The 55690-nt window shown below is 68.6% G+C and carries 56 protein-coding genes and 1 pseudogene (2 of these 57 cut by a window edge); 25 read left to right on the top strand and 32 right to left on the bottom strand.

All coding sequences use genetic code 11. From position 1 onward, the window contains the following. A protein-coding gene (locus tag H6900_15120; protein MCC0074613.1) for a MarC family protein crosses the window boundary here: on the bottom strand, positions 1-211 show its start. 401 nt of this gene lie to the left of the window's left edge; 211 of the gene's 612 nt are visible here — the first part of the coding sequence; its start codon is at positions 209-211; its stop codon lies beyond the left edge, outside the window. Between the two features lie 101 nt (positions 212-312). Between H6900_15120 and H6900_15125 the strand changes: the two genes are divergently transcribed. Continuing rightward, a complete protein-coding gene (locus H6900_15125; GenBank protein ID MCC0074614.1) occupies positions 313-1176 on the top strand; it encodes a peptidoglycan-binding protein in 864 nt (287 codons plus the stop codon). Between the two features lie 37 nt (positions 1177-1213). Here the strand turns inward: H6900_15125 and H6900_15130 are convergent, their stop codons facing one another. Then, positions 1214-3061 carry an ABC-F family ATP-binding cassette domain-containing protein gene (locus tag H6900_15130; protein MCC0074615.1) on the bottom strand — a complete coding sequence of 616 codons (1848 nt, stop codon included), beginning with the start codon at positions 3059-3061 and terminating at the stop codon, positions 1214-1216. A 109-nt stretch (positions 3062-3170) separates the two neighbouring features. Here H6900_15130 and H6900_15135 point away from each other — a divergent pair, with 109 nt between their 5' ends. Further along, positions 3171-4343, top strand: coding sequence for an MFS transporter (locus H6900_15135; GenBank protein MCC0074616.1), 1173 nt, complete (start codon positions 3171-3173; stop codon positions 4341-4343). A 123-nt stretch (positions 4344-4466) separates the two neighbouring features. Next, positions 4467-4889, top strand: coding sequence for a nucleoside-diphosphate kinase (gene ndk / locus H6900_15140; protein MCC0074617.1), 423 nt, complete (start codon positions 4467-4469; stop codon positions 4887-4889). A 35-nt stretch (positions 4890-4924) separates the two neighbouring features. On the opposite strand, the gene H6900_15145 is transcribed toward ndk, so the two are convergent. Continuing rightward, positions 4925-5593: a GntR family transcriptional regulator gene (locus tag H6900_15145; GenBank protein MCC0074618.1), complete on the bottom strand. Its 669-nt coding sequence runs from the start codon at positions 5591-5593 to the stop codon at positions 4925-4927. Positions 5594-5806: 213 nt separating this feature from the next. Between H6900_15145 and H6900_15150 the strand changes: the two genes are divergently transcribed. The 9 genes and pseudogenes from H6900_15150 (at position 5807) to H6900_15190 (ending at position 13464) form a co-directional block, all read left to right on the top strand. Continuing rightward, entirely contained in the window at positions 5807-6250 is a 444-nt protein-coding gene (locus H6900_15150; protein MCC0074619.1) for a hypothetical protein, read from the top strand. Then, the gene (locus H6900_15155) at positions 6247-7044 is read left to right on the top strand and encodes a DUF1445 domain-containing protein (GenBank protein ID MCC0074620.1); all 798 of its coding nucleotides are present in this window, start codon (positions 6247-6249) and stop codon (positions 7042-7044) included. Before H6900_15150 ends, H6900_15155 begins: the two co-directional genes overlap by 4 nt. A 50-nt stretch (positions 7045-7094) precedes the next feature. After that, positions 7095-7901: an amino acid ABC transporter substrate-binding protein gene (locus H6900_15160; GenBank protein ID MCC0074621.1), complete on the top strand. Its 807-nt coding sequence runs from the start codon at positions 7095-7097 to the stop codon at positions 7899-7901. A gap of 62 nt (positions 7902-7963) precedes the next feature. Beyond that, positions 7964-8638 carry an amino acid ABC transporter permease gene (locus H6900_15165; GenBank protein ID MCC0074622.1) on the top strand — a complete coding sequence of 225 codons (675 nt, stop codon included), beginning with the start codon at positions 7964-7966 and terminating at the stop codon, positions 8636-8638. Between the two features lie 45 nt (positions 8639-8683). Beyond that, positions 8684-9685: a TRAP transporter substrate-binding protein gene (locus H6900_15170; GenBank protein ID MCC0074623.1), complete on the top strand. Its 1002-nt coding sequence runs from the start codon at positions 8684-8686 to the stop codon at positions 9683-9685. Positions 9686-9700: 15 nt separating this feature from the next. Then, positions 9701-10183, top strand: a complete 483-nt coding sequence (locus H6900_15175; protein ID MCC0074624.1) for a TRAP transporter small permease — start codon at positions 9701-9703, stop codon at positions 10181-10183. Beyond that, positions 10180-11472 (top strand): TRAP transporter large permease, encoded by a 1293-nt coding sequence (locus tag H6900_15180; protein ID MCC0074625.1) that lies wholly within the window; start codon positions 10180-10182, stop codon positions 11470-11472. Before H6900_15175 ends, H6900_15180 begins: the two co-directional genes overlap by 4 nt. 12 nt (positions 11473-11484) lie before the next feature. Beyond that, positions 11485-12573: pseudogene (locus tag H6900_15185) on the top strand (aminotransferase class V-fold PLP-dependent enzyme). A gap of 27 nt (positions 12574-12600) precedes the next feature. After that, on the top strand, positions 12601-13464 hold the full coding sequence (locus H6900_15190) for a cyclase family protein (GenBank protein MCC0074626.1): 864 nt from the start codon (positions 12601-12603) through the stop codon (positions 13462-13464). Positions 13465-13509: 45 nt separating this feature from the next. On the opposite strand, the gene H6900_15195 is transcribed toward H6900_15190, so the two are convergent. Genes H6900_15195 through H6900_15205 form a run of 3 tightly spaced genes read right to left on the bottom strand, consistent with a single transcriptional unit; the run spans position 13510 to position 16039 of the window. Further along, positions 13510-13965, bottom strand: coding sequence for a flavin reductase (locus tag H6900_15195; GenBank protein MCC0074627.1), 456 nt, complete (start codon positions 13963-13965; stop codon positions 13510-13512). Positions 13966-14005: 40 nt separating this feature from the next. Next, positions 14006-15238: an FAD-binding oxidoreductase gene (locus H6900_15200; protein MCC0074628.1), complete on the bottom strand. Its 1233-nt coding sequence runs from the start codon at positions 15236-15238 to the stop codon at positions 14006-14008. A gap of 24 nt (positions 15239-15262) precedes the next feature. Next, positions 15263-16039 carry an SDR family oxidoreductase gene (locus H6900_15205; GenBank protein MCC0074629.1) on the bottom strand — a complete coding sequence of 259 codons (777 nt, stop codon included), beginning with the start codon at positions 16037-16039 and terminating at the stop codon, positions 15263-15265. 174 nt (positions 16040-16213) lie between these two features. On the opposite strand from H6900_15205, the gene H6900_15210 reads away from it, so the two are divergent. Continuing rightward, positions 16214-17212: an AraC family transcriptional regulator gene (locus tag H6900_15210; protein MCC0074630.1), complete on the top strand. Its 999-nt coding sequence runs from the start codon at positions 16214-16216 to the stop codon at positions 17210-17212. A 17-nt stretch (positions 17213-17229) separates the two neighbouring features. Beyond that, the gene (locus H6900_15215; protein ID MCC0074631.1) at positions 17230-17796 is read left to right on the top strand and encodes a DUF1993 domain-containing protein; all 567 of its coding nucleotides are present in this window, start codon (positions 17230-17232) and stop codon (positions 17794-17796) included. Here the strand turns inward: H6900_15215 and H6900_15220 are convergent. The 6 genes from H6900_15220 to H6900_15245 all read right to left on the bottom strand — a co-directional run bounded on the left by H6900_15220 (position 17793) and on the right by H6900_15245 (position 24518). Then, positions 17793-18602 (bottom strand): ABC transporter ATP-binding protein, encoded by an 810-nt coding sequence (locus tag H6900_15220; GenBank protein MCC0074632.1) that lies wholly within the window; start codon positions 18600-18602, stop codon positions 17793-17795. The two genes, H6900_15215 and H6900_15220, sit on opposite strands and share 4 nt — an antisense overlap. Beyond that, on the bottom strand, positions 18595-19467 hold the full coding sequence (locus H6900_15225) for an ABC transporter ATP-binding protein (GenBank protein ID MCC0074633.1): 873 nt from the start codon (positions 19465-19467) through the stop codon (positions 18595-18597). Before H6900_15225 ends, H6900_15220 begins: the two co-directional genes overlap by 8 nt. After that, positions 19464-20315: an ABC transporter permease gene (locus tag H6900_15230; protein MCC0074634.1), complete on the bottom strand. Its 852-nt coding sequence runs from the start codon at positions 20313-20315 to the stop codon at positions 19464-19466. Before H6900_15230 ends, H6900_15225 begins: the two co-directional genes overlap by 4 nt. Then, positions 20308-21315 carry an ABC transporter permease gene (locus H6900_15235; GenBank protein MCC0074635.1) on the bottom strand — a complete coding sequence of 336 codons (1008 nt, stop codon included), beginning with the start codon at positions 21313-21315 and terminating at the stop codon, positions 20308-20310. Before H6900_15235 ends, H6900_15230 begins: the two co-directional genes overlap by 8 nt. Positions 21316-21376: 61 nt before the next feature. After that, positions 21377-22900 (bottom strand): peptide ABC transporter substrate-binding protein, encoded by a 1524-nt coding sequence (locus tag H6900_15240; protein MCC0074636.1) that lies wholly within the window; start codon positions 22898-22900, stop codon positions 21377-21379. Between the two features lie 52 nt (positions 22901-22952). Continuing rightward, positions 22953-24518, bottom strand: coding sequence for an NAD(P)/FAD-dependent oxidoreductase (locus tag H6900_15245; GenBank protein MCC0074637.1), 1566 nt, complete (start codon positions 24516-24518; stop codon positions 22953-22955). A 103-nt stretch (positions 24519-24621) separates the two neighbouring features. Between H6900_15245 and H6900_15250 the strand changes: the two genes are divergently transcribed. From H6900_15250 to H6900_15275, 6 genes are read left to right on the top strand one after another with little or no spacing between them, the layout of a single operon-like run. Then, entirely contained in the window at positions 24622-25413 is a 792-nt protein-coding gene (locus H6900_15250; GenBank protein MCC0074638.1) for a cyclase family protein, read from the top strand. 5 nt (positions 25414-25418) lie between these two features. After that, the gene (locus H6900_15255) at positions 25419-26981 is read left to right on the top strand and encodes an NAD(P)/FAD-dependent oxidoreductase (GenBank protein MCC0074639.1); all 1563 of its coding nucleotides are present in this window, start codon (positions 25419-25421) and stop codon (positions 26979-26981) included. Further along, positions 26978-27448 carry a winged helix-turn-helix transcriptional regulator gene (locus tag H6900_15260; GenBank protein MCC0074640.1) on the top strand — a complete coding sequence of 157 codons (471 nt, stop codon included), beginning with the start codon at positions 26978-26980 and terminating at the stop codon, positions 27446-27448. The genes H6900_15255 and H6900_15260 overlap by 4 nt, the downstream gene beginning before the upstream one ends. Positions 27449-27491: 43 nt before the next feature. Continuing rightward, entirely contained in the window at positions 27492-28079 is a 588-nt protein-coding gene (locus H6900_15265; GenBank protein MCC0074641.1) for a VOC family protein, read from the top strand. Between the two features lie 21 nt (positions 28080-28100). Beyond that, positions 28101-30248 (top strand): indolepyruvate ferredoxin oxidoreductase subunit alpha, encoded by a 2148-nt coding sequence (locus tag H6900_15270; protein ID MCC0074642.1) that lies wholly within the window; start codon positions 28101-28103, stop codon positions 30246-30248. A 37-nt stretch (positions 30249-30285) separates the two neighbouring features. Next, complete coding sequence (locus H6900_15275; GenBank protein ID MCC0074643.1) at positions 30286-31833, top strand: indolepyruvate oxidoreductase subunit beta family protein; 1548 nt, start codon at positions 30286-30288, stop codon at positions 31831-31833. Here the strand turns inward: H6900_15275 and H6900_15280 are convergent. Both H6900_15280 and H6900_15285 read right to left on the bottom strand, forming a co-directional pair. Continuing rightward, complete coding sequence (locus H6900_15280) at positions 31814-32299, bottom strand: lytic transglycosylase domain-containing protein (protein ID MCC0074644.1); 486 nt, start codon at positions 32297-32299, stop codon at positions 31814-31816. The two genes, H6900_15275 and H6900_15280, sit on opposite strands and share 20 nt — an antisense overlap. Further along, positions 32299-32658, bottom strand: a complete 360-nt coding sequence (locus tag H6900_15285) for a TfoX/Sxy family protein (GenBank protein ID MCC0074645.1) — start codon at positions 32656-32658, stop codon at positions 32299-32301. The genes H6900_15280 and H6900_15285 overlap by 1 nt, the downstream gene beginning before the upstream one ends. Positions 32659-32968: 310 nt before the next feature. Between H6900_15285 and ppk2 the strand changes: the two genes are divergently transcribed. After that, positions 32969-33841: a polyphosphate kinase 2 gene (gene ppk2, locus H6900_15290; GenBank protein MCC0074646.1), complete on the top strand. Its 873-nt coding sequence runs from the start codon at positions 32969-32971 to the stop codon at positions 33839-33841. On the opposite strand, the gene H6900_15295 is transcribed toward ppk2, so the two are convergent. Genes H6900_15295 through radA form a run of 3 tightly spaced genes read right to left on the bottom strand, consistent with a single transcriptional unit; the run spans position 33807 to position 36385 of the window. Further along, positions 33807-34439 (bottom strand): hypothetical protein, encoded by a 633-nt coding sequence (locus tag H6900_15295; GenBank protein MCC0074647.1) that lies wholly within the window; start codon positions 34437-34439, stop codon positions 33807-33809. The genes ppk2 and H6900_15295 overlap by 35 nt on opposite strands. Before the next feature lie 4 nt (positions 34440-34443). Next, entirely contained in the window at positions 34444-35007 is a 564-nt protein-coding gene (locus tag H6900_15300; GenBank protein MCC0074648.1) for a CvpA family protein, read from the bottom strand. Positions 35008-35026: 19 nt separating this feature from the next. Then, the gene (gene radA, locus H6900_15305; protein MCC0074649.1) at positions 35027-36385 is read right to left on the bottom strand and encodes a DNA repair protein RadA; all 1359 of its coding nucleotides are present in this window, start codon (positions 36383-36385) and stop codon (positions 35027-35029) included. A gap of 187 nt (positions 36386-36572) precedes the next feature. Between radA and H6900_15310 the strand changes: the two genes are divergently transcribed. Next, positions 36573-37703, top strand: coding sequence for an acyl-CoA dehydrogenase family protein (locus H6900_15310; GenBank protein MCC0074650.1), 1131 nt, complete (start codon positions 36573-36575; stop codon positions 37701-37703). Between the two features lie 334 nt (positions 37704-38037). On the opposite strand, the gene H6900_15315 is transcribed toward H6900_15310, so the two are convergent. From H6900_15315 to H6900_15335, 5 genes are all read right to left on the bottom strand, one after another. Next, the gene (locus H6900_15315; protein MCC0074651.1) at positions 38038-39528 is read right to left on the bottom strand and encodes a replicative DNA helicase; all 1491 of its coding nucleotides are present in this window, start codon (positions 39526-39528) and stop codon (positions 38038-38040) included. Positions 39529-39673: 145 nt separating this feature from the next. Next, a complete protein-coding gene (locus H6900_15320) occupies positions 39674-40345 on the bottom strand; it encodes an HAD-IA family hydrolase (protein MCC0074652.1) in 672 nt (223 codons plus the stop codon). Continuing rightward, complete coding sequence (locus tag H6900_15325) at positions 40342-41031, bottom strand: ATP phosphoribosyltransferase (protein ID MCC0074653.1); 690 nt, start codon at positions 41029-41031, stop codon at positions 40342-40344. The genes H6900_15320 and H6900_15325 overlap by 4 nt, the downstream gene beginning before the upstream one ends. Continuing rightward, on the bottom strand, positions 41028-42125 hold the full coding sequence (locus H6900_15330) for an ATP phosphoribosyltransferase regulatory subunit (GenBank protein ID MCC0074654.1): 1098 nt from the start codon (positions 42123-42125) through the stop codon (positions 41028-41030). The genes H6900_15325 and H6900_15330 overlap by 4 nt, the downstream gene beginning before the upstream one ends. Beyond that, positions 42122-43624, bottom strand: coding sequence for a histidine--tRNA ligase (locus H6900_15335; protein ID MCC0074655.1), 1503 nt, complete (start codon positions 43622-43624; stop codon positions 42122-42124). Before H6900_15335 ends, H6900_15330 begins: the two co-directional genes overlap by 4 nt. Before the next feature lie 97 nt (positions 43625-43721). On the opposite strand from H6900_15335, the gene H6900_15340 reads away from it, so the two are divergent. After that, positions 43722-43928 (top strand): SlyX family protein, encoded by a 207-nt coding sequence (locus H6900_15340; GenBank protein MCC0074656.1) that lies wholly within the window; start codon positions 43722-43724, stop codon positions 43926-43928. A gap of 5 nt (positions 43929-43933) precedes the next feature. After that, positions 43934-44395, top strand: coding sequence for an SRPBCC domain-containing protein (locus tag H6900_15345; GenBank protein ID MCC0074657.1), 462 nt, complete (start codon positions 43934-43936; stop codon positions 44393-44395). Between the two features lie 201 nt (positions 44396-44596). On the opposite strand, the gene groL is transcribed toward H6900_15345, so the two are convergent. The 5 genes from groL to H6900_15370 all read right to left on the bottom strand — a co-directional run bounded on the left by groL (position 44597) and on the right by H6900_15370 (position 47814). Further along, positions 44597-46234 carry a chaperonin GroEL gene (gene groL / locus H6900_15350; protein MCC0074658.1) on the bottom strand — a complete coding sequence of 546 codons (1638 nt, stop codon included), beginning with the start codon at positions 46232-46234 and terminating at the stop codon, positions 44597-44599. A 47-nt stretch (positions 46235-46281) separates the two neighbouring features. Next, positions 46282-46569, bottom strand: coding sequence for a co-chaperone GroES (locus tag H6900_15355; protein ID MCC0074659.1), 288 nt, complete (start codon positions 46567-46569; stop codon positions 46282-46284). A gap of 119 nt (positions 46570-46688) precedes the next feature. Then, complete coding sequence (locus H6900_15360) at positions 46689-46925, bottom strand: hypothetical protein (GenBank protein MCC0074660.1); 237 nt, start codon at positions 46923-46925, stop codon at positions 46689-46691. A gap of 8 nt (positions 46926-46933) precedes the next feature. Next, on the bottom strand, positions 46934-47455 hold the full coding sequence (locus H6900_15365) for a hypothetical protein (protein MCC0074661.1): 522 nt from the start codon (positions 47453-47455) through the stop codon (positions 46934-46936). Continuing rightward, entirely contained in the window at positions 47452-47814 is a 363-nt protein-coding gene (locus H6900_15370) for a sporulation protein YtfJ (protein ID MCC0074662.1), read from the bottom strand. The genes H6900_15365 and H6900_15370 overlap by 4 nt, the downstream gene beginning before the upstream one ends. Before the next feature lie 95 nt (positions 47815-47909). Between H6900_15370 and H6900_15375 the strand changes: the two genes are divergently transcribed. Then, positions 47910-48416: a protein phosphatase gene (locus tag H6900_15375; protein MCC0074663.1), complete on the top strand. Its 507-nt coding sequence runs from the start codon at positions 47910-47912 to the stop codon at positions 48414-48416. 41 nt (positions 48417-48457) lie between these two features. Here H6900_15375 and H6900_15380 read toward each other — a convergent pair whose 3' ends face one another. From H6900_15380 to H6900_15400, 5 genes are all read right to left on the bottom strand, one after another. Beyond that, positions 48458-50623 carry a TRAP transporter fused permease subunit gene (locus H6900_15380; GenBank protein ID MCC0074664.1) on the bottom strand — a complete coding sequence of 722 codons (2166 nt, stop codon included), beginning with the start codon at positions 50621-50623 and terminating at the stop codon, positions 48458-48460. 66 nt (positions 50624-50689) lie between these two features. Beyond that, entirely contained in the window at positions 50690-51664 is a 975-nt protein-coding gene (locus tag H6900_15385; GenBank protein MCC0074665.1) for a TAXI family TRAP transporter solute-binding subunit, read from the bottom strand. A 210-nt stretch (positions 51665-51874) separates the two neighbouring features. Further along, positions 51875-53221, bottom strand: a complete 1347-nt coding sequence (locus tag H6900_15390; protein ID MCC0074666.1) for a sigma-54-dependent Fis family transcriptional regulator — start codon at positions 53219-53221, stop codon at positions 51875-51877. Continuing rightward, positions 53218-55053 carry a sensor histidine kinase gene (locus H6900_15395; protein ID MCC0074667.1) on the bottom strand — a complete coding sequence of 612 codons (1836 nt, stop codon included), beginning with the start codon at positions 55051-55053 and terminating at the stop codon, positions 53218-53220. The genes H6900_15390 and H6900_15395 overlap by 4 nt, the downstream gene beginning before the upstream one ends. A gap of 52 nt (positions 55054-55105) precedes the next feature. Continuing rightward, on the bottom strand, positions 55106-55690 hold the 3' portion of the coding sequence (locus H6900_15400) for a DNA alkylation repair protein (GenBank protein ID MCC0074668.1). It continues 99 nt past the right edge of the window; the window shows 585 of its 684 coding nt (coding positions 100-684); its start codon lies off the right edge, out of view — the gene reads right to left on this strand; the stop codon is at positions 55106-55108.

Here is a 55690-nt window from a genome sequence, read left to right on the forward strand (position 1 = left end):
TGATGCCGACGGCGTTCAGGATCACCTCGCCCGCCAGGCCGAAAACCGTGAGCAGACCGGCCGCGATCACGCAGGCGCGCAGGCCGATGGCCCGGCGCTGGCGGGCATCCATCCCTGTCGTCAGGGCGATGAACAGCGGCGACAGGCCGATCGGGTCGATGACCACGAACATGGTGACAAAGGCGGGGGCGAGCACGGCGACATCCAGCATGCGCCCAGCCTTCGGCCTTGCGGCGCGGCTTGTCAACGCCGGTGTGAATTGCACCCCGGGGCGCCGCGCCCTAGCCTGAACCCGCCCAGACCGGAGACCCCATGCCCGCCGCCCGATTTCTTGCCTGCCTCGTGTTGCTGGGCGCGCCCGCCGGGGCCGAAACCGTCCTGGGACCGCAAGGCGTCGCGCCGCCGGGGGTGCTGGTGCCCTGTCAGGGCGCGGGTCTGACGCCGGCATTCTGGCGCTGCCTGACGGCCGCCGGAGTGCCCGACCAGGGCCTGGCCTTTGCCCGACGTCTGGCCGCCGATCCCGCCTTTGACCAGCCGGCGATCCCGATGGGATTCACCGAACTGGGCGCGGTCGATCTGGCGGATGTGCTGTTTCCCTTCATGGCAAACACCAACGACCAGCAGCTTCTGGTCAATGGCGACCCGGCGGTGCTGCACCCGTTGGCGCTGGAACCGCCGCGCCCCGACGACCCGGTCAGCGCGGCCCTGGTGCAGGCGCACCCGCACGCCTTTCCGACCGCCCGCGTGGGGCTGACGGCCGCGCGCCGCGACGGCACCCGCCAGCGTTTCGTGTTCCTCGATCCGCTGGCCGACGGTTGCCGCGCCTGCGAGGTGGTTGGCGCCTCGCTCTTTGCGATCGATTTCGACGCCGGACGGCAGACCGGAATCGAGGCCCTGGGCTGGGTACCCGTCACGCTGGCCGAGCCCGATCTGCGGGCCGGTCGAATCCAGTCGGGCGACATTCAGGCGTTGCAGGTGGCACTGGTCCTGCGCGGCTACCGGCCCGGTGCGCTGGACGGCGTGATGGGCGCGGCGACGCGCGCGGCGCTGGCGGCGTTTCAGCGCGATTATTGCCTGACATCTGAAAGTCTGACAAATTTCGAGACGCTCGAAGCCCTGTCCGCGAGCGCCCCGGACCTGTCCCCGCCCACCTGCTCCGAAGGGGTCGGTCCCTGAATGTAAGACTTTGTAAAGTCAGACTTTCAAGATGCGGCTATTTTTCTGCTTTTTCAAGCGCCTCGACCGAAGTCATCCAAAGGGCTTCGGCACGGTCGAGCCCGTCCATGACCTCGGCATACTTGCGGTTCCAGACCTCGAGATCGCCCTTGCGGTCGTCCTCGTAGAGGGCGGGATCGGCCAGTTTGGCGGCCAGTTTCTCGCGCATGTCCTCAAGCTTCTCGATCCGCTGCTCGCATTTGCGAACCTCGGCCTTGAGCGCCAGAACCTGCTCGCGGGTGGCCTTGGGCCGCGCCGGTCGCGCCGATCTCAGCTTGTCCTTTTCAGGGTCCGACAGCAGCATTGCGCGATAGGCGTCGAGGTCGTCGGGATAGGGCGCGACCGAGCCGTCCTTGACCAGCCACAGACGGTCGGCCACCAGCGACAGCAGATGCATGTCGTGGCTGACCAGAACCACCGCGCCCGAATAGGCGGTCAGGGCCTCGACCAGGGCCTCGCGGCTTTCGATATCCAGGTGGTTCGTCGGTTCGTCCAGGATCAGGAGATGCGGCGCGTCGATCGTGGCCAGCAGCAGCGACAGCCGCGCCTTCTGCCCACCTGACAGCCGCGCGACCACGGTTTCGGCCTGGTCCGCCATCAGCCCGAAACCCGCCAGCCGGGCGCGCAGGCGCGGCTCGCCTTCGGTCGGGCGCAGACGGCGGATGTGCTGCACGGGGGTCTCGTCCAGGTGCAGTTCGTCCACCTGGTGCTGCGCGAAATAGCCCACCCTCAGCTTTGACGATACGGTCATCGAGCCGCCCAGCGCGGGCAGCTTTCCGGCCAGCAGTTTGGACAGCGTGGATTTCCCCTCGCCGTTGCGGCCCAGCAGCGCGATGCGGTCGTCCTGGTCGATCCGCAGCGACAGGCGGCGCAGCACGACGTGATCGCCGTAACCGACCGCGACCCCCTCCATCGCGATGATGGGCGGCGAGAGTTCCTCGGGCGCGGGAAAGGTGAAGACGTGTTTCGCGGCCTCGGCGGGCGCGGTGATCGGCGTCATCTTTTCCAGCATCTTGACGCGGGACTGCGCCTGCCGGGCCTTCGAGGCCTTGGCCTTGAACCGGTCCACGAAGCTTTGCAGATGCGCGCGGCGCGCGTCCTGCTTCTTGGCCTCGGCCGCCTGCACGGCGCGCTGTTCGGCGCGGGTCTTGGCAAAGGTGTCGTAGCCGCCCGAATAGAGCGTGAGCTTCTTGTCCTCGAGGTGCAGGATCGCCCCGACCGCCCGGTTCAGCAGCCCCCGGTCGTGCGAGATCACGATCACCGTATGCGGGTATTTCGCCAGGTAGCTTTCCAGCCACAGCGCCCCTTCGAGGTCCAGGTAGTTCGTCGGCTCGTCGAGCAGCAGCAGGTCGGGTTGCGCGAACAGCACGCCCGCCAGCGCCACGCGCATCCGCCAGCCGCCTGAGAAATCGGAACAGGGCTGGTGCATCTCGGCCGCGGTGAACCCCAGCCCCTTGAGGATCGTCGCCGCCCGCCCCTCGGCCGACCAGGCGTCGATGTCGGTCAGACGGGCCTGCACCTCGGCGATGCGGTGCGGATCGGTGGCGGTCGCGGCCTCGGCCATCAGGGCGGCGCGTTCGGTATCGGCGGCCATCACCGTGTCCAGGAGGCTCGTCGCCGACGAGGGGACCTCTTGCGCGACGCCGCCGATGCGGGCCCGGCTGGGCAGCGAGATCGCGCCCCCCTCGGGCGTCAACTCGCCCCGGATCAGGCGAAACAGGGTCGTCTTGCCCGACCCGTTGCGCCCCACAAGGCCCACTTTGTGCCCCGAAGGGATGCGCGCGGACGCCCCCGCGATCAACGGGCGGCCTTCGACGGAATAGCTGAGATCGGTGATGCTTAACATGCGCCGCCCGATAGCAGAGCCCGCGCGCCGGCGCCAGTGCCCGGCATCCGCCCCCTTGCCTTTCACGCGTTAAGTTGTTTTGCAGGAACGACCCGCACCCGAGGTCCCGATGCCCCGCTCCGCCCCGCGCCTGTTCACCCTGGTCCTGCTGACCGGCACCTCGGTGCTGACGCTGAACATGTTCCTGCCGATGCTGCCCGCGATGACACGCGCGCTCGACACGCGCGAGTCGGTCATGGCGCTGGCGGTGTCGGGCTACATGCTAGTGTCGGCGGTGGTCCAGATCGTCATCGGTCCGGTGTCCGACCGGCTGGGTCGCCGACCCGTCGCGCTGGGGGCGATGGCGGCCTATGCGCTGGCGTCGCTGGGTTGCGTGCTGGCCACGGACATCACGCTGTTCCTGATCTGCCGCCTGGCGCAGGCGATCGTGGTGGGCGGATCGGTTCTGTCCAACGCCGTGATCCGCGACCAGTTCGGCCCGCGCGAGGCCGCAGGCAAGATGGGCACCATCGCCGCGGCGATGGCGCTGGCCCCGATGCTGGGGCCGATGCTGGGCGGCGTTCTGGGCGACGGGATCGGCTGGCGCGCGGTTTTCGGCGTCTATACCGCGCTGGGCGCGGCGGCGCTGGCGTTGGTCTGGCTGGACATGGGCGAGACCCGCAAACCCGGCCCCGCCCGGCTGCGCGCGCAGGACTATGGCACGCTGCTGCGCTCGGCGCGGTATTGGGCCTATGCGCTGTGCGGGGCGTTCTCGGTGGGGGCGTTCTATGTGTTCATTGCCGGCGTGCCCTACGTGGCCAGCCAGTTGTGGCACCTGTCGCCGCCGCTGATCGGGCTGGGCATCGGGTCGATCACGGGGGGCTACATGCTGGGGGCCTCGATCACGGCGCGCTTTGCCCCGCGCTACGGGCTGGGGCCGCTGATCCTGCTAGGGCGCGTGACGCCGAGCCTGGCGCTGGCCGCGGGGCTGGTCGGCGCGCTGGCAGGGCTGACGCACCCGCTGGCGCTGTTCGGCGCGACGATCTTCGTGGGTTTCGGCAACGGGTTGACCATCGCCAACGTGAACGCGGGGGCAGTGTCGGTGCGCCCCGAACTGGCGGGCACGGCGGCGGGGCTGGGCGGGGCACTGTCGGTCGCGGGTGGCGCGGGCCTGACCTTTGTGACCGCGCTGGCGATGGAATGGCGGGCCAGTCCCGGCGTTTTGCTGGCGATGATGCTGGGGGCGGTGCTGGCCTCGCTGGGCGCGGCGGTGGTCGCGCTGAGGCTGGACCGCGAGTCCTGACCGCGCGCGCAAACCCGGCCTCGACGCGGCTTTTCAACCCGGACGGGCCGTGCTAGACGCGCGGGGATTTCCAACCTGCGGCCCGGGCATACGGCCCGCGCCCGCTCAGCCAGAGAGACCAAGATGGCCATCGAACGCACCCTGTCGATCATCAAGCCCGACGCGACCAAGCGCAACCTGACCGGCAAGATCAACGCCAAATTCGAGGACGCGGGTCTGCGCATCGTCGCGCAAAAGCGCATCCACCTGTCGCTGGCGCAGGCCGGCAAGTTCTATGAAGTGCACAAGGACCGCCCCTTCTATGGCGAGCTGTGCGAGTTCATGGCGTCCGAGCCGGTGGTCGTGCAGGTGCTGGAAGGCGAAGGCGCCATCGCGAAGAACCGCGAAGTGATGGGCGCCACCAACCCGGCCAACGCGGCCGAGGGCACCATCCGCAAGGAATTCGCGCTGTCGGTTGGCGAGAACTCGGTCCACGGGTCGGATGCGCCGGAAACCGCCGCGGTCGAGATCGCCTATTTCTTTTCGGGGCTGGAACTGGTCGGCTGACCGTTCCCGCGATCGAATGCGGACAAGGGCGGGGTTCACCCCGCCCTTTTTCCTTGGGCCGGTTCGGGGCTGAGGCGGGCAAAGCTTTCCTCGCCTTGCATCACGAACCAGAGCATCCTCTCGCTGGCTGCCAGGGCGTCGTGGCGGCGGAACGCGTCCAGCAGGTCGCGTTGCCCGTCAACGATGATGCGATGCGCCAGCGGGTCGCGCATCGTCGCAAAGCGCACGGACTGAACCTGCGCCATGTAGCGCAGGATCGTTTGGCGCAGTTCGGCATTCGGCACGGCGCCCAGCCAGGTGTTCCGGAACACCTCGGACGCGCGGTAGAATTCCGTCACGTCATCGCTGACCAGCGTTTCGGCGGCATCGGCCACGGCCTGCTCCATCACCGCGATGGCGGCGGCGTCGCAGACCTGGGCCGCGCTGGCGGCGGCGTAGGGTTCCAGCAGGCGGCGCAGCACGAAAACCTCGCGGATGCGCTCGGGCTCCATATTGGGCAAGGTGAACCCGCGCGAGGTGCCCTCGAGATACCCCTCGGACGCCAGTTGCATCAACGCCTCGCGCACCGGCATCCGTGAAACGCCCCGCTCGGCGGCGATGGCGGTATCGACCAGCCGGTCGTCGCGCCGAAGCTCGCCGCGTTGGATACGGGCGCGGATTTCCTCGTAGATCCGGATGCGGTGGTTCTGTCTGGGTGCGCTCATCGGGTCCTGCCTGTGCCCCGACCGTAACAGGAAACAGGCCGGGGAAAAGATGGAATCGCGCCGTAACTGTATACTGTTTCCGATGGAAATTTTGGCCATTTCTTTGCCATTCGCAGGAAACCAATGATTTCAGCGCGCCGAACGCGAAATATTTCTTGCTTAAAATATACAGTTTGCCATGCTGAACGGGTTCGCGACTCACAGGATGCCACCATGAGCCTGCCCGACGACACCGCCCACCACACCGCCATCCGCGTGGCCGTCCCGGCCCGCTTCGCCTTTGAGCGACTGTCGGATGCGCGCTTTGTCGGCGGCTGGTCGCTGGGGTCCATGGCGCTCGAACCCGCGGGCGACGGCATGTTTCGGGGTCGATCGCTGTTCGACGGCTCCGATGCCTTTGTCGAGATCCGGCCCGACCCGGCGCATGGTCTGATCGACTTTGCGGTCGGCAGCCGCGAGACCCGCGTGCCCCGCATCTGGATCCGCGTCGCACCCGGCGGCCCACTGGGCTTTGCCGAGGACAGTTGCGTGGTCGGCATGGGCGCGCTGCGCGCCGCGACCACCCCGGACGCGGCGTGGGCCCGCACCCGGACCACGCATGAAACCGAGATTCTGCTCATCAAGGCGCAACTCGAAACGCAATGGGCCGCGCGATGATCGCGCCGGCGCGACAGGCGCGTGACCTGCGGCTGGCCGCGCGCGACGGGCGGCTGTCGGGCCCGACCGGCGCCCTTGCGCCGGGCTTGCTGCAAGCCAACCTGGCAATCCTGCCGGCATCCCTGGCCGATGCGTTCGAGGCGTTCTCCCACGCCAATCCCGCCGCCCTGCCGCTGCTGGCCCGGGGACGGCCGGGCGACCCCGCCCTGCCCGCCCTGGGCGCCGATATCGACCTGCGCACCGATTTGCCGCGCTACCGCGTGTTCCGCCACGGCCACCCGGTCGCGGACCCCACCGACATCGCCGCGCTCTGGCGCGACGACCTGGTGCCCTTTGCCATCGGCTGTTCCCTGACGTTCGAGGCCGACCTGGTCGCGCAGGGCGTCGCGCTGCGCTGTCACGCGCCCGGCGTGACCTGCTCGGCCTTTGACAGCGACGTGCCGATGGTGCCGGTGGGACCGTTCGGCGGCGCGCTGGTGGTGTCGATGCGCGCGATCCGCGCCGATCAGGCCGACCGCGCCGCGGCGCTGACCCGCGCCTTTCCGCAGGCCCATGGCGGGCCGGTGCACCAGGGCGACCCGGCGGCGATCGGCGTGGACCTGGCCCGCCCGATCGACGGCATCGGCCTGACCGACATCCGCCCGGGCGAGGTGCCGATGTTCTGGCCCTGCGGCGTGTCGATGGAACGCGCCATTGCCCGCGCGGCGCCCGATCTGGCGTTCACCCATGCCCCCGGGCACATGCTGATTACCGATCTCGCGGCCCGACACGCGGGCCTCGAACCCGCCCGGTGACAGGAAACACCCGTCCCGGCCCCACCGACATCACACAGGGAGACGACGACATGACACTGAACAGACGCACTTTCCTGGGCGCGGCGACCGGCCTTGCGCTGACGCTGGCCAGCCTGCCCGCCGGCGCGGACGAGGTCCTGCGCGTGGGCTCGTATCCGGCGAACCCGCCGTGGGAGAACCGCAACGCGGACGGCGCTTTCGAGGGCTTCGAGGTCGATATCGTCAACGAGATCGCCCGCCGCATCGGCCGCACCGCCGAGATCGAGGGCTACGACTTCCGCGCGCTGTTCGTCGCCACCGCGTCGGGGCGGGTGGATATCGTCATCTCGTCGCTGACCATCACCGACGAGCGCCTGCAATCGCAAAGCTTCACCCAGGCCTATGTCGAGGGCGCGATGGGCATCGGCGTGCGTAGCGGCAGCGACATCCACGGCCTTGCGGACCTGCGCGGCCGTCGCATCGGCACCATCGCCACTTCGGCACCGGAAACCTACATGAACGAACGCGCGGCCGAGATCGGCTTTGCCGCGAACAACAGCTACGACAGCACCGCGAACATGCTGACCGACCTGATGAGCGGGCGCATCGACGCGGTGGTGAACGACGTGGTCGGGCTGCGCTATGCCTTTTCGCAGATGCAGGGGCTGGAAGTGGCCTATGAGATCGTCACCGGCGAACGGTTCGCGATGATGATGCCCAAGGATTCGCCGCTGCTGCAACCCGTCAACGACGCCATCAGCGCGATGAAGGAAGACGGCACCATGGCCGCGCTCTACGAACGCTGGATGGGCACCCCCCCGGCCGAGGGTAGCCTGACGGTCACGCCCCTGCCGATCCCCACGCCCGGCAACTACTGACGGCCACCGACGGCGCGCGCGGGGGCCCCGTCGCCCCCGCGCCCCACCAGCGGAGTGCAGCGATGAGCGCGATCGACATCTTCTTCAACATGGACGTGCTGCGACGGGCGTTTCCCATGCTCCTCAGGGGGTTGTGGTATACGCTGGGGCTGGGCATCACGGCGATCGTGCTGGGGTCGGTCCTGGGCACGCTGATCTGCATCATGCGCCTTTATGCGCCGCGCCCGTTGCGGATGCTGGCGGTGCTCTACATCGACCTGGTCCGCGCCATTCCGGTGCTGGTGCTGCTGATCCTGATCTACTACGCCCTGCCCTTTGCCGGCATCACGCTGTCGTCGTTTTCCGCGGCCGCGACGGCGCTGACGCTGGTGCTGGCGGCCTTTACCGCCGAGGTCGTGCGCGCCGGGATCGAGGCCACGCCCAAGGGACAGTTCGAGGCGGCCTCGGCGCTTGGGCTCGGGTTCTGGCTGACGATGCGCAAGGTGATCCTGCCGCAGGCGATCCGCATCGTCATCCCGCCGCACGCCTCGAACTGCGTGTCGGTCATCAAGGATACGGCGCTGGCCTCGGTCGTGGCGCTGTCGGATCTGCTGAAGCAGGCGACCGACGCGCAGGCGCTGTTCGCCAATCCGACCCCGCTGATCGGGGCGGCCATCATTTACGTCGCACTTTTGTGGCCAATGGTCCGGCTGACCAGCTGGCTGGAACGACGGGCGCAACGCGCATACGCGCGCTGACCCTGCACCCCCCGGGCCCAGGCCCGGCAACCTCGGGAGACTGCCATGAGCTTTGCTACCAGACCTCTTGCCGCGCTGGCGCTTGCCGCCACGCTGGCGCTTCCGGCCGGCGCGCAGACGATCACCGTCGGCCTGTCGCTGCCGGAAACCATGGAAGGGTTCGATTTCGTCAACGGCATGTATCGGACCTTTGCCGATTACGTGCAGGACCATTCCGACATGACGGTGAACCTGGTCTATGGCGGGGCCCTGGGCGCACCGAACGACCGGCTGGCGCAGATGCGTCGCGGCGTGATCGAGATGACGGACGCCGCCGACGGCAACTATGCCTCGATCTATTCCGACATCATGATCCTGAACATGCCCTACCTGTTCCCCTCGGAGCAGACCGCCTGGGCGGTGCTGGATGGTCCCTTTGGTCAGCAGATGGCCGAAGGCATCCGCGCCGCCACCGGCATTCGCGTGCTGGGCTGGTGGGAATCGGGCGGCTTCAAGCATTTCAGCGCCAACCGTCTGGTCGAGACCCCGGCCGACATGGCCGGGCTGAAGATGCGCGTCCTGGGCCCCTTGGCCACCATCCCGGTCGAGGCGATGGGCGCGTCCGCCTCGCCGGTGGCGTTCGGGGAACTCTATACCGCGTTGCAGACCGGCGTCGTGGACGGGCAGGACAACTCGGTCTCGGTGTTCAACCTGATTCACCTCTACGAGGTGCAGTCGCATCTGATGCTGACCGGCCACACCTATGCCTTTGGTCCGCTGGGGATTTCGGACGCGTTCTACGAAAGCCTGAGCGCCGAGAACCAGCAAGTCATCACCGATGCCGCGGCCGTAGCCATCGCCTATAACCGCGAGACGTCGCGCGCGGTCGAGGCCTCGGCCATCGCCCGCGCCGAAGAGGCGGGCGTGACCGTGGTGCGCATGACCGACGCCCAGCGCGACGCCTTCCGGCAGGTGATGCAACCGCCGGCAATCGCCTGGCTGCGCGACAACGTCGATCACCCCGACCTGATCGACGGGGCCCTGGCCGCCGTCCAGTCCGTCCAGTAACCGGGCCGGCGTGACATGCGCGCACTTCGCACCCTGATCGGTGCCCTCGACACGGGGCTGCGGCTGGCCGCCGCCCTGTGCCTGGCGGGCATGTTCGCGCTGATCGTCGCGCAGGTCCTCCTGCGCTACGGCGGCGGCGGCGTGCCCGTCTTCACCGAGGAGGTCGCGCGCTATGCCATGATCTGGATGGCGCTGCTGGCCACCGCCGTCGCGGCGCGCGAAGGCAGCCATATCCGCATCGACTTTGTCCCTCAGGCGCTGGCCGCGCGAAGCCGTCTGGCCGGCCGCCTGCTCGAAGGGGTGCTGGACGTGATCGCCATGACCGTGTTCGTGACGCTGCTCGTGCAGGGGCTGGACATGGTGCAGTTCGCCGCCGCGCAGCGCAGCGAAGGACTGCGCATTCCCCTGTCGTGGCCCTATGCCGCGCTGCCCGTCGCCTTTGGCTTTGCCACGCTCTTTGCGCTGGGGCGGCTCGTCACCCGCGAGGACCGGTCATGAGCGACTCGCTGATCGTGCTGATGGCGCTGTTTCTGGGGCTGATGGTGCTGGGCCTGCCCGTCGCCTGGTCGATGATCGCGGCGATGCTGGGCTGGGTTGCCTTTACCGGCAACTGGCGGTTTCTGCCGCTGGCGCCCGAGCGGCTGTGGCAAGGGATGGACAGTTTCGTGCTGATGGCCATTCCGCTGTTCATTCTGGCGGGCGAGCTGGTCAACGCCGGCAAGATCACCGACCGGCTGATCCATTTCGCCAATGTCATCTTCGGCTGGATGCGCGGCGGGCTGGCGCAGGTGAACATCGGCGCCTCGATCCTGTTTTCCGGCATCACCGGCGTCGCGCTGGGCGATATCGCGGCGCTGGGCCGGGTGTTCATCCCGGCGATGGTGAAGCAGGGCTATTCGCCCGCCTATGCGGCCGCCGTCACGGCGTCCAGCTCGATCATCGGGCCGATGGTGCCGCCGTCGCTGGTGGCGGTGATCTACGGTTCGATGACCGGGCTCAGCATCGGCGGGCTGATGGCGGCGACGCTGGTGCCGGGGCTGGTGATCGGCCTGGTGCAGATGGCGCTGGTCGCGGTGCAGGCCCGGCGCCACGATTATCCCCGCGTCGCGATGGCGCGCAGCCCCCGTATCGTGCTGTCCGCCACCCGCTCGGCGATGGTGCCGTTGATGATCCCGGTCATCATCCTGGCCGGGTTGCTGCTGGGGCTGATGACCCCGACCGAGGCCGGCGCCGTCGCCTCGGCCTATGCGCTGGTGGTGTCGGTGGTGCTCTACCGGTCGATCCGCTGGCGTGACCTGGGTGCGGTGTTCCAACGCTCGGCGCTGTTCTCGGGCCAGTTGCTCATCATCGTCGGATGCGGCGCGGCTTTCAGCTGGGTGATGGGCATGGAAAACGTGCCGCGCGCCGTCTCGGGGCTGATCGCGGGCTGGGACCTGGGCTACGGCGGCACGCTTCTGGTGTTCAACGCCGTGCTGCTGGTGCTGGGCATGTTCATCGACCCGACGACCGTCATCATCCTGTTCGGCCCGCTGTTGTCGGCCGCCGCCGCGCAGGCGGGCATCGACCCGATGCATTTCGCCGTGGTGGCGATCCTGAACCTGAACATCGGCCTGCTGACCCCGCCCCTTGGGGTCTGCCTGTTCGCGGCCGAACGCATCGCGGGATGCGGCCTGGTGCCGCTGATCCGCGCCAACCTGCCCTTCCTCGCGGTCAATCTGCTGGGCCTTGCGCTGATTGCGGCGCTGCCGGGTCTCAGCCTGTGGCTGCCGGGGGTTCTGGGCTTCTAGACGAGAGAGACCATGCACTCGAATTCCCGCGCCGGTGGCTATTTCCTGTATCATTCCATCGGCATGTATCCCGGCAAGGACGAGGACATGGCCCGCGCCATGACCGAATTCGCCCGTGTCTGGTCCGCGCCCGACGACAAGCAATGGGGCTATGTGCTGCGCAAGCGGCAGGACTTCACCGAGGCCTGGGGCCGCCTGATCGGCGCGCCCAAGGGCTCGGTCACGAATGTGGACAACGTCACCGAAGGGATGCACCGCATCCTGCGCGCGCTGCCCGAGGCGCGGCTGAAGGGCAAGCGGGTGCTGGTGTCGGGCGATTGCTTCCCGTCGATCCACTTCCTGCTGGCCGGGCTGGCGCCCAAGATGGGCTTCACGCTGACCACCGTGCCGCTGCGCAAGGGCGCAAGCTGGGTCGAAACCGAGGACATGCTGGCCGCCTGGGGCCCCGACGTGGGGCTGGCGCTGCTGACCTGGGTGACCTCGACCGCGTCGCACCGGATGGATTACCCGGCGCTGGTCGCGCATGGGCGCAGCCGGGGCAGCCTGATGGTCGCGGACATCACGCAGGCGGCGGGGCTGCTGCCCTTTGACGTGATGAACCCGCGCGTCGATTTCACCGTCTCGACCAGCCTGAAATGGATGTGCGGCACGCCCGGCGCCGGGATCCTCTATGCCGACAAGGCCCTGATTCCCGAATTGCACCCCGAGGGGCGCGGCTGGTTCAGCCAGAACAACCCTTTCAGCTGGGACCTGGACAAGTTCCAGTATGCGCCCGACATCCGCCGCTTCGACAGCGGTACGCCGGGGTCCGTGGCGGCGCTGGCCTCGTTGCCGGCGCTCGAGTGGTTCGCGACGCAGGACATGGGCGCGATCGCCGGGCGCAACCGGGCGATGGTGGACCAGATCATCGCCCGCGCCGACGCGCTGGACCTGCCGCTGCTGTCCCCGCGCGACGCCGCGCGGCGCGGCGGTTCGGTCATGCTGCGGATGCCCGACAAGGCCGAGGCCGCGGCCATGGTCGGCGCGCTGGGGCTCGAGGGGTATTCGGTCGATTTCCGGGGCGACATCCTGCGCCTGTCGCCCGGCATCGTCACCGAGGACCGCGCCATCGGCGAGACCTTCGACCTGATGGCCGAGGTTCTGGCCCGGCGCCGCGCGCGCTTTGCCGGGCGCCGCGCCGCCACCGCCGGCGCCCCCGATCCGGGCGCGGTGCTGGGCGATCTGGGCGCGGCCCTGCTGTCGGGTCAGGTGCGCATCGTCGATTGCACCGCGCCGCTGGGCCCCGACACGCCCTTGCTGAAACTGCCGCCGGACCTTGCGCGCGACACGCCGCCGATCACCATGCACAAGATCAGCGAATACGACAGCGACGGCCCCTTCTGGGCCTGGAACTGGCTGGAACTGGGCGAGCACTCGGGCACCCATTTCGATGCCCCGCATCACTGGCTCAGCGGCAAGGATTTCCCCGACGGTTTCACCGACACGCTGGACGTGCAGCGCCTGATTGCCCCGGTCAACGTGATCGACTGTTCAACCGAGGCCGCCGCCGATCCCGATTTCCTGCTGACCGCCGCCCACATAAAGGCCTGGGAGGCGCGCCACGGCGCGATCGAGCCGGGCGACTGGGTGGTCATGCGCACCGACTGGGACCGCCGGATGCACGACGCGGCGCTGTTTCTGAACACCGCGCCCGGCAGCGACGACAGCCATACGCCCGGCCCCGCGCCCGATTGCATCGACTACCTGCTGTCGCGCGGGATCGTCGGCTGGGGCACCCAATGCGTGGGCACCGACGCGGGCATGGCGGGGGGGTTCAGCCCGCCGTTTCCGGCGCACAACTTCCTGCATCGCGACAATTGCTTTGGCCTGGCCAGCCTGTGCAACCTGGATCGCCTGCCGCCCAAGGGCGCGATCCTGGTGGTGACGCCGCTGAAGATCGTGCAGGGCACCGGCTCGCCCATCCGGGCGCTGGCGCTGGTGCCGGGGGCCTGACCCCCGGCACCTGCTACCCCCCGGGCGCAATCGCGCCCCGGGGTTTCAGATCGGGTCCAGCCGGTGAAAGCGCGACTGCTCGTAAACCAGCGCCGCCCCCTCGCCCTGGGCGATGTCGGCAATCTGGCCGATGAACACCTGATGGGTGCCCGCGGTCAGGGTTTCCGCCACCGCGCAGGAAAAGGCCACGCGCGCGTCGGCCAGCACCGGCACGCCCCAGGCATCCGCGATCCAGGTTCCGGCCGCGAACTTGTCGTCGCCGGTTGCGCCGCCGGCCCCGGCAAAGCGCATCGCCAGATCGCCCGACGGGTCGCGCAGCAGGTTGACCGCAAAGCGCCCCGTTTCCAGGATGCCCTGGCAGGTGCCGGTCGCGCGATTGACGCAGACCAGCAGGCTGGGCGGATCGGCGGTCACCGAACAGACCGCCGTCGCGGTGATCCCCCGGCGCCCCTGCGGGGTCAGCGTGGTGATGATCGTCACCGCGCCGGGGAACCGCGCCATGGCCGACCGGAAGGCCGCCGGATCGACACCCATGCCCATGTCAGGCGGCCCTGAGTTCGGCCAGATAGGCCTGCGCCGCACCGGGGTCGGCAAACCACGGGAAGAAGTCGCGCGGATCGTCGAACCCGTTGGCAATGCGATGCGCCAGGCGCGGCTCGGCGCAGGCGGTGCCCATGATCTCCAGGATGAAGGGCGGCGGCGGGGCCAGCATCATGTTGGTCCAGTTGACCACCCACTGCGCGTAATCCCAGTAGGCATCGAAGGTCCCCTGCATCCAGGCGGCGTCGAACGGACGGTCACCATGGTCGAGGATGCGCTTCAGATAGACCCGCGCCGCCTTGGCCGCGTTGTTGGACCCCTGCCCGGTGATCGGATCGTTCAGGCAGACCGCGTCCCCCAGCCCCAGCACCCGCGCGCCCGAGGGCAAGCTGCCGATCGGTTTGCGCACCGTGGGCGGGAACCGCCCGGCCAGGATGCCATTGTCATCGGTCAGGCTGACCGACCGGCAACGCTCGGCCTCCCACGGGAGATAGGTGTTCAGGATCTTGAGCGAGGTCTCCAGGTGCTGCTCGGGGCTGTGGACGTTGGACCAGCAGTCCATAGGGCCGCCGGGCACGCCTTCGAACACCATGATGTCGCACGGACCCGTGGTCGTCAGCGCCGGAAAGACGAAGTATTCGCCGACGCCGGGGATCAGGTTGAAATTCACCGCCGAGAACCCGGGCCGGGGCGTCATGCCGTCCACATAGGTCAGCGCAAGGGCGCGCTGCGGCCGGTCATAGGGCGATTTCTCGGCGTCGCGTTCGAACATCTGGCCGATTTCGCCCTTGCCCGAGGCGACGATGACCAGATCGTCCTCGCGCGCATAAAGCTCCATGTCCGAGATCCCGGCCTCTTTCAGCACCAGGCGCCCGCCCAGACGCTCGAATTCGGCCATCCAGCGCGGGATCTTGACGCGCTGGTCCACCGAATAGGCGTTGCGTTCGAGCCGGCCGGCCCAGTCGATGGCCTTGGCGCCGGGCTGCTCGGGGTGGGGAACGACAAAGCTGATCCCCTCGACGGGCGGGCAGGTGTCGCTCCAGTAATCCAGGCCCAGGTCGCGTTCGGCCTGGATGGCGTCACCGAACATGCACTGGCTGGACAGCACCTTGCCGCGCGCGATGTCGTCGGCGTCGCGGTTCTGCACGACGCGAACCTGATAGCCGTTTTGCAGCAATCCGATGGCCAGCTGAAAGCCCGACTGGCCGCCGCCGACGATGGTGATTTTCCTCATGGTCTTCTCCCTGTTATTGCGTTGTCATTCCATCAGTTTCGGAATCGCCGGCACGGCCTGTTCCGGGCCCATGGCGGTGTAGCCGCCGTCCACGCGAATATCGGTGCCGGTGATGAAGCTGGCCTCGTCCGAACACAGGAAGAGGACCGTGTTCGCCACTTCCTCAGGGTCGCCGACCCGGCCCAGCAGGTGAAAGGGCGCGGCGACGGCATCGGTCTTTTCGCGGTTCCCGCCGGTGAGCTGGTCCATGATGTTGGACCAGGTCCAGCCGGGGCTGACGGCGTTCACCCGGATGCCCTGGGGCGCCAGGTCCATCGCCTGGTTGCGCGTCAGTTGCAAGATCGCGGCCTTGCTGACCGGATAGAGCCAGCGCCCGGTCTGCGCCACCCGCGCCGAGATCGAGCCGAAGTTGACGATCGCCCCCCTGGTCGCCGCCAGATCGGCGCGTGCGGCCTGCATCAGCATGACCGACCCGACGAGGTTCACGTCGAGCGCCTCGAGCCACTCGGCCCGGGGCGAGTCGGCGCCGTTGTCCAGATACGAGCAGGCCACGTTGACCAGAAAGTCGATCCGCCCGTAGGCGTCGCGCGTGGCCTGCACCAGGGCCGCGATATCGGCGTCCTGGCGCAGGTCACAGCGGGTAAAGGCCACGCCGTCCCCGACCATCGCCTGCCCGCCCTCGGCGTCGATGTCGCCCACCATGACGCGCACCCCCGCCTGCCGGAATGCCGCCACGACCGCGCGGCCGATCTTGGTCGCGCCGCCCGGAACGATGGCCACCTTGCCGTCCAACCCTCGCATGTCTTCCCCCTGTCTCGCGTTTGTGCGGGGCAGTCTGGCAGCGGCGGCGGCGGCGACTATCCGCCCAGCACGCGCACTATCCGAAAAACGAAAAAACCTGCGCCCGCGATGAAAAATATGTGCAAACGCATACATGCGGTGCTAGGCTCGGCCGGTCATGACAGGGAGGTTGTCATGGGCTTCGCGGCGCCGCTTGCGGGTCATGCCTTGTTTCGGACCCAGGATCTCGACGAGGCGCGCGAGCGCGTCGCGGCGATCTTCTGTCCGCACCGGCTGGACCGGATCGGTCCCGGCAGCGGGTTCGACGCCTGCCACCACCATCTGGAAGGCGAGCGGCTGTCGCTGAACTATATCGCCTATGGCGCCAAGACCCTGATCGCGCCGGGCGAGCTGCGCGATTTCTACCTGTTCCAGATGCCGTTGTCGGGCGCCGCGGCGATCCGCAACGGCGCGGACGCCTATGTCAGCGACCCGGCGCGCGCGGCGCTGCTCAATCCGCACCGCGCGACGACCATGATCTGGGAGGGCGACTGCCGCCAGATCCTGCTGCGCATCGACCGCGAGGCGTTCGTGCGCCATCTGGCCGGGCTGATCGGCGGACAGCCGGACCGTCCGCTGACCTTCAGCGGCGCGATGGACCTGACCGGCCCGCGCGGCGCGGCGCTGCGCGCGCTGATCCTGCATCTGGTGACCGAGGCCGACGCGGGCCGCCCCGCCCTGCGCCCCGGCAGCCTGCTGGGCCGGCAGATCGAAAGCGCGCTGATGACCGGCCTGCTCGAGGCCCACCGGCACAGTTTCTCGGACGCGCTGCACCACACGCGCGGGCACGAGGTCGCGCCGCGCATGGTGCGCCAGGCCGAGGCCTGGATGCTGGCGCGGATCGACCAGCCCATCGGGATCGAGGACGTGGCCGAGGGGGTCGGCGTCAGCGCGCGCGCGTTGCAACTGGCGTTCCGGCGGTTTCGCGACACGACTCCGCTGGCCTTTCTGCGCGACGCCCGGCTGGACCGCGCGCATGCCGATCTGCAAGCCGCCCTGCCCGGCACCAGCATCACCGAGGTCGCGACGCGCTGGGGGTTCGGCCATTTCGGCCGCTTTTCCGGCATCTACCGCGCGCGCTTTGGCTGCACCCCGCGCGAGACCCTGCGCGAGGCGCAGGGCGCGCCCTTCTGACCCGCCGGTTCCCGGTCATGACCCTGACGCTTTACGATATCGGCGTGCCCGGCGTGGTGCAGTCCCTGCGCGCGGTGTCGCGGATCCTGGACCGGACGGCGCGCCATTGCGCCGAGACCGGCACCGACCCCGACCCCCTGGCCCTGGCGCGTCTGGTCCCCGACATGGCGCCCCTGCATTTTCAGATCGAGGCGCTGAAGAACCACGCGGTCTTTGGACTCGAGACGATCCGGACCGGCGTTTTCGCGCCGCCCCCTCTGATTGGCGCGATGCCGTTTTCGGCGTTGCAGGCCATCCCGCGCGCCGCGCTCGCCACGATCGAGGCCCTGCCCCCCGAGGCAATCAACCGCCACGCGCAACGGGCGCGAACCATCGAGATCTTCCTGCCGCTCGATCCCGACGACGCCGCGCGCAGCGCCTGGGGGCCCCGGTCCGTGGCCTTCACCTCGGAAAGCTTTCTTCTGACCTACACGCTGCCCAACGTCGCGTTCCACGCCATGACCGCGTATCACATCCTGCGCACGCAGGGCATGCCGATCGGCAAGGGGGATTTCCTGGGCCCGTTGGGCGCCGGTCCGGCCTAGGCGCGCGCGAACCAGGCGTTTTCGGGATCGGGATCGGGGATCGCGTCCAGCAGTTCGCGCGTATAGGCGGCCTGCGGATTTGCGAACAGCGCCTCGCATCCGGCGTCCTCGACGATCCGGCCCTGGTGCAGCACCAGCACCCGGTCGCACAGCCGCCGGATCACGCTGAGATCATGGCTGATGAAGGCCAGCGTCAGCCCCATGTCGCGCACCAGGTCGCGCAGGATCGACAGGACCTGCGCCTGACTGGACACATCCAGCCCCGAGACGATCTCGTCGGCCAGGATGAAATCGGGGTTCAGGGCGATGGCCCGTGCGATGCCGATCCGCTGGCGCTGTCCGCCCGACAATTGATGCGGAAACCGGTTGCCGAAGCTGCGCGGCAGACCGACCCGTTCCAGCGCATCGAGCGCCCTGGCGCTGGGATCGGGCAGGCCATGCAGCGACAGCGGCGCGGCGATGATGCGCGCGACCGTCTGGCGCGGGTTCAGCGACGACATCGGATCCTGAAAGATCATCTGGAACCGCCGCCTGAGGGGCCGCAACCCGCCCTCGTCGCGGTGCGTGATGTCCTGCCCGTCGAACAGCACCCGTCCCGAGGTCGGCTCAAGCAGCCGCACCATCGCGCGGCCCAGCGTGGACTTGCCGGACCCCGATCCGCCGACGATGCCCAGCACCTGCCCCTTGGGGATGTCAAAGGTCAGCCCCTTGAGGATCTCGATCCTTGGGGCGGCGCCGAAAAGCGGTTTTCGGGTCATGTCGGGCAGCGAAAGATGCAGGTCCTGCACCTGATAGAGGTCAGGCATGGCTCCAGCTCCGATCGGCGGCAAGGACCTGCTCCTGCACGGCGGCGATGACGGGTTCGGGCACCGGGGTCAGGTCGGCCTCGGGGTCGGAATGGCGCGGTGTCGCGGCCAGCAGCGCGCGCGAATAGGCGTGCGCGGGCCCTCGGAAAAAGGCGCGCACATCGGCCTCTTCGACCACCAGCCCGCCATAGAGCACGGTCAGCCGCTGGCAGATCTTGGCCACCACGCCCAGGTCGTGGGTCACGAACAGCAGCGCGGTGCCGTGCAGGGCCTGCATCTCGTGGATCAGTTTCAGGATCTGCTTTTGCACCGTCACATCCAGCGCCGTCGTCGGCTCGTCCGCCACGATCAGGCGCGGCTCGGCGGCAAAGGCCGAGGCGATGAGGATCCGCTGGCGCATCCCGCCCGACAGCTCGTGCGGATACGAGCCCAGCACCCGATCCGGCGCGGCGATCTGCACCTCATTCAGGATTTCCTCGGCGCGGGTGTTGGCGCGGGCGCGGTCCCAGCCCAGGATATCGACCAGACGGTCGGTGATCTGCGGACGAATGCGGCGCGAGGGGTTCAGCGCGGTCAGCGGATCTTGCGGAATCAGCGCCGCCCGCTGGCCGATCAGCGTGCGCCGCTGCCGGGGCGGCAGCGTCAGCAGGTCCACGCCCTCCAGCTCGATCGTGCCCGACACCACCTGCGCCGAGCGCGGAAGGATGCCCAGCAAGGCCTTGCCGATCATCGACTTTCCGGCGCCCGATTCCCCGACCAGGCCCATGACCTCGGTCGCGGCGACATCGAGCGACACGTTGCGCAGCAGCCGGTGCCGGGTGCCGCGCAACACCACCGACAGATCGCGGATCTTGAGGAAGCTCATTGCAGCACCGGATCGAAACGGTCCTTCAGCCCCTCGCCCAGTTGCGAGAAGGACAGGACGGTGAGGAACAGCGCGATCAGCGGGAAGACCAGCACCCACCACGCCTGATGGATCGATGCGCGCCCCTCGGCGATCATGCCGCCCCAGGTCGGATCGTCGGTCGAGATCGACAGGTTGACGAAGCTGAGGATCGCCTCGACGATCACGGCGATGCCCATTTCCAGGGTCAGCAGCACGGTGATCGTGGGCAGCACATTGGGCAGGATCTCGGTCAGCACCGTGCTGAAGCGCCCGCGCCCCGCGACCTGCGCCGAGGCGACGTAATCCATCGCCCCCTGGGCCATGGCCTCGGCCCGGACGACGCGGGCAAAGCGTGTCCAGTCGATGACGATGATCGCCAGGATGACCGAACTCAACCCGGTGCCCAGAACCGCGATCAGCAGGATCGAGAACAGCACCGGCGGAAACGCCATCCAGATATCGACCAGCCGCGAGATCACCATATCGACCCAGCCGCGATAGAAACCCGCGATCAGCCCCAGCGTGGCACCGATCAGCGCGGTGGCCAGCCCCGCCAGCAGCGCCACGACCAGCGCCACCCGCCCGCCATAGAGAATGCGGCTGAGCACGTCGCGGCCCAGGCTGTCGGTGCCCAGCCAGTAGCCGTGCTCGGCACCCGGCATCCAGAAGGGCGGCAGGCGGGCGGTGAACAGATCCTGCATCAGCGGGTCCTGCGGCGCGACCAGCGGCGCGAACACCGCCCCGATCACCAGCGCCGCCAACCAGGCCACCGAAAGCCACAGCCTGAGCCCGGCGGTGCGTTTGACAAGCGCGCGTCCGTCAAGCATGGCGCAACCTCGGGTTCAGGACGGCATAGAGCAGGTCCACGCACAGGTTGACCAGCGTGAACAGCAGCGCGAACAGCAGCACGATCCCCTGGATCAGCGGCAGGTCGCGGTTGATGACGGCGTCGATCGCCATGTTGCCCAGCCCCTCGTAGCTGAACAGCCGTTCGATGATGACCGTCCCGCCGATGAGAAAGGTGAACTGCACGCCGATCAGCGTCAGCGTAGGCAGGATCGCGTTCCTGAGCGCCTCGTGGGTGATGACGTGATTTTCGCCGTAGCCCTTGGTCCGGGCCAGGGTGACATAGTCCAGGTGCATGGTTTCCTTGAGGCTCTGCTTCAATAGCTGGCTGATGATCGCCGCCAGCGGGATCGCCAGCGCGACGGCGGGCATGAGCATGTGACTGACCAGATCGAGCCACAGGTCGAAACGCAGCCTGAGCACGCTTTCGAACAGGAAAAAATCGGTGTGAAACTGCGGCGCCAGCGCCGGCGAGACCCGGCCCGAGATCGAAAAGACCGGCCACAGCACGCCAAACAGCAAGATCAGCACCAGCCCCCACAGGAAATCCGGCACGCTCAGCGCCATGCCGTTCGCGACGTCGATCGCGCCCTCGGTGCGGGTGTCGCGCAGCCGCGTGCCGGTCAGGGCCAGCAGCCCACCCAGCACGACCGCGATCACCAGCGCCATGATCGACAGCTCCAACGTCGCCGGCAGGCGCGACAGCACCAGCCCCAGCACCGGCTGGCGGGTGGTGATCGAGGTGCCGAAATCGCCGTGCAGAACGCCCCCCAGCCAGATGAGGAATTGTTCGGGGATCGACTTGTCCAGGCCATACAGCGCCTGAAGACGCGCGATGTCGGCGTCGGTCGCGCCCGGGGGCAGCATCATGGCGATGGGATCGCCCGGGACGACACGGATCACGACGAAGACGATCACCGCCACGCCGAACAGCGTGATGATGGTCGTCGCGATCCGGGTCAGAAAGCGGCGCAGGAACATGAGGACCTCGACGAGAAAAAACGGGGCAGGCCGAAACCCGCCCCGAGAAGGGAGGACGTCCTCAGGCGCGGGTCATCAGATGCGGCAGCAGCGCCCCCGAGGCGTGCGGCGTCACATGGACCCCGTTGGCGTGCACGATGGGCTGCACATACTGCAACAGCGGCAGCACATAGGCATGCTCCGCGATGTAGCGGTCCACGTCCTTCCAGCCCTGGATGCGGCGCGCCTCGTCCGGTTCGGCCCACAGCGGGGCGATCCGCTCGATCAGGTCCTGGCTGTCCCAGACCGAATGCGGCGAGGGGCCGAACATGGCAAACCCGGTCGAGGTCGTCGGATCGCCAACCGAGTTGCCCCAGTTGTAGAAAGCCGCCGGCGCCAGTTGATCGGCCGCGCGCAATTCATAGTGGCGGGCGATCTCGTAGACTTCGATCTCGGCCTCGATGCCGACCCGGCGCCAAAGACCGACGATGGCCTGGATCATCTCGTAATCCTTGGGCTTGAAGCCGCGCGTGGTCTGGATCGTGAAACGCACCGGATTGTCGGTCGAATAGCCCGAGGCCGCCAGCAGTTCGCGCGCCTGGTCAGGATCGTAAGGCACCTGGATCGTCGGATCATAGGCCGCGTATTCGGGCGTTTCCAGCGTGCTCAGCGGCACCCCGTAGCCCGACAGCAGCCGGTCGATGATCAACTGCTTGTCCACCGCCAGAACAGCCGCCTTGCGCACGTTCTCGTCCAGCATCACGTCGATATCGTTGAAGAAGATCATCGCGATGTCCGAGATTGGCGTGGCCACGCCACCCAGCGAGGGCAGCGCGCGCAGGCGGTCGTATTCCTCGTAGGGGACTTCCAGCGTGACGTGGCTGCGGCCCGATTCCACCTCGGCCACGCGGCTGGCCGCGTCGGTGACGAACCGGATCGTCACGGTCTCGAACTCGGGCACGCCGTTCCAGTAGTGCGGGTTCGCGCGCAACCGGACAAAGGCGTTGCGCTCGTATTGCTCGACCATGTAGGGGCCGGTGCCGATTGGCGCGGCCTCGAACCCGTCGGCGCCGACACGCTCGTAATAGGCCTTGGGCAGGACGTAGCCGGTCAGGAAATACATCCACTTGAAGATCGTCGGATCGAACTGGACCACATCGGCGATGACGCGGTTGCCCTCGACCCGGTGGTTGGCCAGCGTGCCCCAGACGAACTGGATCGGGCTGCCGGTGGCCGGATCGGCGACGCGCGCCAGCGACCAGGCGACGTCCTCGGCCGTGAAATCCGAGCCGTCGTGCCACTTGACGCCCTCGCGCACGTCCATCCAGACCTGCGTGCGGTCCTCGTTCCAGCCCCAGGCCGTCAGCAGGCCGGGGGCCGGGCTGAGGTCGGGCTGTTGCAGGATGAACTGGTCAAAGACCGACTGATAGAGCCCCTGGATCGTCGGGTTCACGGCCGAGGGGCCGACTGTCGGGTCCCAACTGGGCAGATTGACGTTGTAGGCGATGACCAGCTCGTCGATGGCCTGCGCAAAGGCAGGCATCGCGACGCTGAGAGAGACCGTCGCGACGGTCATCTTCAGCAGGCTGCGGCGTGAAAGTGTCATGGAGTCATTTCCCTGATGATGGAGACGGTTGGGTGCCCTTTGCGGGTCTGGTTCATGTCAGTTTGCGGGCCAGCAGATAGCCCGAGCCCGCGCCCGTCCCGGCGCCGGGCCAGACGGCCGCGCCGGTGAGGTGCAGATTGCGGATCGGCGTGCTGCCGTCGGCGTGACCAGGCGCCGGACGGAACAGGAAATGCTGCGACAGATGGTGACTGCCGCCGACCTGATCGCCGCCGACGAGGTTGGGGTTGTCGGCCTCGAGCTCGGCCGGGGTGACGATGCGACGCGCCAGGATCCTGGCGCGCACCCCCGGCGCATGACGCTCGAGAATGTCGAGCGCGCGCTCGGCCATCGGTTCCGCCGCGCCGGTCCAGTCGGTCGCGGCGATCTGCCCGGCCGCATCGCCCAGGATCGTTCCCGGCACCATGCGGACCTGGAGCCACAGCACATGCTTGCCCTCGGGCGCGCGGGACGGGTCAAACACCGTCGGCTGGCCGCAGACGATGATCGGCTCATCGGGCAGCAGGCAGGCCCTGGCTTGCTGATAGGTGCGCGCCATCTGGTCGAGCGAGGGCGCCAGATGCACATAGGCGAATCGCTTGAGGTCCTCGCCCGCCGCCCAGTCGGGCAGGCCGTCCATCGCCAGATGCAGCATCATCGTGCCGGGCGCGTGGGCGAAATCGCCCATGCTGCGATCGAAACCCACGTCGCCGGTGCCGCCCGTCAGCCGCACCAGCGCCGACGGCGCCAGGCTGCCGATCACCGCGCGCGCGGCCAGGATGCGGCGGCCATCGACCAGCGTGATGCCGCTGGCCTTGCCGCCGGCGTGGTCGATCCGCGCCACCTCGGCCCCGCATTCGACGACACCGCCGCGCGCCTCGATCGCGCCGACCAGGGCGCGCGTCAGCGTGTCGGCACCGCCCTTGCCCAGCGCCATGCCAAAGGCCTGGCCCGCCATCCCCTCGAGGTAGGGAAACAGCGCGCCGCCGGCGATGTCGGGGGCATAGTCCAGATGCATGCCCCAAGCCCCCAGCATCGCCCTGAGACGCGGCGATTCGAAGGTTTCCTCGAGCCAGGCGCGGGGCGACTGGGCCAGGAAACGGGCCAGGTCAAGCGAGCCGCCCAGACCCCGACGGCGCCAGACCCCCCACAAAAAATATGCTAATGCACGCATTTTCATCGGGGCGCCCAGCAGCGCGAACACGTCCTGGGCGCGATCCCCGAACCCGGCCGACAGCCGGTCCCAGGTGTCTGCATCGGCCGGCGATTCGGCCGCGATCCGGGCGCGGTTGGCGGCGGCATCCATGCCCAGCCCCAACCAGTGCCCCCCCGGAAAGGACGAGGCAAAGGGCCGGTCCACGGCGACGAACTCCAGCCCGTGGCGGATCAATTCCTCGGAATAATCCTTGAAAAACGGGCTACCGGCGAACAGGGACAGATTCATCGCCGCCCAGTCGTGGCGGAATCCCGGCAGCGTATATTCGCCCGACTTGACCGCGCCGCCCGGCTCGGAGGCACGCTCGAACACCCCGACCCGCCACCCCTTGGCCGCCAGATGCAAGGCGCATGCCAGGCCGTTATGCCCCGCACCAATCAGCACCGCGTCGAAGGTTTCGGTCATGACTGCCCCCGTTGAGTCGGGAAGATAATTGCAAATGCATATTTATATGTCTAGCATGTTTCTGGTAGAAGGCCACGACGGGCCGTCAACAGGGAGAATCGCCATGAGCGCATCGAACGTCTTGCAACAACTCGCCGGGCTGCTGGCCTCGGGCGGGATCGAAGTGGTGGATTGCACGGGCACGCTGGGCCCGGACACGCCGCTTCTGAAGCTGCCGCCAGAGCTGGCCAAGGACACGCCTCCGATCAAGATCCACCGCATCAGCGAATACGACAGCGACGGCCCCTTCTGGGCCTGGAACTGGCTGGAGCTGGGCGAGCACTCGGGCACGCATTTCGACGCGCCGCACCACTGGATCACCGGCAAGGACTATTCCGACGGCTTCACCGACACGCTGGACATCCAGCGCGTGGTGGCGCCGGTGAACGTGCTGGACTTCAGCGCCGAATGCGCCGCCGACCCCGACTTTCTGCTGACCATCGACCACGTCAACGCCTGGGAGGCCCAGCACGGCCCGATCAACGCCGGCGAATGGGTCGTGCTGCGGTCGGATTGGGACCGCCGCGCGCATGACGAGGCGCTGTTCCTGAACGCCAACGAAACCGGCCCGCACACCCCGGGACCGACCGCCGAGGTCATCCAGCACCTGATCGACAAGGGCATCGTCGGCTGGGGCAGCCAGTGCATCGGCACCGACGCGGGCCTGGCCGGCGGCATGACGCCGCCCTTCCCCGCGCACAACCTGCTGCACGCGAACAACCGCTTCGGCCTGGCCTCGCTGGCCAATCTGGACAAGCTGCCCGCCAAGGGCGCGATCCTGATCGCGGCACCCCTGAAGATCGTGCATGGCACCGGCTCGCCCATCCGGGCGCTGGCGCTGGTGCCAAAGGGCTGATCGCCATGGCCGCCGATCACGTCATCATCGGGTCCGGGATCAACGGACTGGTCGCCGCCGCGCTGCTGGCGCTGAAGGGCGACAAGGTCACGGTGCTGGAACGCGAGGACCGGCTGGGGGGATGCCTGTTCACCGATCAGGCGACCCTGCCGGGGTTCAACCATGACGTGATGGCGGCCACCTGGGTCTTGTTCATGACCTCGCCTGCGGGGGCGGCGCTGGGGCCGCATCTGGCGAAACACGGGTTCGAATATTGCCACACGCAGACGCCGACCGCCGTGCTGCGCCCGGACGGCACGGCCCTGGTCTTTACCATGGACCAGGCCGAAAACATCCGCCGCTTCAATGCACTGGCCGCCGGCGACGGCGACCAGCACGCGCGCGACGTGGGCCAGCTGGCGGCGGATGCGCCGTTTCTCTTTGCCCTGCTGGGCGGCCCGTTGTGGAGCTGGGGCACGGCGAAGCTGCTGTTCGGACAAGTGCGCAAGCGCGGCCTCAGGGGGCTGGCTGCCTGGATGGGCAGCGCGCTGGCGCCGGCCCGCGGCTGGCTTGAGGCGCGCTATAAAAGCCCCTTGGTGCACGCGCTCTGGGCGCCCTGGTGCCTGCACACCGGCTTGACGCCCGAATCGACCTATTCCGCCCAGATGGGCAAGGTCATCGCCTTTGCCCTCGAAGCGGCCGGCGCGCCGGTGGTCAAGGGCGGGTCCGGTGCCGGGGTCGCGGCCTTCAAGGCCTTGATCGAGGCCCAGGGCGGCACCTTGCGCACCGGCGCCGACGTGGAGCGGATCCTGACCGACAACGGCCGCGTCAGCGGCGTGCGGCTGACCACGGGCGAGACGATCGCGACCCGCTCGGTGCTGGCCTCGGTCGCGCCCGGGCAGCTCTACAGCCGGCTTCTGGATGGCGTGGACCTGCCGCGCGAGCGGGAAGCCCTGCCCGACTATCGCTATGGCCGGGGCAATTTCCAGCTGCATTTCGCGCTGGATGCACCGCCCGAATGGCTGACCCCCGGGCTCGAGGACGTGGCGCTGATCCACCTGTCCGACAGTCTGGACGCGGTATCGAAATCCGCGAACGAGGCCGAGCGCGGCCTGTTCCCCGAAACACCGACAATCTGCGTGGGCCAACCCTCGCGGCTGGACCCCTCGCGCTGCCCGGACGGCAAGGCGATCTTGTGGCTGCAAATCCCCGACGCGCCGCGCGTCATCAAGGGCGACGCCGCCGGGCAGATCCCCGGGCGGGTCTGGGACGACCCCACGCGCGAGGCCTTTGCCGACCGAATCGAGGCGATCCTGTCGCGCCACATCAAGGATTTCGATCGGATCCGGCTGGCGCGACGCGCCTATTCCCCGGCTGATCTGCAAGCGATGAACATGAACCTGGTCGGCGGCGATCCCTATGGCGGGCATTGCGGCATCGACCAGTTCTTCGTGTGGCGACCGTTCAAGCACAGCACCAACGGGCTGGGCCCGGTGCGTGGCCTGATCCACATCGGCGCCGCCACCCATCCGGGCCCCGGCCTGGGCGGCGGGTCGGGCTTCAACGCGGCAAAGAGGCTGGGCGCATGAATGACCTGCACCCCAACCGCCCCCGCCTGGGCGAATCCGGGCTCGAGGGCTTCGCCCCCTATCTGATGAACCGGATCATGGGCCGCTACAACGCGGCGCTCAGGGCGGAAATGGCCCGCCACGGCCTGACCACGCCCAAGATGCGCGCGCTGGCGGTGCTGTCGGTGGTGCAGGCGCCGCTGATCCGGGAACTGGCGGTCTATACCGTGACCGAGCAATCCACCCTCAGCCGGGCGCTGGACCAGTTGGCGACCGACGGGCTGATCCGGCGCGAGGCCGACGCCGTCGACAGCCGCGCCACCAGGGTCCACATCACCCCCGCCGGGCGGGCGGTGTTCGATACCCTCTGGCCGCATATGGCCGATGCGCAGGACACCCTGTTCAAGGGCATCCCCGAGGACGAGCGCCGCGCCTTTACCGGCACCTTGCAAAAGATCCTGCTCAACATCCGAAAGCACGAGTTCTGAACCGCCGAAATCACCCCAAATCCGACCCGAGGAGGGCCAGCCCATGAAGATCCCGTGTTCGACCGCCGTTCTGCTGGTGGTGGCAGCGCCCGCGTTCGCGGACGCGATGCCCGGTGTCCGTGGCGTCAACCATATCGGCCTCACGGTGCCCGACCTCGACCAGGCGGAAGCCTTCTTTACCGACATCCTGGGCTGCGAGCGGGCGATGGCCTTTGGCCCCTTCCGCGACGACCAGGGCACGTTCATGCAAGACGTTCTGGGCACCAGCCCGCGCGCCGTCATCCAGCAGATCCGCATGTTGCGCTGCGGGTTCGGCAGCAACATCGAACTGTTCGACTACGACGCGCCGGACCAGACGACCCTGCACCAGCGCAACAGCGACATCGGCGCGTATCACATCGCCTTCTACGTTGACGACATCGACGCGGCGGCGGCCTACCTGAACGCGGCCGGCGTGCAGACCAACTTGGGTCCGATCCCGGTCAGCGAAGGGCCGGCCGCCGGCCAGAGCATCCTCTATTTCTCAGCGCCCTGGGGTTTGCAGTTCGAGGCGATCTCGTTCCCCGGCGGCATGGCCTATGAACACGACGGCGGTCCGATCCTGTGGTCGAACACCGCCCCGGCGGAATAATGCAGAACAGGTAAGATCACGATGGCGGAACGGTCCTTCAAGGCGGAAGTCGAACACCTGCGGCTGGGCGACGGCGGCACATTCACCGGCGAGGGGATCCTGGCGATCACCAAGGCCCTTCTCGAGAACGGCGTGGGCTACGTCGGCGGCTACCAGGGCGCACCGATCAGTCACCTGATGGACGTTCTGGCCGATGCCGAGGACCTGATGGCCGAACTGGGCGTCCGGTTCGAGGCCAACGCCTCGGAGGCCGCCGCCGGGGCGATGCTGGCGGCGTCGGTGCACTACCCGATCCGGGGGGCGGTGACCTTCAAGGGGCCGGTTGGGGTCAACGTCGCGTCGGATGCGCTGGCGAACCTGTCGTCCTCGGGGGTGACCGGCGGCGCGCTCATCATCGTCGGCGAGGATTACGGCGAAGGCTCGAGCATCATGCAGGAGCGCAGCCACGCCTTTGCGATGAAATCGCAGTTCTGGCTGCTGGACCCGCGCCCCAACCTGCCCTCGATCGTCAAGGCGGTGGGCGACGGGTTCGAACTGTCCGAGGTCTCGAACACGCCGGTCATGCTGATGGTGCGGATCCGGGCCTGCCACGTCACAGGCCAGTTCCCGACCCGCAACAATATGCCCCCGCCCCTGACCGTGCGCGACGCGCTGGCCAATCCCCAGCGCAACGTGGACCGCATCGTGCTGCCGCCGATGAGCTACGCGCAAGAGCACGACAAGATCAACAACCGCTGGCCGGCGGCGCTGCGCTACATCCGCGAGCACAAGCTGAACGAGGTCTTCGGCCCGGCCGAGGCGCCCGTGGGCATCGTCTGCCAGGGCGGCATGTACAATGGCGTCATCCGCGCGCTTCAGCGCCTGGGTCTGGCCGATCTGCACGGGCAGACCAGCGTGCCGATCTATTGCCTGAACGTCACCTATCCCATTCTGCCCGACGAATTCGCCGAATTCTGCCAGGGCAAGCAGTCGGTGCTGATCGTCGAGGAGGGCCAGCCCGAATTCATCGAACAGCACCTGTCCACCCATGTGCTGCGTGGCAAGATGGGGGTGCGCCTGCACGGCAAGGACATTTTCCCGATGGTCGGGGAATACACCGGCAAGGTCATGCATGACGCGATCGAAGGCTTCCTGCGCGCCGAGGCGCCGGCGATGCTGCCCGCGCAGGTGCTGGCGCCCAACGAACCGGCCCCCGAGATCCCCGACCTGTCGAAAACCGTGCCGGTGCGTCCGCCGGGCTTCTGCACCGGTTGCCCCGAGCGGCCGATCTTTGCGGCGATGAAACTGGTGCAGCAGGAACTGGGCGAACACCAGATCAGCGCCGACATCGGCTGCCACCTCTTTGCCAGCCTGCCGCCCTTCAACATCGGCGGCGCAACGATGGGCTATGGGCTGGGACCGGCCTCGAACGCGGCCTTTGACGGCGGCGGAGAGAAGCGCCCGATCTCGGTCATCGGGGACGGCGGGTTCTGGCACAACGGGCTCAGCAGTTCCTTCGGCAACATGATGTTCAACAAGTCGGACGGCGTGGCGGTCATCGTCGACAACTACTACTCGGCCGCGACCGGCGGGCAGGACATCCTGTCCTCGCGCGCGCAGAACCCGACGAAATCGACCAACAACCCGATCTCGAAGGCGTTGAAGGGCATCGGCATCGACTGGGTGCGGCAGGTGGACCGCACCTATGACGTGGCACATATGCGCGATGTGCTGCGCGAGGCGCTGACCACCGATGCGCCCGGCCCGCGGGTCATCGTCGCCTCGTCGGAATGCATGTTGAACAAACAGCGGCGCGAGAAACCCCTGCGCGCCAAGGCGATCAAGGAGGGCCGCCGCGTCGAGGCCCCGCGCTTTGGCGTCGATGAGACGGTGTGCACGGGCGACCATGCCTGCATTCGCCTGTCGGGCTGCCCCTCGCTGTCGCTGAAACGACTGGACGATCCCCTGCGCGACGATCCGGTGGCCTCGATCGATCAAAGCTGCGTCGGCTGCGGCAACTGCGGCGAGGTGGCCGAGGCGGCTGTGCTCTGCCCCTCATTCTACGAGGCGCGCGTCGTCCACAACCCCACGGGGTGGGAGGCCCGGCTCGACGGCTGGCGGCAGGGCATCATCGGCTGGCTTTCGCGCCGGCGCGCGGCGAAACGCCTGACCTTTGGGGATGCGGCATGACCCGGCCCCCTTTCCCCGCCCAATCCGGAGCGACCGCATGAACCTGCCCCTTTCGCAATTTGCACCCGACACCACCCAGGACGGCATCATCAAGCTGGCCGCGCTGGCGGTTGGCGGCCAGGGCGGCGGCGTGCTGACCGGCTGGATCGAGGCCGTCGCACGCTCGCAGGGTTACGCCGTTCAGGCGACCTCGGTCGCCGGCGTGGCGCAGCGCACCGGCGCGACGATCTACTATATCGAGATGGCGCCGCAGGGCCCCGTGCCGACCGTCTTTTCGCTGGCGCCCTCGGCCGGCGACGTGGACATCATGATCGCCGCCGAGATGATGGAGGCCGGGCGCGCCATTTTGCGCGGCTTCGTCACCCCCGACCGCACCGTGCTGATCGCCTCGACCCATCGGGCACTGGCGGTCAGCGAAAAGACCGTTCCCGGCGACGGCATCGCCAATGCCGACGAGGTGCGCGCGGCCGCCGAAATCGCGGCCCGCGCACTGATCCTGGCCGATTTCGACCAGGTGGCCATCCGCGCGGGGTCGGTCATCTCGGCATCGCTCTTTGGTGCGCTGGCGGGTTCGGGCGCGCTGCCCTTCCCGCGCGAGGCCTTCGAGGACGCGATCCGCGCCGGTGGCAAGGGGGTCGAACCTTCGCTCAGGGCCTTCGCCGCCGGGTTCGAGGCCGCACAACAGGGCGTGCAACCCGCCACGACCCGGGACACCGCGCCCCCGGTCGATCCCGCGCCGCAGGGCCCGGCCCGGTTGCGCGCCGCCTGGCAGGCGCTGGAAACCCGCGTCGCCGCCCTGCCCGACCCGGTGCGCCCCATGGCCGCGGCCGGGTTGCGCAAGGTCGTGGGCTTTCAGGACCCGGCTTACGGCGCGGAATACCTGGACCGGCTGGACCGGGTTCTGGCCTGCGACAGCGCCGACCGGGACTGGGCGCTGGGCATCGCCGGGGCCAAATACATTGCCAACGCCATGGCCTATGACGACATCTTCCGCGTGGCCGACGCCAAGACCCGCCCTGAGCGCCTGACCCGCATCCGCGCCGAAATGGGCGCGAACGGGGTCATGCAACTGACCGAATTCACCCATCCGCGCGGCGAGGAAATCGTCAGCCTGCTGCCCGCCGGGCTGGGCCGTTGGATCCACGCCCGCCCGCGCCTTTTGGGCTGGATCGACCGGCGTGTGAACAAGGGGCGGCGCCTCAGGACGGACCGGGTTCTGCCGTTCCTGCAACTGCATATGCTGGCGTCCTTGCAGGGCTGGCGCCGGCGCAGCCTCAGGCACGCCGACGAGATGGCGCATCTCTCGGACTGGCAGGCGGCCGTGCTGGCCCAGGCGCCGCGCGACTACGCGCTGGCGGTCGAGATGATGAAGGTGCGCCGCCTCATCAAGGGCTATTCCGACACCCACGCCCGGGGCCTGGGCAAGTTCGACCGCGTGATGGCGGCCGCCGGGCGCCTTGCGGGGCGCGAGGACGCCGCCGACTGGGTGCGCCGGCTGGTCACCTCGGCGCTTCAGGACGAAGAGGGCAAGGCGCTGGACGGCACGCTCAGGACCATCGACAGTTTCATCGGCAGCGCCGGTTGACCTCGTGGTCCAGCAGGCCTGTCTCGACCAGCAGACAGCGGTCGCGGGCCTCATAATAATAGCCGCGCGCGTAATAGCCGACCGCGCGGTCCATGTCGTGGTCCGCGACGATCCAGGCGCCGCGCAAGTAGCGCCCGGCGTAGCGCAGGTTGATCTCAGGGTTCAGCAGATCCGTGTCGGGCCCGGCGAAACCCATGGTGCGCGCGGTTTGCGGCAGGATCTGCATCAGGCCCCAATAGGGGCCGTTGCGGGCGTCAGCGCGGTAGTCGCTCTCGCGCTGGATGACGCGGTGCAACAGCGCCTCGGGGATGTCCAGGTCGGTCGCGGCGCGTTGCACCAGGCGGCGCATCGCCGGCGTCTCGCCGGGATAGAGGTCGGTCGCGGGCGGCGGGGCCGGTGCCGGCCGGTCGGGCCCGGCGCAGGCCGCCAGCACCAGCAGCGCCAGCACGCTTGCAAGGGTTCTCATCATCCGCTCCGTCGTTTGCGCCGGGGTCCGGCGGGGTCGATCACCCCCAGTTCATCGAGGATCGCCTCGATCCCGGCAATCCCTCCGCGCTGGGCGTGGGCGGCTTTCAGCGCATCGAACTGCTGGCGCAGAGCATCCTTTTCGGCGCCCTTGCAATCGTTCCAGGGCCGCCCCTGCAAGGCCATGACCAGAACGTAGTATCCGATGAAATGTGGCCGTTCGCCGGCCTCGAGCAATCGCGCATAGGCCGCGTCGGCGCCCAGGGCGCGCAGCGCCTCGGCGCTGGAAACGCCGGCGCGGGCAAACGCCGCCTCGCTTGCGGGGCCCAGGTTCGGAAGGGTGGAAATCGGTGTGGCCATGCCGTCCATTCCTGCGCGAGTGCCCGCCGGTTGGCAAGCACCCTCGCGCAGCGTCCCATGGCGCCAGACCGCAAGGGTGACCCGACCGCCTCGCGATTCAAGGGCCCCAATGGTCCCGTTCTATTGCCTGACATTGTTTCTTTGCAATGACTTGCCGCACGATTCACCGCTCTCTGTGGCAAATCTCGCGAATGCATGACATCAACTTTGCGAACGCCTAATGAATGCCTTACATTAAAAGACTGACATTCGTGACGCTTGCGCACCCCACGGCCGCGCCCTATCCCGTTGGAAACACGCGGAGGCACCCATGGACCTACCTTTCGACGGCGCAATCTCGGCCTATTTCGAAAAGGACGCGCCCGAACGGGTCCGCGCGGCGATCGAGGACGGCCGGAAACGCGATATCCTGACCGACGACTTCCCCTATGACCGATGGATGAAGCAGGACGACTACGAGGACCGCATGAAGCCGCTCCAGGTCGAACTGGTGAAGCTTCAGCGCTGGATCGAGGCCAGCGGTGAACGGGTCGTCGTCGTCTTCGAGGGCCGCGACACTGCGGGCAAATCGGGCGCCATCAAGCGCGTGCGCGAGAACCTGAACCCGCGCGGCGCGCGCATCGTCGCACTGCCCAAACCAACCGAACGCGAGGCAACCCAGTGGTATTTCCAACGCTATATCGCCCACATGCCCGCCGCCGGCGAAATCGCCCTGCTGGATCGCAGCTGGTATAACCGGGGAGTCGTCGAGCATGTGTTCGGCTTTTGCACGCCGGCGCAGCGGGCGCATTTCTTTGACCAGTTGCCGGGCTTCGAGCAGGCGCTGGTCAACGACGGGATCCGCGTCATCAAACTGTGGTTCAACGTCGGGCGCGCCGAACAGTTGCGCCGGATGCTCGAGCGCGAGCGCCACGTTCTGAAACAGTGGAAACTGTCGTCGATCGACGTCAAGGGGCTGGCGAAATGGGACGCCTATACCGAGGCGATCGGCGAAACCTTCGCGCGGTCGAATTTCCCCTATGCGCCCTGGACCGTGATCCGGGGCGACGACAAGTATCGCGCCCGGCTGGCGGCCGTGCAGCAGATCCTGCGCAGCTTCGACTATGCCGGCAAGAACCCCCAGGCCCTGGGCGCGATCGACACCGCGATCATGGGCGGCGTGGAGCTGTGGCCCAAAGGTTGAGGGCCGGGCCCAGCGCGGCCGGCACCGGCTGCGCCGAGGCCCAGATCAGCCGTCCCTGCGCGGCGGCCAGCGCGCCGCTGGCGTGGTCGCCCTGCACCATCGCCAGCCCGCCCTGCGACACCGGCCCCAGCGCGCGCATCAGCAGATGCGCCGAGGCCGCCGCCCGCGGAGCGGGTTTCCACAACAGCCCGCGCGCGGCGCCCGCGATCAGGATCGCGGCGAGGCGCGCCACGGGGCAGTCGGCGGCGCTGAGCAGCACCAGCGGCCCGTCCCCGTCCGGCAGCACCGGGACCCGCGGCGGCGCGTCTGCCGGGTCGTCGGCCCCTTCCATCGCGCGCAGCGACGACAGCATCGGCCGGATCGCGTCATAGGCGCCCGCCAGCGCCGCGCCCGACCCCCGCCGCAGCCCCCGCGTGGCGCGGCCGACATCGGCCGCCTCGGCGCAGATCAGCCGCCCGATACGTCCGTTGTCGAAGGGCAGAACCGGCAGGTGGCGATCGCCGAGCGGCGCGATCCAGCGGCCATCCGCGAATTGCACGAACAGCCGTTCGTTCAGTTCGGCCAGGAACAGCGGGTCCAGCCCCGCACCCGAGGGCACCGGATCAGTTGGCCGGAGCGGCGCAACTGCGGGTCAGGTCCTCGTAGCGCTGAACGATCCAGTTGGGTGCGTCCGATGGCACGTTGTCGCTGATCCCGGCCTCGATCCGCTGGAACAGGCCGATCGAGCGCGAGTTGTCGACCATCGGCACGGTGCCCGCGGGCACCGCGCGCTGGAACACCATCAGCGCCACCGCCACCAGGACGATGCCGCGCAGCACGCCAAAGAAAAAGCCCAGCCCCTGGTCGATCCCCCCCAGCGCCGAATTTCGGATCAGGCTGGAAAACAACGGCGTGAACAGCGCGACTACCATCAGCATCACCGCAAAGACGGCGGCGAAGGAGGCGATGATCGTCAGTTCGCAGGAATCGCCCAGGACCTGGCCCAGATAGGGGATCTCGCGCACCAGGGGTTCGAAGGTCGGCGCCAGCACAAAGGCCACGATCGCGGCGACGATCCAGCCCGCGATGGCCAGGATCTCGCGCACCAATCCGCGCGAGTAGGCCAGGATCGCCGAAACAACGATGACCAGGGCGACGGCGGCATCGACCAACGTGAAGGATTCCATAAACCCACTCCTATGGCGTCTAACCGGCGCCGAAAACGTCCCCGACAAAGCCCGTGAGATCGGTCATTTCGCGCAGCAGCACGCCCGTCTCACGGTTCTGCTTGCCACCCGCGGGCAACATGGCCGAGGTGAAACCAAGTTTTTGGGCTTCTTTCAACCTGTTTTCACTTTGACTGACCGGACGCAGCGCCCCCGAAAGCGAGATTTCACCGAATACGACCGTATCGGCAGGAAGCGCAACGTCCTCGCGCGCGCTGAGAAGCGCCGCCGCGACCGCCAGATCGGCCGCCGGTTCGCTGACCCGCATACCGCCGGCCACGTTCAGGAACACGTCGAGCCCGGCAAAGGGGATGCCACAGCGCGCCTCGAGCACGGCGAGGATCGTGGACAGCCGCCCGCCATCGAGCCCGACCACCGTGCGGCGCGGGTTCGACAGGGGCGAGGGCGCGACCAGTGCCTGGATCTCGGTCAGCATGGGGCGCGTGCCCTCGATCCCGGCAAAGACCACGGCCCCCGGCGCCGGTTGGCCCCGCTCGCTGAGGAACAGCGCCGACGGGTTGGGGACCTCGGCCAGGCCGGCGCCGGTCATCTCGAACACGCCGATCTCGTCGGCGGGGCCAAAGCGGTTCTTGACCGCGCGCAGGATGCGGAACTGGTGGCCGCGCTCGCCTTCGAAGTAGAGCACGCAATCGACCATGTGTTCGATCACGCGGGGGCCGGCGATCTGGCCATCCTTGGTGACATGCCCCACCAGGATCACGCTGATGCCGCGCCGCTTGGCCAGGGTCACCAGTTCATGCGCCGAGGCCCGAAGCTGCGCCACGGACCCGGGCGCGGATTCGACGGTGTCCAGCCACATCGTCTGGATGGAATCGATGACCACCAGGTCCGGGCGTTCGGTGTCCAGGGTGGTCAGGATGTCGCGCAGGCTGGTCTCTGCCCCCAGCCGCACCGGTGCGTCGCCCAGGCCCAGCCGCTGCGCCCGCATCCGCACCTGCGCCGCCGCCTCCTCGCCCGAGATGTAGAGCGTGTTCAACCCCCGCCGCGCGAAGGCGGCGACCGCCTGGATCAGCAGCGTGGATTTACCGATGCCCGGGTCCCCCCCCACCAGGATCGCCGAGGCCGCGACCAAGCCGCCCCCCAGCACGCGGTCGAATTCGGCCACGCCGGACAGGGTCCGCGGGGGGGGCGGATCGTCGGTTTGCAGGCTGCTCAGCTCGATCGAGCGGCCCTTGCCCAGGCCGCCTTTGGGGCCGGTGCCTAGGGGGGCTTCCTCGATGATCGTGTTCCAGCCGCCGCACGCGTCGCAGCGGCCGCTCCATTTGCGGTGAACGGCGCCGCAGGCGGTGCAGGTGAATTGGGCGGTCGGCTTGGCCATGCAAGGGTTATGGCGCGGGTCGGGGGCCGGCGCAAGCGGGGGGCTGCCGCCCCCCGCACCCCCTGCCCAAAGGGGGGCACGCCCCCCTTTGGAAACCCCGTGCGTATTTTCGACAAGATGATACGCGGGGTCGCGATTGACGGGCCGTCAGGGTCTGCCGATAGTTGGCATCGACATGGAGGAGCCGATGCTGAGCGAAGACCAAAGCCTGATCCGCGAGACCGCGCGCGCCTTTGCCCGCGATCAGTTGGCGCCCGGCGCGGCGGCACGCGACCTGAGCGGACGGATCGAGCCCGAGATCCTGCGCGCGATGGGGGCGTTGGGGTTTCTGGGCATGACAATCAGCCCCGACTGGGACGGTGTGGGGGCGGATTACGTCAGCTACGCGTTGGCGCTGATGGAGATCGCGGCCGGGGACGGTGCGATTTCCACGGTGATGAGCGTGCACAACGCGCCGTTCAACGCGATCCTCGAACGGTTCGGATCGGCCGTGCAGAAGGAGGAGGTGCTGCGTCCGGCCGCGCAGGGGGCGTTCATCGGGGCGTTCGCCTTGACCGAGGCGCAGGCTGGCTCGGACGCGAGCGCGCTGAAAAGCACGGCGCGCCGGGTCGGCGGCGGCTATGTGCTGGACGGCGAGAAATCCTTCATCACGTCGGGGCGGATCGGCGCACAGGCTATCGTCTTTGCCCGGATGGCGGGCACGCAGGGCAAGACCGGAATCACCGCCTTTCTGGTGCCGACGGACACCCCCGGGTTCCAGGTGGCCCGGGTCGAGGACAAGATGGGCCAGCGGGCATCCGACACCTGCGCGCTGCGGTTCGACGCGATGGAACTGCCCGAAAGCGCCCGGATCGGCGCCGAGGGCGAGGGCTACCGCATCGCACTGGCCAGCCTGGAGACCGGCCGCATCGGCATCGCCGCGCAATCCGTCGGCATGGCGCAGGCGGCGCTGGATCTGGCGCTGGCCTATGCCGGCGAACGGACGTCCTTTGGCCGGGCGATCCGCGATCATCAGGCCGTGGGGTTCCGGCTGGCGGACCTGGCGACACAGCTGGAAGCGGCTCGACAACTGGTGCTGCACGCAGCCCGCATGAAGGACGCTGGCCTGCCCTGCCTGACCGAGGCGGCGATGGCCAAACTGTTTGCGTCGGAAGCGGCGGAACGGATCGTCTCGGGCGCGCTGCAAACCTTTGGCGGGATGGGCTATGTCCGCGAAACGGGCATCGAACGGATCGCACGGGATGTGCGGGTCTGCCAGATCTACGAGGGGACGTCGGACATCCAGAAGCTGATCATCGCCCGCGCGCTGAGCGCCTGAGGCGCGGGTCGCACAAAGGCGTTGAACGGGCACCGAAAGTGGCAGGAACGGCCCGCCTTTTCGCGTGGCGCGCCTTCTGGCCGCCGCCCCGGAATGTTTCCGCTACAAGGACGTCGCGGCGGATTGGCAGGATACGAAAAATTTGTCTCGAATTGCCCCCTCACCTTGTCCCAAATACGCACCGGCGCAGGCGGACCACCAGGCACGACCTCGGCCCCTCAGGCGTGTTGGTCGCAACGGCGCCCGCGCGGCGCTTCAGCGCCGCGCCTCGTCGCCCGAGACCTGACGCATGGAATGCGTCCGGACGAGGGCGAAACCCCCTCGCCGGCGCGCGTCAGAACTCGGCGCCGCCCTGTTGCCAGTCCTGCACAAGGTTGCCAAAGCGCGTGAAACGCCCTTCAAAGGCCAGGTTCACGGTGCCGATCGGACCATGGCGCTGCTTGCCGATGACAACCTCGGCCTTGCCGTGCAACCGTTCCATCCGCTCCTGCCATTTGGCCATCTCGTCGAGCTTGTCGTCCGACGGCTTTTCCCGTTCCACATAGTATTCCTCGCGGAACACGAACATCACCACATCCGCGTCCTGCTCGATCGAGCCGGATTCACGCAGGTCGGACAGTTGCGGACGCTTGTCGTCGCGGCTTTCCACCGCGCGGCTCAGCTGCGACAGCGCGATGACGGGGATGTTCAGCTCCTTGGCGATGGCCTTCAGCCCCTGGGTGATCTCGCTCACTTCCTGCACGCGGTTTTCCTTGGACGAGCCGCGCAGCAGTTGCAGGTAGTCCACGATCAGCACATCCAGGCCCTGCGTGCGTTTCAGGCGCCGGGCGCGCGCGGCGACCTGGCTGATCGGCAGGGCGGGCGTGTCGTCGATGAACAGCGGGCAATTCTCGAGCGTCTTGGCGACCTCGACGAAGCGGCGAAAATCGTCCTCGTTCATGTCGCCGCGGCGGATCTGTTCCGAGGGGACCTCGGCCGCTTCCGACAGGATCCGCGCGGCAAGCTGTTCGGCCGACATTTCCAGACTGAAGAACCCGACCGCGCCGCCGTTGATCGTGCCCTCGGTGCCATCGGGCCTGAGACCGCGTTGATGCGCCTTGGCGATGTTGAAGGCGATGTTCGTGGCCAGCGAGGTCTTCCCCATCGACGGCCGCCCCGCCAGGATGATCAGGTCCGACGGATGCAACCCGCCCAGCTTCTTGTCCAGATCGATGAGTCCGGTCGAAATGCCGGCCAGCCCGCCTTCGCGCTGATAGGCGGCGGCGGCGACGTTCACGGCCTCGGTGACGGCGCGCAGGAAGGACTGGAAGCCGCGCTCGGCCACGCCCTGTTCGCCCATCTGGAACAGTCGCTGCTCGGCCTCGACGATCTGTTCCTTGGGCTCCGAGCTCACATCGACCGTCGCCGCCTTGGCGGCGATGTCGCGGCCCAGCTGGATCAGGTCCCGGCGCACCGCCAGATCGTAGATCATCTGCGCATAGTCGCGCGCGGCATACGAGGCGACGGCCGCGCCCGCGATCCGCGCCAGATAGGACGCGCCGCCCAGTTCCTTGAGCCCGGCGTCGTCTTCCATGAACGCCTTGATCGTGACCGGCGAGGCGAGCGTGTTCTTCTGGATCCGCGCCGAGGCGATTTCGAAAATGCGTTTGTGCACGGGTTCGAAGAAATGCTCGGCCCGGACGATCGACGAGACCCGGTCGAAGACGTCGTTGTTCGTCAGGATGGCGCCCAGAAGCTGTTGCTCTGCCTCGATATTATGTGGAAGGGCCTCGGTCTCGCCGGACTCGGGCGACGGGGGCTGGCGCAGGGTGGCAAGCTCGGTCATGGGGTGGTCCGTTTGGGGGCGGCGACGGAAACGGCGGCGCCAGGGCGTGTCCGGTTATGACAAGTTCCGCTGATTCAGACAATGCGCCGGGGGAAATTAGCGGGGGATGGCCCTGTGGAAAACCCCTGTGCGCCGCCCGGCGCGGTCAGTTGCCGGCCCGCAGCAGCAGCGGCATGAGGGCCTGGGCCAGCGCCATCGCGCCGCCGGCTTCGTAATCCCAGCCCAGCCAGCCGCGTTTCTCGGCCGCCTCGACGTTGCGCGGCGAATCGTCGATCAGCAACAATTCCTCGGGCGCCATGGCCAGCGCGGTCTCGACCCGGGCAAAGGCCTCGGCTTCGGGTTTCATCGCCCCGATCTCGCCCGAGGCGAAGATCGCATCCACGCGGTCGGCCCAGCCGGCGTCCTGGGCAATCCAGCGGGCGCGCCGGGCCTCGTTGTTGGTCAGGATCACCTGCACCAGCCCGCCCTGGGCCAGCGTCTCGATGATGCGCAACAGTTCGGGGTCGGGGGTGTGGTCGTGTTCGAACCACAGTTCCAGGATGTCCTCGGGGTTCGCGTCGGTGCCCTCGGCCCGCGCCCAGTCGGCCAGCCGGTCCAGCACGTCCTCTTGCCCGGTGAACAGGGCGCGCTTGTCGTGGCCGAACACGGCGCGCGCCATCGACAGGGCGTTGACGCCCAGTTCCTCGGCGACGATGCGCTGCCAGCGATAGGTGCCGTCGGGTTGCGGCCGGCCCGAGCGGTTGAGCACGCCGTCGAAATCCCAGACCACGGCGCGGACCTGTTCGATCCCGTCGATCGAGGCGACGGTCGCGGTCATGACAGGCACGCGCGCAGGCGCGCCATCGCGGCGGCCTCGTCCGGGGTCAGCACCGCCGCGCGCGTGGCAAAAAGCGTCGCCTGCGACCGCAGCACGGGCTCGGCGTCCAGGATCTTCAGATGATTGGCGCGCAGGGTCTCGCCGGTCGAGGTGATGTCGGCCACCGCCTCGGCCGTCAGGTTGCGGATCGTGCCTTCGGTCGCGCCCTGGCTGTCCACCAGCTGATAATCGGCCACGCCATGCGCGCGCAGGAAATCGCGCACCAGCCGGTGGTATTTCGTCGCGATCCGCAGCCGGAAGCCGTGATCCGCCCGGAACGCGGCCGCCGCCGCATCGAGATCGTCCAGCGTTTCGACATCGACCCAGCATTCGGGCACCGCGATGATGAGGTCGGCATGGCCGAACCCCATGGCGGCCAGTTCCTCGACCTGGGCGGACCAGTCGGCCAGTGTCTCGCGCACCAGATCGGTGCCGGTGACACCCAGGTGAATGCGGCCCGCCGCCAGTTCGCGCGGGATCTCGCTGGCCGACAGCAGCACCAGCGCGACCCCCTCGATCCCCTCGACGGCGCCGGAATACTCGCGCTCGGCGCCCGTGCGCTTCATGGCGATGCCACGCGCGGCGAACCAGTCAAAGGTCTTTTCCATCAACCGGCCCTTCGAGGGCACGCCGATCTTCACGCTCATGCCGCGCCCCCCAGTTCGACCAGCAGCGCCGGGCGGATCACCCCGCCCACCGCCGGGATGGACTGCCCCTGCCCCAGCACCGCCGTCAGCGCATCATAGCGCCCACCGCTGGCCACGGGGGGCAGATCGGGGCGGGCTTCGGCGTAAAAGCCGAAGACGAAGCCGTCGTAATATTCCAGCGTGGTGCGGCCATACGAGGCCTCGAAGTCCAGCGCCGCCACATCGACGCCATGCGCCGACAGCACGCTCAGACGCTGCTCGAACAGATCGAGCGAGGGCGCGAGCCAGGGCATTCCGTCCGACAGCGCGCGCATCCGCGCCAGCGCGCCGGGTGCCTTGTCGGCCACGCGCATCAGCGACTCCAGCCCATCGACCAGCGCGGCCGGAATGGCGGGGGTGGCCGCGTCCTCGGCCAGACGGGCGAGACGCGCCTCGATCTCGGCCCGGGACCGCAGGCCGATCTGCGGCGCCGTGCTTGCCACCGCGTCGCCCGCTGCCAGCCGCGCCAGCAGATCCGCCCGCCCCCGGGGCAAAGGCGCGCGCCCGGCGTAGCGTTCCAGAAGTGCCCGGAACCGGGCCGGGCGCCACAGATGCCGCATCAACGCGGCCTTGCGCGTGTCCGAGGTGGGCAAACCCCGCACCGCCGCGATCAACAGCCCGATATCGCCGGTCGCGGCGCGCAGCCCCTTGCCCGCCAACATGCGCGAGAACAGCGCGAACACCTCGGCGTCGGCCCGCAGCGGTTGTTCGCGGTCGAACACCTCGTAACCCACTTGCAGGTATTCCGACGCCCGCGTCGCGCCGCCTTCCTGCTTTCGGAACACCTCGCCCAGGTAGCAATAGCGCGCGGGTTCGGCGCCGCCGGCCATATGCGCCTGCACCACCGGCACGGTAAAGTCCGGGCGCAGCATCATCTCGCCCTGAACCGGGTCCTGCGTGACATAGGCGCGGGCGCGGATGTCCTCGCCGTAGAGATCCAGCAAGGTCCCGGCCGGTTGCAGAACCGCCGCCTCGACGGGTTGCGCCCCCCAGGTCTGGAACGCGCCGAACAGCCGCGCCCCCTCGGCGCGGGCGGCGGGGGTGTGGATGGTCATCGCCCCTCCAGCATCGCCTTGACGGTGGCGACCAGGTCGGCCACCGGCACCTCGACTTGCGCGGGGCGTTCCTTCCATTCCTCAAGCGTGGCGTTCTGCGCGATCTTCGCGCCCAGGATCAGGTCCTTGACCTGCACCACGCCGCGCGCGGCCTCGTCCGAGCCCTGGATGATGGCCACCGGCGCGCCGCGTTTGTCCGCGTATTTCAACTGGTTGCCAAAATTCTTGGGATTGCCCAGATAGACCTCGGCACGGACGCCGGCGCGACGCAGATCGCCCACCATGGCCAGGTAATCGGCCATCCGCGCGCGGTCCATCACGGTCACCACAACCGGGCCGGTGGTGTCCGCGCCGACCCGGCCCTTGGCCGTCAGCGCAGCCAGGAGCCGGTCCACGCCGATGCTGACGCCCGTCGCCGGCACGGCCTGTCCGGTGAAACGCTTGACCAGATCGTCATAGCGCCCGCCACCCGCGACGCTGCCGAACTGCCGCTTGCGGCCCTTCTCGTCGAGGATCTCGAACGTCAGCTCGGCCTCGAACACGGGGCCCGTGTAATAGCCCAGGCCCCGCACCACCGCGGGGTCGATGACGATCCGGTCCGGGCCATAGCCCTGCGCGTCCAGCAGGCGCGCGATCTCTTCCAGCTCGTCCACGCCCTCGGCGCCGATCGCGGACCCGCCGACCAGGTCGCGCAGCGCCGCGCAGGTGGCCGCGCCGGTGTCGCGACGCGCGGCGGTAAAGGCCAGCACGACGTCGGCCGCGCTCGCGGGCAGTCCGGCCCCTTTGGTGAAATCGCCCGACTCGTCCTTGCGGCCCGCGCCCATCAGCGCGCGCACCCCGTCCTCGCCCAGACGGTCCAGCTTGTCGATGGCGCGCAGGACGATGCCGCGCTCGTGCTCGAACCGGGACGGGTCGGCCGGGTCCAGGACGCCCGCTGCCTCCATCACCCCGTTCAGCACCTTGCGGTTGTTGATCTTGACGACATAGTCGCCGCCCAGGCCCAGATCCTCGAACACATCGGCCAGCATCGCGCAGATCTCGGCATCCGCCGCCACGGTCGAGGCCCCGACCGTATCGGCATCGCATTGATAGAACTGCCGAAATCGCCCCGGTCCCGGCTTTTCGTTGCGCCAGACCGGGCCCATGGCATAGCGCCGGTAGGGCGCCGGCAGCTCATTGCGGTATTGCGCCGCGACGCGCGCCAGCGGCGCCGTCATGTCATAGCGCAGCGCCAGCCAGTCTCCGCTCTTGCCCTCGGTCGCCCCCTCGTCCTGCCAGGCAAAGACCCCCTCGTTCGGGCGGTCCACGTCGGGCAGGAACTTGCCCAGTGCCTCGACGGTTTCCACGGCCGAGGTTTCCAGCGGGTCGAACCCGTAGCGATGATAGACCGTGGCGATCCGGTCCAGCATCGCCTTGCGCTCGGTCACCTCGGCACCGAAGTAATCGCGAAAGCCCTTGGGCGTCTCGGCCTTGGGGCGGCGGGTCTTGGTCTGGCTCATGGTCATCATCCGGCAGGTTCCGCGCGAGGGATAGCCCAAGGGGCGCGCGGCGGCAACAGCCGTTGACCCCGGCGAAGGCTCGGCGCATCCTCGACCCATGGAAGACCGCATCGCCCGCCTCGAAGAACAGATCGCCCACCTCACCCGCACGGTCGAGGACCTGTCGGACGTCGTCCACGCCCAGGGCGACCAACTGGCACGGCTGACCAACCGCCTGCGCCAACTCGTCGAACGCGAGGCCGAACGCGAGATCGCCGACGGCGCGCAGATCCCGCTGGCGGATCAGCGCCCGCCGCATTGGTGAATGCCATGCTGGTGCTCTCCCGCGACGGCGATTGCGCGGTGGTGGCGACCCGCGATTTCGCGGCCTCGGCCGAACGGGTCTGGCAGGCGCACCGCGACCCGGCCCTGCTGGCCCGCTGGATGCCCGCGCCCGAGGGGTGGGCGCTGACCACCTGCGACCCGGGCACCTGCCCCGGCGACCTGATCTTGCTGGAATGGTCGAACGGGCTGGGCAGCCGCTTTGCCCTGACGGGCGCGCTGCTGGATCTCGACCCGCCGCACCGGATGCTGCATGTCGAACGCCTGCACCTGCCCGATCCGGGGCCGGAAACCGTGGTCGAAACCCTGCTGACCCCGACCCCGGGCGGGTGCCACCTGACCCTCACGCTGACCCTGCCCGACACCGCCGCCCGCGAGGCGCTGATGGCCGGCGACACGGCGCAGGGCATGGAAACGGGCTACGCAACTCTCGACAGCCTGCTCGACTGACGCCCGCCCCCGCCCTTCTTTGTGCCCGAAATATCCTCCGGGAGGGTCCGGGAGGGTGGAAAACCCTCCCGGGCGGGCGCGGGCGGCCGCCCGCCGCGGCGAGGGGGCTCGATGCCCCCGAGCCGCGCCCCCTCGCCCGCCGCCCAGGACGAAAAAGGGCGGCCCCGAAGGACCGCCCCATCGCATCGCATTGCGGGTGGCTTACATCATGCCGCCCATGCCGCCCATGTCGGGCATCGCCGGGGCCGCGCCCTTGGGCTCGGGCTTTTCGGCGATCATCGCTTCGGTGGTGATCAGCAGGCCGGCGATCGAGGCCGCGTCCTCCAGGGCCGTGCGGGTCACCTTGGCCGGGTCGATCACGCCGAACTTGAACATGTCGCCATATTCCTCGGTCTGCGCGTTGAAGCCAAAGTTGACGTCGGCCGATTCGCGGACCTTGCCGGCCACGACCGCACCGTCCACGCCGGCGTTGTCGGCGATCTGACGCAGCGGCGCTTCCAGCGCCCGGCGCACGATGGCGATCCCGGCGTTCTGGTCGCTGTTCGCACCGGTCAGGCCTTCCAGCCCCTTGCCGGCCTGAACCAGCGCCACGCCGCCGCCGACGATCACGCCTTCCTGCACGGCCGCGCGGGTCGCGTTCAGGGCGTCGTCAACGCGGTCCTTGCGCTCCTTCACCTCGATCTCGGTCATGCCACCCACGCGGATCACGGCCACGCCACCGGCCAGCTTGGCCAGACGTTCCTGCAGCTTCTCGCGGTCGTAGTCCGAGGTCGTTTCGTCGATCTGCTGGCGGATCTGCGCGACGCGGGCTTCGATCTCGGCTTTTTCACCGGCGCCATCGACGATGGTGGTGTTGTCCTTGTTGATCGAGACCTTCTTGGCGGTGCCGAGCATGTCGATCCCGACATTCTCCAGCTTCATGCCCAGATCTTCCGAGATCACCTGACCACCGGTCAGGATCGCGATGTCCTGCAGCATGGCCTTGCGGCGATCGCCAAAGCCCGGCGCCTTGACGGCGGCGATCTTCAGGCCGCCACGCAGCTTGTTGACCACCAGCGTGGCCAGCGCCTCGCCTTCGACGTCCTCGGCGATGATGAGCAGCGGCTTTTGCGACTGGATGACCGATTCCAGCAGCGGAACCATCGGCTGCAGCGACGAGAGCTTCTTCTCGTGCAGCAAGATGAGGCAGTCTTCCAGATCCGCGATCATCTTGTCGGGGTTGGTGACGAAATAGGGCGACAGGTAGCCGCGGTCGAACTGCATGCCTTCGACGACCTCGACTTCGGTCTCCAGGCCCTTGTTCTCCTCGACGGTGATGACACCCTCGTTGCCGACCTTCTGCATCGCGTCGGCGATGAAGCGGCCGATCTGCGCCTCGCCGTTGGCCGAGATGGTGCCGACCTGCGCGACTTCATCCGAGTCCGCGACCGGGCGGGCGGCGGCCTTGATGGTGTCCACGACCTTGGCGGTGGCCAGATCGATGCCCCGCTTCAGGTCCATCGGGTTCATGCCCGCGGCAACGGCCTTCATGCCCTCGCGGACGATCGCCTGCGCCAGAACGGTGGCCGTGGTGGTGCCGTCGCCGGCCTCGTCATTGGTGCGCGAGGCGACTTCCTTCACCATCTGCGCGCCCATGTTCTCGAACTTGTCGCTCAGCTCGATTTCCTTGGCGACGGTCACGCCGTCCTTGGTGATGCGCGGGGCGCCGAACGACTTGTCGATGACCACGTTGCGGCCTTTCGGGCCCAGGGTGGTCTTCACGGCGTCGGCCAGGATGTTGACGCCTCTCAGGATACGGTCGCGGGCGTCGGTGCCGAACTTGACTTCTTTCGCAGCCATGCTGGATGCTCCTTGAAATTATCGTTGATTGGGAAGGGGATGCGAGATCAGGACAGGATGCCCAGGATGTCGCTTTCCTTCATGATCAGCAGCTCTTCGCCATCGACCGTCACTTCGGTGCCCGACCATTTGCCGAACAGCACGCGGTCGCCCGCTTTCACGGCCATCGCGATCAGCTCGCCCGAATCCTTGCGCGCGCCTTCGCCGCAAGCGACGATTTCACCCTCGGCGGGCTTTTCCTTTGCCGAATCGGGGATGATCAGACCGCCCTTGGTCTTGTCGTCGCTCTGCACGCGGCGGACCAGCACGCGGTCGTGGAGGGGTTTGAAAGCCATCTGTGAACACTCCCTAGGGTTCAGTTCGAATGCTTTTAGCACTCATGAAAGTCGAGTGCTAACGGCACCCGAGATAGGCAGGCCGTCACGGGCTGTCAACAGGGACTTCGGGGAAAATTTCACGCTGGGGCGCGCAGCGCCTCCCAGGCGCCGGGGCACAGGCGCTCGACCTCGGCGCGGGTCAGCGGCCGGCCCGCGGGATCGACCGCCCGGAACCCGCCCGGCCCCGCGATCAGAATCGCCACCGGCTCCTTTCGGCCCCACCCGGCGACAGCCGTGTCGCCAACATGGGCCACCAGCTCAACCCGCGACAAGGCCGCCAGCCGATACCCGCGCCGCGTCACGGGCCGGTCCATCACCACCCTCATCGCAGCGCCCATCCCAGCCGGACCAGCGCCGGGACCAGCAGAACCGGGATCGCCCGCAGCACCAGGTCGCCCTGCCCTTCGAGCACCGCGCGCCCAAAGTCGGGTTCGGTCCGCAGCAAGGCCCCGCGCGGCATCGCCCAACGGGCGGCGACCAGGGGCGCCAGCCGGCCGAACATCTCGCCCGTGGCGGCCGGATCGCCCAGTCCAAAGCGCAAGGTCAGGTGACACCGCTCGATCCGGACGCGGTGCAGCAGGTCAACCCCGGCGCGCGGCAAGGCGGCCAGCACCCGCGACCGCGCGCGCCAGCTCGCCTTCGCGCCCGCCCCTGCGCCCGGCCTGGCCCCCTGGCGGTGGGGTCGCGCGGTATCGACCAGCGGCAACCGGGGCGGCAAGGCACAGACCCCCGCCCCAACCCGCAGCCGCGGCACGGGATCGCTGTCCAGCCGCAACCGAAGCCGCATCGGCAACAGCATCACGGCCGCCACCACCAGCCCCAGCGCCGCCAGAACCGCGCTCACGCCTCCTCGCCCGCGCCCTTGCCCTGCCGCGCCTTGAGGACCTTGGCCACCGTGCCCCCCACGGCCTCGGCCAGGGTTGCCACCTCGCCCCGGACGGTCTCGACCCGCGCGCCGCTGTCGTCGATGATGATCGCCCCGACCGGCCGGATGCCCCCCCCGGCCGCCGCGCCGGCGCCACCGCCGGGCTGGCCCGCGATCGAGCCGTTGCCACCGCCCGCGCCAAAGCCGAACCCGTAGCTGACGATCGGAATCACCGTGGCGCCATCGCGGTCGATCGGCTCGCCCAGCACGTTCTTGGCGTTCAGCAGCGCGTCCAGCTCGGCCACCGCCCCTTTCAGCAGTTTCACGACATCGTCCATGGGGATCTCCTGAGGTTGCGCCCCATCATGGCGCAAAGCGGCCGGATGCGCCATGTCCCTTGCGGCAAACCGCGCGGCGGCCTAACCGTGGTTGCATGGAATTCCCCCTCGCCACCCTGCCCCTGGGCGCCGGAACGCTGGCGCTCTGCCCCCTGCCCGCCGACGCCCCGGCGCGCACCCGGCTGCGCCGATTCGCCCCTTCGCTGGTGATCTCGCTGACCGAAACCGACGAGATGCGCAGCCTCGGCGCGGCCGATCTTCCCGCCTGGCTGGCGGACCACGGGATCGGCTGGACCCATTTCCCGGTGCCGGATTACCAGACCCCGCCCGACGACGCCGACTGGCCGGCGCTCAGCACCCGGGCGCGCGCGATCCTTTGGTCAGGGGGCGCGGTCGCGGTGCACTGCCGGGGCGGGTGCGGGCGCTCGGGCATGATCGCGCTGCGGCTCATGGTGGACAGCGGCGAGGCCCCGGAACCCGCCCTCGCGCGCCTGCGCCAGGCCCGACCCTGCGCGATCGAAACCCCGGCCCAGGCCGCCTGGGCCAGCGCGCCCATCTTCTTGTCCGAAATACGCACGGGGGGTTCTCAGGGGGGATCGTGATCCCCCCTGAGCGGGGGGTGCGGGGGGCCCCCCCGCCCCCCTCAATCCATCCCCTTCACCACGGACCGCGCCGAGATCAGGCCGCGCTGGATGGCGATCACGAACAGCGCGATCGCCAAACCGCCCAGATCGCTCATCCAGCCGCCCTTGATCATGCCCAGCGCGCCGATCAGCGTCAGCACGCGCAGCACCGGGCCCATCCGCCCGAACAGCCAGCCCTGCACCGCCGAGGCCATCAGGAACACCCCGAACAGGGCCGTGACCAGAACGTGCAGGATGCTCAACCAGTCGCCCTGCATCAGCATCTCCTTCGAATAGAAGAACATGAAGGGCACGACAAAGGCCGCCAGGCCGAACTTGAAGCTCTCGACCGAGGTGCGCATCGGGTCGGACTGCGCGATCGCCGCGCCGGCATAGGCGGCCAGCGCCACAGGCGGCGTGATGGCCGAGATCACGGCATAGTAGAAGATGAAGAAATGCGCGGTCAGCGGATCGATCCCCATGCGGATCAGGCCCGGCGCGATGACCGCCGCCGCCACCGCATAGGCCGCCGTGGTCGGCATCCCCATGCCCAGGATGATCGCCACCAGCATGGCAAAGGCCATGCCGACCAGCTGGCTTTGCCCGGCCAGGGTCAGCAACAGCGACGAGAACCGCGTGCCCACCCCGGTCAGCGCGATGACGCCGACGATCACCCCGGCCGCGGCGCAGACCGCGACCATCTGGAACGCCATGCGGGCGGCGATCTCCAGCGCCCACAGGATCGAGCGCAGGCCCATCTTGTTGGGCGTGAGCCAGCTCACCGCCGCCGAGGCCGCCATTGCCAGCGTGCCCGCCCGGATCACCGAATAGCCAAGGAACAGCGCGCCGATCAGGATCACGATGGGGATGAACAGGAACACCCGGCGCAGCATCAGCCGGAACGAGGGCAGGTCCTCGCGCGGCAGGCCCTTCATGCCGTTCTTCAGCGCCTCCTTGTCCACCATGAAATAGACCGAGACGAAATACAGCACCGCCGGGATGATCGCCGCGATGGCGATGTCGCGATAGGGAATGGCGGTGATCTCGGCCATGATGAAGGCACCCGCCCCCATGATCGGCGGCATGATCTGCCCCCCGGTCGAGGCCGCGGCCTCGACGCTGGCGGCGGTCTGCGGCCTGTAGCCCACCCGTTTCATCAACGGGATGGTCAGCGATCCCGTCGCCACCACGTTCCCCGCCGACGTGCCGTTGATCATCCCCATCAGTCCCGAGGCGAAGACCGCCACCTTGGCCGGCCCGCCCCGCGCGCTCCCGGCGGCGGCAAAGGCGAAGTTCACGAAATACTCGCCCACCCGGCTGGCTTGCAGAAAGGCCGCAAAGGCGATGAACAGGATGATGTAGGTCGAGGAAATCGAGGTGGTCGGCCCCAGGATTCCGTTGTCGGTATAGAGAAACGCAAAGAACCGCGCCGGCGCATAGCCGTTGTGATGCAGCACCCCCGGCAGCCAGGGACCCAGAAAGCCATAGGCCACGAACACCGCCACGATCAGCACCAGCGCCAGCCCGGCCAGCCGGCGCGTCAGTTCCAGGATCAGCACGATCCCCGCGATCGAGGCCCACATGTCGTTGGGATGCGGGAACACCTGGGCGCGCACGCGCAGGAAATCGGCGTGCAGGATGATGTAGCCGGCGACGATCACCGCCCCCAGCGACAAGAGCCCGTCGGCCAGCGAAAACGTCCCGCGGTCGCGCGCCGGCGCGATCCAGGCCGCCGCCAGCGCCAGCGCCGTGCCCGCCATCAGCGGCCAGCCGAAGGTCGCGACATGCTTGCCCGCGTCGGCGCCCGTCTGGATCAGGTCGCCCGTCGCCCACATCGCCAGCAATTGCCCGCCCGCCAGCGCCAGCGCCGCGCCAGCCAGCGCGGTCAGGACGCGCTCGGCCAGGCTGAGCGGCTGCTTGCGCCCCTCGGGCAGGCCACGCGCGGCGAACAACATGAAGCCCAGCGCCAGACCGCCGCCGACATGGAGAAGCCGGTAGACCCAGGTTTCCAGCGGATAGACGTTCATGACGAAGATATGAAAGCCGGTGTAGAGCACGCAAAGCGCCGCCATCGCATGGCCCAGCGACCCGCTGAACACCCGCTGGTTCGAGGCGATCACCTCGTCGTCCACGCCCTCGGCGATGCTGGTGGCGCCGCCGGTCGTTGCCGGATTGTCTGCCATCATGGCCTCTCCTCCCTGTGAAAAAGGCCGGGGTTCATAGCCCCCGGCCTGCAAGGTCTGCGCGGGCGATCAGCCGCGCAGGTTCTCAGGGATGGTGATGCCGTGCTCTTCATAGTAGCGCACGGCGCCCGGGTGGAACGGCAGGAAGGTGTCGTTCAGCACGTTGTCCATGGTGGTTTCCGACGCCGCGCGGTGGATTTCCATCATGCGGTCGTGGTTTTCCATGACCAGGCGCGTGATCTCATAGGCCAGGCTGTCCGGCATCGAGGCGTTGGCGATGGCAAAGTTCCACATCGCGACCGACTGCTGGTCATAGTCAACGCCCGCATAGGTGCCGGCCGGGATGGTCAGGGGCGACACCTCGGGGTGCGCGGCCAGGATGGTTTGCAGCTCGTCCGGGGTGAAGCCGAACATGCGCACATCGGCCTCGGCCGCCAGTTGCGAGAAGGCCGAGATCGGCACCCCGGCGGCAAAGGCGAAGGCGTCGATCAGCCCGTCCTTCAACTGGCTGGCGGCATCGGCGGCGCCGGCATTCGACACGGTCGCATCCACGCCCAGCGTTTCCAGGAAGCGCGGCCAGTAGGTGCCGGGCGTGCCGCCCGCGGGGCCCACCGAAACCCGGTGCCCGGCCAGTTCGCTGACCGAGGTGATGCCCGACGACGCCAGGGTGATGACCTGGAAGGGCGTCTGATACATCGGGAACAGCGCACGGATGTCGCGGTGCTCCAGCCCCGGCGCCAGTTCGCTGTGGCCGGTCCAGGCCTCATACGCCGGGCCCATGGTCACCAGTCCGATGTCATGGTCGCCCAGTTGCACCAGGGTCACGTTCTGCACCGGACCGCCGGTCACCTCGCCCGAGGCGTTGATGCCCAGTTCCTCGCCGATGAAACTGGCCAGGCCGTTGCCATAGACGAAATAGGTGCCGCCCTGGCTGGCGGTGCCGACGGTGAGGGAATCGGGCCAGCCCGAACGGTCCTGCGCGGCGGCGGGCATGGCGACGAGAAGCGCGGCCGTAGCCAGCGCAGAGGCGGAAAAGAGACGCATGAGGTCCTCCCTTGGACGTGTTTGCGTGACAATTGGCAGCCCCGGCCGCTTCCTCTCGGCGCGGGTCGCGAGGGCATCACGCACCGCGACGCCCCGGGGATCAACCGGCGCGCGCGTCACGCCCGGGAAAAAGCGGCTGCCCCCTGCGGCGGATGGGTGAAAATCCACCCATCGGTGCGGCGCGTGGGTGGAATTCCCCCCGTTCGCGCCCTAGCCGTCGGTGTAGCGGGCCTTGTCGATGCCCAGTTTCTGCATCTTTTCATAGAGCGTCTTGCGCGACAGGCCGAGGGATTCGTAGACCGGCTTCAGCACCCCGCCATGCGCCAGCAGGGCGCGTTGGATCTCGGCGCGCTCGAATTCGGCGACGCGGTCAGCCAGCCGGCCCGAGGGCGGCTCGGCCACCGGGGGCGCGGCGGCGTCGGCCAGGTCCAGACCCAGGGCAACCCTCTCGGCGGCGTTGCGCAATTCGCGCACATTGCCGGGCCAATCGCGGGTGACCAGCGCCTCGACCAGCGCCGGCGGGGGGGTCACGGGGTCGATGCGGTGGCGGCCCGCGGCCTCGGCAAGAAGACGCGCGAACAGCAGCGGGATATCCTCGCGACGGGCGGCGAGCGGCGGCACGCCCAGATGCACCACGGCCAGGCGGTAGAACAGGTCGGCGCGAAAACGGCCGGCCTCGACCTCGGGTTCGAGCGCGGCGCGCGAGGTGGCGATGACGCGGATATCCACGGGGCGCGCCTCGTTCGCGCCCAGGGGCGTGACGGTGCGTTCCTGGATCACGCGCAGCAACTTTCCCTGCATCGCCATCGGCATCGACCCGATGTCGTCCAGCAGCACCGTGCCACCGCGGGCGTGCTCGAACCGGCCATAGCGCGCCCGCATCGCGCCCGCAAAGGCGCCCTGCTCGTGGCCGAACAATTCGCTTTCGATCTGCTGCTCGGGCAGCGCGGCACAGTCGATGGCGATAAAGGGCTTGGCGGCGCGCGCCGACAGGTCGTGCAGGGCGCGCGCGACGACCTCCTTGCCGGTGCCGGTGTCGCCGGTAATCAGCACGTCGGTTTCCGCCGGGCCGATGGTGCGCAAGCGGCGGCGCAGGTCGATCATCGCGGTCGAGCGCCCGACCAGGCGCTGTTCGAGATCGTCGGCCTGCCCGGCGGCGGCGCGCAACACGCGGTTTTCCAGCACCAGCCGCCGGTAATCGAGCGCACGCGCGCAGGTTTCGGCCAACTGACTGGCGGAAAAGGGTTTCTCGATGAAATCATGCGCCCCTTCGCGCATCGCCCGAACCGCAAGCTGCACATCGCCATGGCCGGTAATCAGGATCACCGGCACCGCGGGGTCCAGCGCGTGGATCTGCGTCATCAGGCTGAGCCCGTCGAGTCGCGGCATCCGGATGTCGGTCACGACGATGCCGGGAAAGCCGAAGCCGGTCAGCGCAGGCACGTCCTCGGGTTGGTCGGTGTCGGTCACGTCGAAGCCCGCCAGATCCAGCGCCTGCGCGGTCGAGGCGCGCAGATCGGCGTCGTCATCGACCAGAAGAATGCGTCCGCGCGTCATGGGTCCCCGTGTCCTGCCGCGTTGCCGGCCAACGGAAGCGTCAGCGTGAACACCGCGCCGCCCCCGGGCGCGTTGGCAACCGCCAGCGTGCCGCCAAAGTCGTGCACGATGTTGTAGGAAATCGACAGCCCCAGGCCCAGCCCCTTGCCGACGCCCTTGGTGGAAAAGAACGGATCGAAGATCCGGGTCAGCAGTTGCGCGGGGATGCCCGGGCCGGTGTCGGCGATGGTCAGCACCGCCGTGGCCCCCTCGGCGCGCGCGGTCAGGGCGATGGCGCGGGTTTCGCATCCCTCCATCGCGTCGATGGCGTTGGACAGGATGTTGACCAGCACCTGTTGCAGCCGCACCGGCCCGGCCCGCACCGTGAGCGGTGGCAGGTCCACGCGCAACGTCACGGATTGCGCCCTGAGCCGCCATCCCAGCAGTTCCCTGGCGGCGGCGACGGGTTCGGACAACGGCACGTCCGAAAGCTGCGCGTTGGGCTTGCGCGCAAAGTTGCGCAGATGCCGCGACAGGTCCCCCATGCGCCCGATCAGGCCCAGAATGCGGTCGATGTTGCGCCGGGCCTCGTCGATGCGGCCCCGCTCGATCAGGGTCACCGCGTTTTCGGCATAGTTGCGCGCGGCCCCCAGGGGCTGGTTGAATTCGTGGCTCAAGGCCGCCGACATCTGCCCCAGCGCGGCCAGCTTGCCGGCTTGCACCAGATCGGCCTGGGTGGCGCGCAGGCGGCCCTCGGCGGCGGTGCGTTCGGTGACCTCGGCCGCCAGGCGGCGGTTGACGGCCGCCAGTTCGGCGGTGCGTTCCTGGACCCGGCGTTCCAACTGGGCGCGGGCCTCGGCCTGAAGCGCCAGCCGTTCGGCCAGGCGGGCGCGCCGCTGCCAGACGATCACCGCCACCAGGATCGCCAGACCGGCCAGCAAGGCGCCGACCGCCAGCCGCGTCAGCGCCTGCTGGCGCGCTCCGGCGGTGTCGATCAGCACCTGCACCGTCCAGTCGGCATCGGGCATCCGTTCGGACAGCACCCGGTATTCGGCGTCCGACGCCCCGCCAAAGCGCCAGGTCAAGCCGCCGTCCGCCCCGGTCGCGGCACGGATCGGCAGTTCGCGCAGCGTGGTCTCGGCGTAGCGGCGGGTGCGGCGGGTGCGTTCGAGGCGCCCTTCGGTCAGTGGCAGCGTCGCGCCGAAGGTCCAGTCGGGATGCGTGGACATGAACACGATCCCCTCGGGGTCGGTGACGATCACCTCGTAGTCCGAGCCCCGCCAACTGGCCTCGATCGCGTCGAGATCGATCTTGATCGCCAGCACGCCGACCGGCCCCGCAGGGCCGTCGATCGGCGCGCCGAAATAGTAGCCCCGCACGCGCGAGGTGGTGCCGAGCGCGTAGAACCGCCCCTCGCCCCGGGTCAGGGCGTCGATGAAATAGGGTCGAAAGGCGAAATTGCCGCCGATGAAGCTGCGCGGCTGGTCAAAATTCGATGCCGCCACCGTGGTCCCGTCCAGCCCCATCGCATAGATGTCGCTGGCGTCGAGCAACCGGGCGGTGGCGCGCAGATAGACATTCGCGGCCTCGATCGCGGCCGGGTCGCCGGCTGTGGCCAGAACCGCGCGGATCGTGGCCTGTCGCGCCAGCAGCCCCGCCAGCCGGTCATAGCGCCGCAACTGCCCGTTCAGCGCCGCGACCGCCAGGCTGAGCGTGCTTTCCCCCCGCAAGGTCAGATCGGCCAGCGCCGCGCGGTGCAGCCGCTGATAGCCCAGACTGCCCAGCCCCAGCGCCAGCAGAAGCGCCAGAAGCAGCAGCACACTCGGCCAGAGGCGGGATGCGGGACGGGTCATGCACCCGTCCTAGCACGCAGCCGCGCCGGCGCCCAAGGGGGCAGACGCGCGCTCAGTCGGCAAGGTGGCGCGCGGCCTCCTTGCGGGCAAAGGCCCTCAGCCCCGGGCCATGCGCCGCCAACCAGGCGCGGGCGCGGGTGGCGTCGTGTTTCGACAGGTCGCGCAGCCACCAGGCGACGGCTTTCTGGATGAACCAGTCGCGATCGGCGACAAAACCCGCGGCCCAGCCGAGCACGCGCTCGCGCACGTCAAGGTCGCCGGGCTTGGGGTGATTGAGATGCGCCCACGGCAGCGTCATCACCAGCGCGGCGCGGCGGGTCCACATGTTGGGATCGCGGGTCCACCCCTCGACCGTGTCCAGCCGCGCGGGATCGGCGACCAGCCGACGTTCGCCCGCCTTGGCGGCATGATCGGCAACGGCCCAGCCCTGGAACCCCGGCACCCAGCCCGCGATCAGGTCCCACACGGCGGTATCGTCGGGGCGGATGCGGGCCTGCGTCAGCAATTTGGCGGCGGCGACCATCGCCTCGTGCACGCCGCTGTTCCAAAGCCCGCGCGCCAGCGCCACCCGCCCCTCAATCGAAGCGCCAGCGCGCCAGTCGCGGACCAGGCCCTCGATGTGCGGCACGGCCACCCC

Source organism: Rhodobacter sp., assembly GCA_020637515.1.
Lineage (GTDB): Bacteria > Pseudomonadota > Alphaproteobacteria > Rhodobacterales > Rhodobacteraceae > Pararhodobacter.

What these genes read in the sequence shown, in the direction of transcription:
- H6900_15325 (MCC0074653.1), bottom strand. Translation starts at nt 41,031, where the DNA reads ATGAGCGTGAAGATCGGCGTGCCCTCGAAGGGCCGGTTGATGGAAAAG.
- H6900_15130 (MCC0074615.1), bottom strand. Translation starts at nt 3,061, where the DNA reads ATGTTAAGCATCACCGATCTCAGCTATTCCGTCGAAGGCCGCCCGTTG.
- H6900_15285 (MCC0074645.1), bottom strand. Translation starts at nt 32,658, where the DNA reads ATGGCCACACCGATTTCCACCCTTCCGAACCTGGGCCCCGCAAGCGAG.
- H6900_15370 (MCC0074662.1), bottom strand. Translation starts at nt 47,814, where the DNA reads ATGGACGATGTCGTGAAACTGCTGAAAGGGGCGGTGGCCGAGCTGGAC.
- H6900_15340 (MCC0074656.1), top strand. Translation starts at nt 43,722, where the DNA reads ATGGAAGACCGCATCGCCCGCCTCGAAGAACAGATCGCCCACCTCACC.
- H6900_15255 (MCC0074639.1), top strand. Translation starts at nt 25,419, where the DNA reads ATGGCCGCCGATCACGTCATCATCGGGTCCGGGATCAACGGACTGGTC.
- H6900_15180 (MCC0074625.1), top strand. Translation starts at nt 10,180, where the DNA reads ATGAGCGACTCGCTGATCGTGCTGATGGCGCTGTTTCTGGGGCTGATG.
- H6900_15150 (MCC0074619.1), top strand. Translation starts at nt 5,807, where the DNA reads ATGAGCCTGCCCGACGACACCGCCCACCACACCGCCATCCGCGTGGCC.
- H6900_15315 (MCC0074651.1), bottom strand. Translation starts at nt 39,528, where the DNA reads ATGACCGAGCTTGCCACCCTGCGCCAGCCCCCGTCGCCCGAGTCCGGC.
- H6900_15215 (MCC0074631.1), top strand. Translation starts at nt 17,230, where the DNA reads ATGACCCTGACGCTTTACGATATCGGCGTGCCCGGCGTGGTGCAGTCC.
- H6900_15380 (MCC0074664.1), bottom strand. Translation starts at nt 50,623, where the DNA reads ATGATGGCAGACAATCCGGCAACGACCGGCGGCGCCACCAGCATCGCC.
- ppk2 (MCC0074646.1), top strand. Translation starts at nt 32,969, where the DNA reads ATGGACCTACCTTTCGACGGCGCAATCTCGGCCTATTTCGAAAAGGAC.
- H6900_15355 (MCC0074659.1), bottom strand. Translation starts at nt 46,569, where the DNA reads ATGGCTTTCAAACCCCTCCACGACCGCGTGCTGGTCCGCCGCGTGCAG.
- H6900_15240 (MCC0074636.1), bottom strand. Translation starts at nt 22,900, where the DNA reads ATGACACTTTCACGCCGCAGCCTGCTGAAGATGACCGTCGCGACGGTC.
- H6900_15200 (MCC0074628.1), bottom strand. Translation starts at nt 15,238, where the DNA reads ATGAGGAAAATCACCATCGTCGGCGGCGGCCAGTCGGGCTTTCAGCTG.
- H6900_15335 (MCC0074655.1), bottom strand. Translation starts at nt 43,624, where the DNA reads ATGAGCCAGACCAAGACCCGCCGCCCCAAGGCCGAGACGCCCAAGGGC.
- H6900_15160 (MCC0074621.1), top strand. Translation starts at nt 7,095, where the DNA reads ATGACACTGAACAGACGCACTTTCCTGGGCGCGGCGACCGGCCTTGCG.
- H6900_15205 (MCC0074629.1), bottom strand. Translation starts at nt 16,039, where the DNA reads ATGCGAGGGTTGGACGGCAAGGTGGCCATCGTTCCGGGCGGCGCGACC.
- H6900_15165 (MCC0074622.1), top strand. Translation starts at nt 7,964, where the DNA reads ATGAGCGCGATCGACATCTTCTTCAACATGGACGTGCTGCGACGGGCG.
- H6900_15145 (MCC0074618.1), bottom strand. Translation starts at nt 5,593, where the DNA reads ATGAGCGCACCCAGACAGAACCACCGCATCCGGATCTACGAGGAAATC.
- H6900_15170 (MCC0074623.1), top strand. Translation starts at nt 8,684, where the DNA reads ATGAGCTTTGCTACCAGACCTCTTGCCGCGCTGGCGCTTGCCGCCACG.
- H6900_15250 (MCC0074638.1), top strand. Translation starts at nt 24,622, where the DNA reads ATGAGCGCATCGAACGTCTTGCAACAACTCGCCGGGCTGCTGGCCTCG.
- H6900_15195 (MCC0074627.1), bottom strand. Translation starts at nt 13,965, where the DNA reads ATGGCGCGGTTCCCCGGCGCGGTGACGATCATCACCACGCTGACCCCG.
- ndk (MCC0074617.1), top strand. Translation starts at nt 4,467, where the DNA reads ATGGCCATCGAACGCACCCTGTCGATCATCAAGCCCGACGCGACCAAG.
- H6900_15275 (MCC0074643.1), top strand. Translation starts at nt 30,286, where the DNA reads ATGAACCTGCCCCTTTCGCAATTTGCACCCGACACCACCCAGGACGGC.
- groL (MCC0074658.1), bottom strand. Translation starts at nt 46,234, where the DNA reads ATGGCTGCGAAAGAAGTCAAGTTCGGCACCGACGCCCGCGACCGTATC.
- H6900_15345 (MCC0074657.1), top strand. Translation starts at nt 43,934, where the DNA reads ATGCTGGTGCTCTCCCGCGACGGCGATTGCGCGGTGGTGGCGACCCGC.
- H6900_15310 (MCC0074650.1), top strand. Translation starts at nt 36,573, where the DNA reads ATGCTGAGCGAAGACCAAAGCCTGATCCGCGAGACCGCGCGCGCCTTT.
- H6900_15155 (MCC0074620.1), top strand. Translation starts at nt 6,247, where the DNA reads ATGATCGCGCCGGCGCGACAGGCGCGTGACCTGCGGCTGGCCGCGCGC.
- H6900_15245 (MCC0074637.1), bottom strand. Translation starts at nt 24,518, where the DNA reads ATGACCGAAACCTTCGACGCGGTGCTGATTGGTGCGGGGCATAACGGC.
- H6900_15190 (MCC0074626.1), top strand. Translation starts at nt 12,601, where the DNA reads ATGGCCGAGGTTCTGGCCCGGCGCCGCGCGCGCTTTGCCGGGCGCCGC.
- H6900_15210 (MCC0074630.1), top strand. Translation starts at nt 16,214, where the DNA reads ATGGGCTTCGCGGCGCCGCTTGCGGGTCATGCCTTGTTTCGGACCCAG.
- H6900_15360 (MCC0074660.1), bottom strand. Translation starts at nt 46,925, where the DNA reads ATGGACCGGCCCGTGACGCGGCGCGGGTATCGGCTGGCGGCCTTGTCG.
- H6900_15235 (MCC0074635.1), bottom strand. Translation starts at nt 21,315, where the DNA reads ATGTTCCTGCGCCGCTTTCTGACCCGGATCGCGACGACCATCATCACG.
- H6900_15135 (MCC0074616.1), top strand. Translation starts at nt 3,171, where the DNA reads ATGCCCCGCTCCGCCCCGCGCCTGTTCACCCTGGTCCTGCTGACCGGC.
- H6900_15220 (MCC0074632.1), bottom strand. Translation starts at nt 18,602, where the DNA reads ATGCCTGACCTCTATCAGGTGCAGGACCTGCATCTTTCGCTGCCCGAC.
- H6900_15300 (MCC0074648.1), bottom strand. Translation starts at nt 35,007, where the DNA reads ATGGAATCCTTCACGTTGGTCGATGCCGCCGTCGCCCTGGTCATCGTT.
- H6900_15375 (MCC0074663.1), top strand. Translation starts at nt 47,910, where the DNA reads ATGGAATTCCCCCTCGCCACCCTGCCCCTGGGCGCCGGAACGCTGGCG.
- radA (MCC0074649.1), bottom strand. Translation starts at nt 36,385, where the DNA reads ATGGCCAAGCCGACCGCCCAATTCACCTGCACCGCCTGCGGCGCCGTT.
- H6900_15320 (MCC0074652.1), bottom strand. Translation starts at nt 40,345, where the DNA reads ATGACCGCGACCGTCGCCTCGATCGACGGGATCGAACAGGTCCGCGCC.
- H6900_15230 (MCC0074634.1), bottom strand. Translation starts at nt 20,315, where the DNA reads ATGCTTGACGGACGCGCGCTTGTCAAACGCACCGCCGGGCTCAGGCTG.
- H6900_15395 (MCC0074667.1), bottom strand. Translation starts at nt 55,053, where the DNA reads ATGACCCGTCCCGCATCCCGCCTCTGGCCGAGTGTGCTGCTGCTTCTG.
- H6900_15280 (MCC0074644.1), bottom strand. Translation starts at nt 32,299, where the DNA reads ATGAGAACCCTTGCAAGCGTGCTGGCGCTGCTGGTGCTGGCGGCCTGC.
- H6900_15390 (MCC0074666.1), bottom strand. Translation starts at nt 53,221, where the DNA reads ATGACGCGCGGACGCATTCTTCTGGTCGATGACGACGCCGATCTGCGC.
- H6900_15385 (MCC0074665.1), bottom strand. Translation starts at nt 51,664, where the DNA reads ATGCGTCTCTTTTCCGCCTCTGCGCTGGCTACGGCCGCGCTTCTCGTC.
- H6900_15330 (MCC0074654.1), bottom strand. Translation starts at nt 42,125, where the DNA reads ATGACCATCCACACCCCCGCCGCCCGCGCCGAGGGGGCGCGGCTGTTC.
- H6900_15270 (MCC0074642.1), top strand. Translation starts at nt 28,101, where the DNA reads ATGGCGGAACGGTCCTTCAAGGCGGAAGTCGAACACCTGCGGCTGGGC.
- H6900_15265 (MCC0074641.1), top strand. Translation starts at nt 27,492, where the DNA reads ATGAAGATCCCGTGTTCGACCGCCGTTCTGCTGGTGGTGGCAGCGCCC.
- H6900_15125 (MCC0074614.1), top strand. Translation starts at nt 313, where the DNA reads ATGCCCGCCGCCCGATTTCTTGCCTGCCTCGTGTTGCTGGGCGCGCCC.
- H6900_15225 (MCC0074633.1), bottom strand. Translation starts at nt 19,467, where the DNA reads ATGAGCTTCCTCAAGATCCGCGATCTGTCGGTGGTGTTGCGCGGCACC.
- H6900_15260 (MCC0074640.1), top strand. Translation starts at nt 26,978, where the DNA reads ATGAATGACCTGCACCCCAACCGCCCCCGCCTGGGCGAATCCGGGCTC.
- H6900_15175 (MCC0074624.1), top strand. Translation starts at nt 9,701, where the DNA reads ATGCGCGCACTTCGCACCCTGATCGGTGCCCTCGACACGGGGCTGCGG.